This is a genomic window from Amycolatopsis vastitatis (assembly GCF_002234595.1).
Taxonomy (GTDB): Bacteria; Actinomycetota; Actinomycetes; order Mycobacteriales; family Pseudonocardiaceae; genus Amycolatopsis; species Amycolatopsis vastitatis.
This window is the reverse complement of record NZ_NMUL01000005.1, coordinates 450,327-507,997: the sequence shown is the minus strand read 5'-3', so window position 1 is coordinate 507,997 and position 57,671 is coordinate 450,327. Positions and strand designations below refer to the sequence as shown.

Sequence of the window (57,671 nt, the reverse complement as noted above, 5' to 3'; positions counted from 1 at the left end):
CGAGGCCGATGGCCTCGCTGTGACCCAGGCTTCCGGCGACGAACGCGTACCGGTCGCCGAGCAGCGCCCCGACGATCGCGCCCGCGCCGGACCCCGAGCGTTGCAGGTGGCTGTTGTGCGAGAACACCAGCGTCGGGCCGCGGCGGGCCTCGATGGCCCGGATGTCCAGGAGGTTCTCGGCCATGAGCACCGCGCGCATGCCCGCGAGGCGCGCGATCCTCGTGTCGCGTTCGCCGGGCAGCGCCGACGCCGCGTGGTAGCGGAGCAGGCCGCGTCCGGCGGTGGCGTGCACTTTGGCGCGCCGCCAAGCGGCGTCCAGCCGCGGTGCCTGGGCGAGCAGGGCGACGAGCAGGTCGTCGGCGATCACCCGCAGCTCACGGGCCTCGGCCGACGCGCCGGGCGACTGAGCCGGGTCGAGGATCGCCTCGGACCGGCTCCACCGCTCGTCGTCGCCGGTCAGAGCCGCGATGTCGACGTCGAGGCCCAGGTAGTCGCGGGTGTGTTCGAGGTAGGCTCGCGGGCTGGGGGCGCTGAACGTCTCGGTCGGGGCGTCGAAGCCGTGGAGCGCCAGCGGTTCTTCGGCCTTCTCGTTGTACTCGCGCAGCCACGCGACCAGCTGCCGGTTGGCGTCCACTTCGCCCAGGCCGTGCGAGAACCCGCCGTCGAGCGCGGCGACGCGGTCGGTCTCCAGCGCGATCGACCGGAAGCCGTGCTCGGCGAGCTGGGCGAAGAGGTCGTTCCGGAGCCGCGCGCACGCCGGTTCGAAATGCGTGGGCTCGCCCAGCGCGAGCAGTTCGGCGGTGAAGTCGGTGATGTCCATGTGGTTGAATCGTATCCTTGAAGACTCGGTTGAGACCTGCTGACCTCGCCCGTGAGCACGGCATCTCCACGCAGGCGGTCCGCAACTACGAGCGCGACGGCTTCCTCCCGCCCGCCGAACGCACCGCGAGCGGCTACCGGGTTTACACCGAAACGCACGCACGTGCCCTGCGTGCGTTCCTTGCCCTGGTGACGGCGTACGGGCACGCGACGGCAGGCGGGATCATGAACGCCCTCAACGACGACGCCCTCGAACGCGCGCTGGCGCTCGTCGACCGCGGCCACGCCCAGCTGTCCCGCGACCGGGAAACCCTCAACGCGGTGCGCCAGGCGATCGGCCACCTGACGACCGGGCCACCCGCCGGACCGGCCGGGACGGATCGGTCGATCGGCGAACTCGCGCACCGCCTCGGCGTGACCGCGGCGACCGTGCGGGCCTGGGAACGCGCGGGCATCCTGGTTCCCGAGCGCGACCGGGCGACGGGCCACCGCGTCTTCCGCGCCGCCGACGTCCGCGACGCGGAGCTGGCGCACCTCCTGCGTCGCGGCGGCTACCCCCTGGGGCACATCGCGACGGTGGTCGCCCAGGTCCGGACCGCCGGCGGCACCGAATCGCTCGCCGACGCGCTGGAGACGTGGCAGCGCAAGCTCGTCGAACGCGGCCTGGCCATGCTCGACGCGGCCGCCCGGCTCGGCGAGTACGTGCGGCTACGGCCGTGACCGCGGGTGCAGCCGGTCGTACTCGTGCGCGGCCGAGCGCTGGGTGCGGACCGGCAGGGCCTTCTCTTCGTCCTCGTCGTCGACCTCGTTGAGCCCGAGCTGCACCGCCAGCCGGATCTGCTCGCGGTTTTCGCGGACGACGGCGGAGAAGAAGTCGTCGATCCGCGGGTCGAGGAGCACTTCGAGCAGCACGCGGAACGAGGTGTCGACGACCGTGCGCACGATCTCGTCGTGGAACGGCAGCCGCTTGAGCTTCCCGAGCTGCGGGTCCGCGGCGATCTTCTCGGCGATGATCGAACGCAGCTCGTCCTTGTGGGCCCCGAGCGACTTGGCGAGGTTTTCCGGGTAGTTGCCCGTTTCCAGGACCTTGACGACCTCGTCGAGCACCGCGATGGTGACCGGCTTCTTGATCGCCTTGACGATCGGCTCGGACAGCTTGTCGACGAGCCGGTAGGTGAACTGCTCGCCGGCGGCCCGGTCCGCGGCCCGCCCGATCCGCACGAGCAGCAGCACGACGGTGACGAACCTGTGCCCGACCATCGCCGGGTGGGCGACGGGGATCATCGCGAACAGCTCGTACCAGTTGCGCACCAGGAACTTCTTGGCCCAGCGCCGTTTCCGCCACCGCCACAGGAACTCGAGCAGGAACACCCCGCAGATCCCGCAGTCGACGAAGAAGATCACCAGCCCCGCGTCCCGCGCCGGTGGGCTGAGCACCATGTACCCCAGCAACCCGGCCGACCCCACGGCGAGGACGAACATGACCCAGTCGTCGGCGCGCACGTTCCCGGGCAGGATCCCGCTGTTGAGCTCCGGCTCGCGGCCGTCGCGAAGGGTGACCATGCCCGATGATGGCACGCACCGCCCCGATCAGCCGGTTCGGCTCAGGTGCGGCGGAGCCTGCTCGCCCGGACGGCGAACAACGACGTGCAGACCGCCGCCGTGAGCAGCAACGCCGCGATCGAGCCCGACCACCACGGCCAGTCGTGCGTCCACAGCCGGTCCGGCGGTCCGACCTGGTGGATATCCACCGTGGAAGCGCCGGCGGCATAGCCCCAGCGCGCCGGCGCCAGCCAGGACAGCTGGGCCAGCACCGGCCGCCCGGCGACCGGGACCATCCCGCCGCACAGCACCAGCTGGGCCATCACCGTCACGACGAGCACCGGCGTCGTCTGCTCGGCCGAGCGCACCAACGCCGACCCGAGCAAGCTGAGCAGGCAGGATGCCAGTGCAGTCAGCCAGACTGCGACCGCGAGCTCGGCGACCGGGCGCGGCAGCAACACCGTGGAGACCGGCCCTGGCTTGACCGTCGTGACGACGCCGACGAGCACCGCGGACTGGACAGCCGCGACGAGGGTGAACACGCCGGCTTTCGCCAGTGCGTACGCACCGGGCCGCAGGCCGACGGCCCGTTCCCGCAGGAAGATCGCCCGCTCGGCGATGGCTTCCCGCGCCGACGCGGCCGCACCCATGAACGCCGCGCCGACGAAGACGAGCACGAGCATCTGCGCGGCTTCCGTCGGGTGCTCGGGCCCTGATCGCCGCAGTCCTTCGTGACCGGGGACAGCCAGGGCGAGCATGGCCAGGACGACCGGGACCAGCAGCAGGAACAGGGCATACCCGGGATCGGCGAAGATGAGCCGCAGGTGCCGGGCGGCCACCGTGCCGACCTGGTGCGCCAGGCCGGCGTGCACCGGCGGCGGCTCGGCGACTGCCTCGGAAGGGGGCGCCGGGTTCACGGGGGACGGCTGGTGCGGTGGCGCGGTTCCCGAGACCACCCGGTGGAAGATGTCTGCCCAGTCGGCGGTGCCGAACCGGGCCCGCAGCTCCGCGGGCCGCCCGCTGAACACCGGCACGCCGCCGGGGGCGAGCAGCAGCACGCGGTCGCAGTCGTCGAGGTTGGTGACGTTGTGGGTGACCACCACGACCGTGCGACCCGCGTCGGCGAGCTCGCGCAACCGGCTCATGATCTGCTTGTCGAGCGCCGGGTCCAGGCCCGACGTCGGCTCGTCGAGCATCAGCAGTGACGGCGCGGTCAGCAGTTCGAGCGCGATCGAGACACGTTTGCGCTGACCGCCCGACAGCCGGTGGATGGGTGTGCGCGCGTGGTCGGTGAGCCCGACCTCGGCCAGCGTCTCGGCCACCCGCCGCCGGCACGCGGGCCCGCCGGTGTCGTCGGGCAGCCGCAGCTTGGCCGCGTACGTGAGGGCACTGCGCGCGGTCAGTCGCGTGTGGACGACGTCGTCCTGCGGCACGACCCCGACGCGCCGGGCCACCGCCGAACGCTGCCGGTGCATGTCATAGCCGTCGTAAGTGATGCGCCCGGTGGTCGGTGCGACGTCGCCGGAGAGCACCTTGAGCAGCGTCGATTTGCCCGCGCCCGACGGTCCGACGACCGCGACCAGTTGCCCGGGCAGCAGGTCCAGCGAGATCCCCGACAGCAGCTGTTTGTCTCCGACGGCGAAGCCGACGTCGTCGGCCAGGAGCCGGGTCCGTTCCCCGCCGGTGGTGACGAGGTTGTCCCCGTCGACCCGGAGATCGGTGGCCCCCACGGTGATCCGGTCGCCGTCGGCGATCGGTGATCGCCCGGCGACCGGGACGCCGTTGACGAGCGTCGGGTTCCGGCTGCCCAGGTCGGTCAGCCGCCACGCCGCGCCCACGCGTTCGAGCCGAGCGTGGCGGCGGGAGACCTGCAGGTCACTCAGCACGATGTCGTTGTCAGAGGCCCGGCCGATGGTGATCCGGACGCGGTTGCCGATCCACACGGCGGTCAGCTGGTCGTGGTCGGGGACGTCGGCACCTCACCGGGGAGGCCGAGCAGTTCAGCGGTGCCGAGGACGAGGTAGCTGCCACTGCAGCAGGCGGACCTGTTGCCGGATACACCTTCCCATTGGATCTTCAGCCGCAGGACCCCGCTGATGTCGAGGTCGATGGGAACCGGGGTACCGTACGGCACCGGCTTGCTGAAGACCTGCCGACCGTCGGCGAAGATCTCGAGCTGCATCTTCAGCGTCGAGTCGACCGCGTTGTCGTCGAGGCCCGCGGTGGCGGTGAGCCGGCGGAACCCCTTCGCGATGTTGTACTCGACGCTCTGTATGTCGGTGTTCGCTTCCACCTCGGAGCCCACCGCGTGCAGGTAGTTCTTGCCCGCGATGTTGGTGTTCTGGATGCCGCTGTTCCACTGACCGGACGCGGGGTGCACGGAGTCGAGGTAGACCAGCTGTGCCTGGCGGGCCACGGTCAGCTTCACCGCGCCGCCGATCGCCGCCCCGGCCGCCGGGTCCTGGGCGATGACCGTGCCGTCGGCGGCGGTGGCGTCGATCTTGTCCTCGATGGTCGGCTGGAGGCCCGGCAGCGCGTCCTGGGCGTCGGCGAGCTTCTTGCCGACCACGTTCGGCATCACGGTGGGCGTCGCCGTCGTGGTCGCCGTCGGCGAGTCGCTTGTGGACGTGGGCGTGTCGGTGGAAGTCGTCGGCACCGCCTTCGTCGTCGGCGCCGCCGAACCGCCCGAAGCGGTATTCAGGGCGATCCAGCCACCGCCCAGCAAAGCCAGGACAACGGTGAAGATCAGCGCGACCCGGGCACCGCGTCGCTTGCGTTTCGGCATGGTTCCTCCGGGCGGCATGGTCGTGAGGGGCCTGGACGGCGGGCCCGCGGGCACACCGAACACGGTTTCCGTGCCCAGGCCGGTTTCGTTGAGGGGCACCGGGGGCGGCGGCGTGGTGAGCGGGAGGACGAGCGGCTGGTTCATCAGCTCCAGCACCAGCGCGTCCAGGATCGTCGCCACCTGCTGCGCCGATTCCGGCCGGTCCGCGGGCCGCTTCGCCAGCAGCCAGGTGAGCACGTCCCACAGTTGGTCGGGCACGCCGGCGGGGCGCCCCGGCATCGCGCTTTCGTGCAGCCGGATCACCGAGAACGTCGACTGTCCGGCGAACGGGGTGACGCCGCAGCACAGCTCGTACAGCAGGATGCCGAGCGAATACAGGTCCGACGCGGGCGTCGCGTCGAGGCCCTTGCCGAGTTCGGGGGCGAGGTACTGGGGCGTGCCGGCCAGGAGTGACCGGCGCCCCAGATCGCTCGCGGTCGCGAGCCGCGAGATGCCGAAGTCGGTCAGACGCGGCACGGTCCCGTCCATCAGGACGTTCTCCGGTTTGACGTCGCGGTGGACCACGCCGGCCTGGTGCACGGCCGCGAGTGCCGCCGCCACTCCGGCCCCGATGCGGGCGACTTCGGCCGGCAGCAACGTCTTCTCGGCGGTCAACCGGGCCCGCAGATCGCCGCCGGCGACCAGGTCCATCACGATCGCCACGGTCTCGCCCTCGACGACCAGGTCGTGCACACCGACGAGGTTCGGGTGCCGCAGCCCCACCAGGATCGACCGCTCCTGCAGGAACCGCGCCACCAGGTCCGGGTCCTCGACCAGTTCGTCGCGGAGCAGCTTGAACGCGAATGCCTTCCCCTCCTCGTCGGAGCCGGCGAAGACCCGTCCCATCGCACCCTTGCCCAGCGGGTCACCCAGCCGGTACCGGCTGCCCAACGGCTTCTCCATGCCCAGACCTCCGCACTGAATTTCGATTACCGACGCACATGGGAATCAACCCGGCAATGGGTCGCGTTACACGCCGAATTGATACCGTGACATTCGGGACCAAAAGAAGACAAAAACGCGACAGAATCAGTCCTCTTCGGGATTCTTCTTCCCGAAGAGGACGTCGATGTAGGGAAAGAGCCGCCAAACGATCACCGGCAGGTTCATCAGGGCTCTCGTGACCCCGGCGCGGTTCCGAAGCTCGGAACGCCACCCGAGGGCCTCGCCGATCCGGCGATCCGCCTCGACGACCAACGGGACCGCGGCATCCTTGTCCCCGGTCAGCGCGAGCGAGATGCCGAGGTCGAGCTGGGTTCGCATGGTGTCGGGATGGTAGGGTCCGATCGACTCTCGCTGTTTTTCCAGCAATGGCCGCAAAATGTCGATGACATCCTCGTACTGGTTAAGCTGAGCGCGCGCCTGCGCACTCGAGTAACGCAGCCAGTGGTACAGCGGGTGATGCTCGCCGAAAATCCGCCGAACCCGGGGTTCGAACTCCGAAAATTCGCGCAGTGCCCGTTTCGGGCGGCCCCGCGTCACCGAGGTGCGGACGCACCGGACGCCGGCCGCCAAGGTGAGCGGGCTCTCGTTCCCCAGGAGCCCGGCCAGGCTGTCACGGGCCGACCGCAGGCGCGCCTCCAGCGCGTCCCAGCCCTCGTCGCGCGTCTTGAACTCAGTGAAATCCAGTGACATTTCCGCTTCGGCGTAAACGCCGATCGCCTCCAGCCGCAGCGGGTGCCGCTCGTGGTCCGGGGTGTCGTGCTCGCGGATGACGGCGTCGGCGAGCGTGCGCGCCGCCTTGAGTTCACCGGTGATGATCTTCAGGCGGGCCAGTTCGAGCCGGGCCCGTGGGTCGTCGGCGGCGTCGAGGAGCCCGATGGCGTCCCGGAACCGCCCGCGCATGCGCTTGGCGACCGCCATGAACACCCGGGCCTCGATCTTCTCCCGCTCCGGCAAAGATTCCGGGACGTGGCCGGGCCACAGCGGATCCGCGTCCGCGTACCGGCCCAACTGGTCGAGCGCGTGCGCGCACGTCAACCGGGCCCGGAAGGCGTCTTCCGGGGTCCCCGCCGACACGAGTGGCCGGCACACCCCGGCCGCCTCGGCGAAGTCGCCCGAATCGGCCAGCGCCGCGGCTGCGGCGACCCGGTCGGCGGCCCTCACCCCCTCCGCGGCCAAGATCCGCTTCGCCACGGCCCGCGCGGCGACGACTTCTCCTTGCTCCCGGAACCACTCGAGCCCCGATCGCTGCAACCGGGCTCGCTGGTGCGCGGGCACGCAGTCGTGGACGGCGAGCGCCGCGGCGTGCGCGTGGAAACGGCCGGTGTCCCCGATCAACTCGAGCACAATCGAAGCGGTTCTGCGGGTGAGGTCGTCATCGACGCCGGCGGCGTCGCAGACCAGGGCGTGGATGTCCCACTCCGTGCCGAGGTGGATCAGCAGCGCGCGCCGGGCGAGCTCGGCCACCGCGCCGGCGACCGGTTCGCCCGGCAGGACGCGCCGGACGAGTTCCGGCGGCACGGGGGCGCGGGAGATCGCCGCCGCGATCTGCAGGATCCGCCGCGCGGTCGGGGAGCACTCGCCGACCGCCCGCGCCAGGACGTCGACGGCATCGCCTTTCACCGAGTCGAGGACGTCGGCGAAACCGGTCTCGTCGATCGCGCCGCGGCCGTCGCGCAGTGCGGTGACCACGCTCGTCAAGACGATCGGGTGCCCGCCGCACCGCTCGACGAGCCGGCGCACGGCCGAGACTTCGACGGGGTCGTCGGACCCGGCGATTTCGGTATACAACACCGCACCTTCGTCCTCGGTCAGGCCGGTCAGCTCCACGACCGGCGCCGGCCATTCCGGGTTCCCGCTCCTCGTCGTGAGGACCGTCCGGACGAACGACGTCGGCATGACGAACTCGTCGAGCACGTCGGCAGACAGCTCCCCCGGAACGTCGTCGATCACCCACAGCTGCGACCGCCGATCGGCTTCGATCCGGCGCGCGACACCCGCCCGCACTTCGTCCGGCGGCAAGCCCGTGACGTCGGCGCCGAGTTCGGCGGCGATCGTCCGCAGACCCGTGTGAAACCGCACGACTGCGCCGGCCTCGTCGTCTTGCCCGAACAGCCCGATCCACCGCACGCCGCCGGGGAACGCGTCGCGGAAGAGAAACGCGTACTGCTCGGCCAGGCTGGTCTTGCCGAGACCGGCGAAGCCCCGGACGACGGCGAGCGCCGAGGACGTGCGAGGCGTGGCCGGCGGCAGTTCGCGGGAGTGCAGCGCACTGTGGATCCGCCAGAGTTCCTGGTACCGGCCGACGAACCGCCGCGGCCGCAGCAGGCGCGGCAGCATCGGCGCCGCACTGCGAACCGCCCCCAGCGGCGTGCCGGCCGCCCGGACCATTTCGGCGACCCGGCCGGCGATGCGGACGCGGTCTCGCTCGTCACGAGGACGGCCGAAGTACGCCGCGTCCTGCAGTTCCACGGGAGCGATGTGGTTCCCGTCGGACTCGGGGTTGACCACGAGCACGCGCCGCCGGGGATCGCCGGCCGCCTGTGCCGCGAGGAACGCGAAAGTCAGTTCCCACTGGCAGGCGTACCGGGTCGGAAATCTGCGCGAGTAATAGGCGAGGAGCACTGTCGACGAGGTCAGTGCCGCGTCGAGGCCCCCGGTGATGCCCTCGAATTCCCGGATTCCCTCGCTGTCCCGGAAGACCCGCAGGCCGGCGGCCTGCAGCGCCCGCTCGAGCTTGAGTACCTCGTCGATGTCCGACCAGGTGAAACTGAGGAACACGTCGTAGGACTGCATCACCTCGACGCAGTCGCCGGGCCCGCTCGGGTTGTTACCCGCAATCGGGAAACAAAAGGCGCTGTGCGGACCCTGCGTTCCGGACTGTCATGTTTTTGTCTTGTTTTCGACATCATTCATCCGTCCGGATACGGCATCGTGGGAGAAGGCGATCGCGGGCGAGGGGGAGCATGGCGCGCACAGCGAACAGCCGGCTCGCTCCGGGCCGGACCGGCGGTTCAGGAGGCCGGTTGCCAGCCGACGCCGTAGGACCTCGCAGGCCGGAGGTCGTGGAAACCGGTGTGCACTTCACCCGCGTTGTCCAGAAAGAGCGGTTTGCGTGCCGGAAGCGGGTCCTCGGCGTCCTTGGAGAAGTCGCCGTCGATGCGCCAGACGCGCAGCGGCGGCTCCCGCCTATCGAACCGGATATTGAGGTCGAACCTCTCACACGAGAATTCCGGTGTACAGCAGTAGAACGGAGCCGGAAGCTCGTCCAGCCTGATGCGGAAGAAGAACTCGTGCTGGTCGCCGGCGTCCAGCGGCCTGGGCGGCCGCAGGCTGAACGCGACCCTGGTGGAGCTGACCATCCGCACGGAGTGCACCTCGCCGCCGGCGACGACATCGATGCCGAGTCCGGAAAGATCCGGTTGGCCGGTCGTGCTGGCCGGGCGGGCGAGGGAGATCGCGTGCTCGATTTCGGCGAGCCCGGCAACGTGGCTGACCACCTTCCGGGTCTCGAACACCTCGGCGGCGGCTCCCGTCAGGTTCAGCCGGACCGCCAGCGCCGACGTGTGCCAGGGGCCGTCCTGGCTGATGATGGAAGCCCCTTCGAACGGCGGTGGTGCCCCGTACGCGGCCTCGGCGATCAGGTAGATGACGTCGTCGGCGCGGCGCTGCATGGTGCGCACGTTGCGGTCGGCTCCACTGCCCAGCAGTTCGAGCCGCTGGGTGTAGCGCTCGTTCGCGCCGGTGCCGAAACCCAGGACGATCCGCGCCGTTTCCCGCTGCGATTCGGGCAGCCTTTCGATCAACCTGCGGAGGGTGTCTACGACCTTGCCGCGGACCGTTCCCGGGTTGTCCTCCTCGTGGACACCACAAACTTCGCGCAAGCGTTCGCCGACGACACCGGGCAGGGTCTTCGCTTGGATGCCCAGACCCTTGCGAAGCAGTTTCAGCTCCGTTGAGAGATCGTTGATCTTCGCGTCGGCCGCCTCCTGAGCCAAGCCGCCACCTCCGTCTTGGTCGTTGCGGGGAAGTCTACTCATCTTCCCCACGGGACACGACGCCATCACCTGTTTCCCCAGTGTTTCCAGTTCGCGGAAACACCGCAGGTCAAAGCAGTGACCGCGTTTTCTACTGACAGGCAACAGGAAACGCCTGTCATCGAGGAAAACGCCGGGTCAAGCTTGGCTCGTCGAAATCCTTCGGCGACCAAGGAACTCGCCGCACGGAAACGTCGGCGACGCGATCCGGAAAGGGTGAATCCGATGCACACGCACCTCATCATCGTGCTCGGCCAGCTGGTCTCCCTGCTGGGCTGAACAGGTACAGGCCGGCGGGCCCGGGCCGCCGGTCGACCTTCCCCACGTTCGCCGAATACAGGATGATCGAACCATGCCGGACTTTGGAGCAGAATTGAAACGTCGACGGACATCGGTCGGCATGTCACTGACCGGACTCGCCGCGTCCGTCCATTTCACCAAGGGTTACCTCAGCAAGGTGGAGAACGGCAAGGCCCGGGTGAACCGGGAACTGGCCAAAGCCTGCGACCAGGCGCTGGGCGCCGGCGGAGAACTGCTCGCCCTCGCCACCGAATCGGCATCCCCCGCGCGCCGGAACGCCGGCGGCATCGTCGGGCTGCCCGACAGCGGGCGGTACTTCGTCGGCCGCGAACCCGAACTCGAAGCGCTTACCGCACTGCTTCTCCGCCCGGACGAGGCCCGGGTCGGCATCGTGCACGGGATGGCGGGAGCCGGGAAGACGGTACTGGCCGTCGCCGCCGCCCGACGGGTCGCGAGCACTTTCCCGGACGGCTCCCTCTTCTTCGATCTGCGCGGGCACACCCCCGGCGCCGTCGAGCTTTCGTCCGGCGAAGCCATGCACCGGCTGCTGCGGCTGCTGGACATCTCAGCCGATCAAGTTCCCGCAGACGAAGACGGCCGGGCCAACCTGGTCCGTGACCAGCTGCGCGGGCGACGGATGATCCTCGTGCTCGACAACGTGCGGTCCGCCGAACAGATCCGGGCCATCGTCGACAGCGAAACGTCATCCCGGATCCTGGTGACCAGCCGGGGACGGCTACCCGCCCTCGACGACGCCTGGCACTTCCCCGTCGGCGTCCTCCCGCTCGACGACGCCCTGCACCTTCTCCGGTCCGTCGCCGGCGAACACGCGCCCACAGACGAGGGCATCGCGACCGAAATCATCCGGTATTGCGGACAGCTGCCGCTCGCGGTGCGCGTCGTGGCCGCCCGGTTCGTCGCCGGCGGCTGGACGGCGGCGGAGCTGCGCGACCGGCTGGCCGACGAGACCACCCGGCTCGGCGCGCTGGAGGACGGTGAGCGGAGCGTCTCCACCGCGTTCACCGTCTCGTACGAAACGCTGCCCCACGACCAGCGGCGGTTGCTGGGCCTGCTTGCCCTCCACCCCGCGGCCGCCGCGGAAACGGGCGCCGTCGAGGCACTCGCCGGTCTCGACACCGGCGAAGCGGACCGCCTGATGGATCGGCTGCACGACGCAAACCTGGTCGTCCGCGACGAACGGGGCTACGTCGAGCTCCATGACCTGATACGCACCTTCGCGGCGAAGCACGCCCTTCCCGAAGTCGGACCGGACGACCGCGAAGCGGCCGTGCGCAGGCTGGTCGACCACCTCGTCGCGATGACGCTGGCGGCCGACGAGCTCGCCGAGCCCTATCGGTTCCGGCCGGCCACCGGCCTGCCGGCCTCGGCCGCCCTTGCCTTCTCGGACTCGGACGGCGCACTCGCGTGGCTGGCCGCGCAGTGGCCGGTGCTTGCCGACACAGTCGATGCCGCCGCCCGGCACCGGCTGTACGACCGCTGCTGGCAGCTCGCGTTCGTCCTCCGCGCGTTCTTCTTTCGCGAGAAGCTGTTCGAGCCGTGGATGCGGACGCACGAGCGTGCGCTCGAAGCCGCCCGAGCAGCCGGTGACCCGAGCGCGACGGGAATGATCCTCAACAACCTGGGCATGGCTTGCCTGGAGGCCGGCCACGTCGACGACGCGGTCCGCTTCCACGAGCAGGCTCAGGAGCAGTTCGCGGTGGCCGACGACGACCGGGGCGCGATCGACGCGATGTCCAGCTTGGCGTGGGCGCGCCTGTACCGAGGCGAGGCCGAACCGGCCCTGACCGAGTTGACGACGGTGCTGGCCGTCTACCGCCGGACCGGCCGGACCAGGAACGTGGCGATCGCGCTTCGCGGTATTGCCCTCGTTTCGGCGGCTCTCGGGCAGTTCCCCGAGGCACTGGCCGCCGCGCGGGAGGCAACCGAGCTCGCTCAGCTGCCGATCGATCGGGCGATGTCGGCGAACTGTGAAGCCTGGGTGCATTTCCGCGCCGGCCGGTGGGACCACGCCGAGTCCTGCTACCGCCACGCGGCCCAGGTGGCGGACGACGCCGGGAGCGAGTACGAGCGGGCGCGGGCGCTCACGGGCCTGGGCAACACGGCAGCCGGGCGTGGCGACCGGCAGGCGGCGGCTCGCTGGTGGGCGGAGGCCGCCGCGTATCGGGTCACCCTCAATCCTGCTGTGCTCGGCGAGGCTCAGTACCGGAACCGGCCGACGTGCGAAGAATGATCAGAAGACGATGAAGAAGATGAGCCGTCTCGCTTGCCAGGTCCAGATCCGCCACGTGTACCGAAGAGCCAGCGCGGCGAGGCCCAGGCTGATCAACCCGGCGAAGACCGAGCTGTTCGCGAACAGGGCGAATCCACCGATCGTCAGCACGATGGTCCATGCCGTCCAAAGCAAGCCGTAGCCCGCGCGGCTGGCCTGGCTGTACGGTCGGACTTCGGTCTGGTTTCCGATCGGCTGCGGTTCGACACTCATTGTTTCTCCTTTTTGTGGGACAGGATCATGCTCACCGGAAGGTGATCTCGAGATTTTTCAATTTGTCGTCCGCATGCGTTCGGCAATAACTCAGCAGCTCGCTCCGGTACTGCGGGGCGACGATGCGGCCCATCGCGTCGACGCGGTCACGCGTGGGCGATCCCCAGCGGGCCGCCAGATCCAGCTGCTGGGTTTCACCGAGGCCGGCGTACTCCTGGCAAGTCACGTCCAACGGATCGGATGTGCAGGCGACCGCACCCCCACTGGTCAGCGCGATCACGATCGCAACGAGCGGAATCCTCGCGTTCATCATTCCTCGAATCTTCGGGCGGCCTCAGGAATGGACGCCGCATTCCTGAGGACCAGTCGCGACCACGGCGAAATTCGTTGCACCCCGCCCCCGCGTTGTCCCGATTCTGTCGCGTTCGCCGGCCACCGCCCGTCTCGCCGCGTGGTTCTTACCCCCGAAAAACTGGTCAAAAACACGACACTTCCCGGCAACCCTGCCACCGGCGGTAGCGAAGCTGTATGTCGTGCCGATCAACGTCGCAGAAGCCCAGCCCATCGTGAGGTCGCCGTCATGACTACGCATTGAGTTCCGAAGGCCGCCGGCAGCACGCCTCCGCCTGACGTCGCCGAGGCCGCGAGCGACCGCCCGGGTTTCCCGGGCGTGCCGTTTCCGTCAACGGGAAACGCCTTGTCGGACTCCATTACCAGCGCGCACCATCAAGGTATTCCGCGAACACCGCGGAACCAGCAAGCCCCGTCGAACGAAAATATCGAGGAGCCCGCCATGATGGTCGTCTGTTCTGTTTCCGCGCTCGTCCGCACGGCCCTGTTCCTCGTCGCGCTCGCGGTGGTCGCCGCCCTGGCCCTCGCCGGGCCCGCCGCCCCGGCATCCACGCCGGGCTCCGGTCAGGCGACGTCCACGACGGAACCCGTCGAGCGCTGAGGAAGCCACGGGTTTCGGATCCCCCGACCGAACATCGGCGACGCCGGAAGTAGCCGTCAGGCCGGTTGTTCGGGCCCCAGGTGCTCGATCAGCCGGGCCAGCTGATCGGCGTACTGCCGTACGAACTCCGGCGAGGCCGGATCCTTCCCGGTCAGGCCTTCGACCACGTTCGGCAGCGTCACCGGGGCCATCGCGGCGGCCATCAGCAGCACCGTCAGGCTCGCCGGGTCGACCCAGTCCGGCAGCCGCCCGTCGGCCTTCATCGCCGTGATCTGGTCCACCGATCTCGCCAGGCGCTGGGTCCTCGCCGCGTGGTCCGGGTCCGGCTCGGCGCCCTCGTACTCCAGCCCGGACCAGGCCACCAGACGCATGCCTTCGCGGCCCGTCGTCCCCTCCAGCGCGTACCGCCGCACCTGCTCTGACAGTGGCATGTCCGGTGCGACCAGTTCGCGCTGGTGGTCGACCCACTGGTCCGACAGCGCCCGGTAGAGGCCCTCTTTGCCGTCGAAGTAGTACGAGATCAGCTGCTGGTTCACCCCCGCCCGCGTCGCGATCGCCGCGATCCGGGCGCCCGCGTACCCCTTCGCCGCGAACTCCGCGCCCGCCGCCTCGAGGATCAGGCGGCGGGTGCGTTCCGGATCCCGTTGCCGCTCCTGGGGCTTCGGCGAACGGCGAGGCTTCGACGCGGTCACGCACCCGACTATATCCGTCAACCAACCGCTTGACTCTGCGGAACAGAACGTTGACGGACGGCCGTCAGCGCGAGGGCCAGCACCAGCACCCCGGCGCTGACCGTGAGCGCTGCCGCCGTCGCGGACGCGTAGCCGTGGTCCAGCCGGGTGAAGAAGACCGTGCCCGCCAAGGCGATCCCGGTCGCCGTGCCCAGCTGGACCGTGGTGTTCACGACGCCGGACGCCGCGCCCGCCTGCTCCGGCCGGATGCCCGCCATCGACGCGGCGAACAGCGCGTTCAGGACCGCGCCCATGCCGAGCCCGACGGCGATCACCGGCACCAGCAGCGCCCACCCGGTCAAGGCCGACCCCAGCCACGGCACCAGAACCGCGATCGCGGCGAGGCCGGCCAGCAGCACCGCGACGGCGGCCGCGGTGAACGCCCGGCCGAACCGGGGGGCGAGCCGCATGCCCAGGACGTTGCCCGCGACGATGCCGAGCGTCGACGGCGCGAACGTCACAGCCGCTTCCCACGGCGAAAACCCGAGGCCGAGCTGCAGGTGCAGCGTCAGGACGAAGAACACGCCGACGCCGGTGGTGACGCAGAGCAGGACCGCCTGGCTGCCCGCGAGGTGCCGCACCAGGTCCGGCGGGACCAGCGGTTCACCACCGCGGCGGAACTGGCGGCGCTGGTGCAGCGCGAAAACCCCGAACACGGGGACCGCGGCGGCCAGCAGCGCGATCGACCACGCCGGCCAGCCCAGCTCGCGGCCCTGGACCAGCGGGAAGAACACCGCGAACAACGCGGCCGTCAGCAGCGCCAGGCCGGCCGGGTCCATGCGGTGCCGGAAGAAGCCCGGCCGGTCCGGCATGGTGCCCAGCGCGCCGAGCAGCGCGAGCACTCCGATGGGCAGGTTGACCAGGAAGATCGCCCGCCAGCCGGTGCCGAACAGGTCGGCCTCGGTCAGCGCGCCACCCAGCAGCGGGCCGGCGAGCCCGCCGAGCGGGAACGCGCCCGCGTACCACGTCATCGCCTTCGGCCGCTCCCGCTCGTCGAACTCCGCGTGGATGAACGACAGGACCTGCGGCACCATCAGCCCGGACCCGATGCCCTGCACCACGCGCGCGGCGATCAGCACGCCGACGTGCCCGGCGAGGCCCGCGGCCAGTGACGCGGCCGTGAACACGAACATGCCCGCCACGAACAGCTTCTTCGTCCCGTGGCGGTCGCCCAGCCTGCCTCCGGTGATCAGCGTGAGGGCGAACCCCAGTGCGTAACCGGCCGAAATCCACTGCAGCGCCGACTCGCCGGTGCCCAGCTCCCGCTGGATGGTGGGCAGCGCCACGGCCACGATCTGGTTGTCGATCATGTCCACCAGCACCGCCAGCACCGCGACGGCCAGCGCCCACCACCTGAGTGCGTGCTTCTCCACGACGTCCCCCTTCCGCATTGACTCAGTCAAGCCATAGTCAACCAGTCGAACTACTCTGTCAACTATCTGTTTGATTGAGTCGATCGGAAAGCAAGTGAGACCTCCTGGTCGGAGCGCCCCTGAAGGAGAGACTCAGACTCCGAGGACTTCCCGCAGCTTCGCGGCGAAGGCTTCCGGCTGCCCGGCATAACCGAACTCACCACCGAGAAAACCACCGTGGTGGCTCGGGAACACTGTTGCTTCCTGCCCGAGCAGCTGGGCCGTCGCCAGAGCCGTGCGCCCGGTGAAGACCTCACGGGACTCCTCGCCGACGGCGATCACGACGCGCGTCGGTGCCGCGGTCAGGGCCGCCACGTCGAGCTGGTACTCCGTGACCGCCAAGGACCGTTCGGTCAGCAGCGGGTCGTCGCGGCGGCCGTCGTCTTCGGCCGGCAGTCCGAACTGGGCCGGGTCCGCGGGCGGGAGGGCGAAGTAGTCCTCGGTGAACTCGCCCTTCCACGACCCCAGCACCATGAACGCCGCCATCCCCGCGCCGAAACCCCGGGCCTGGTACGCGTCCCGCATCGCCTGGCCGGCGCGCTCGGCCGCCGCGGCGTCGGGGAGCGTCTTCATCAGCGGTGGCTCGTGGGCGACCAGTGTTGTCACGTCGTCGGGGTGGGCGGTGACGAGCGCGAGCCCGGCGACCGCGCCCCCGCTGCTGCCGAACACCTCGACCGGGCCGGCGCCGAGCGCCTGGATGACGGCGTGGATGTCCTCCGCCTGGACGGCGGGCACGTGGTCGTCCCGCCCGTCCTTGCGGACGCTGCGCCCGAGCCCCCGCGGGTCGTAGGTGACCACGGTCCGCTCCGGGAAGAACGACGCCAGCGTGCCGAACCCCTCGGCGGCCATCGGCTGCCCGATCATCAGCAGCGGCGGCCGCGGGCTCTCCGCGGGTGCCGGCCCGTGGACGTCGTAGACGATGTCGGCCTCGGGTGTTTCCAGCGTGTGCGTCGTGGTCATCGTTACCTCCCCGGTTCAGGACTCCTCCGGAGACTAGACCGGGCCACCGACAGTTTCCGGCGGTCACGACCCGAGGGCCACTCCTTCGAGGACCGCCTTGACGCCACTGAGGCCAGGCACCTGCACCGGCACCGTGGTGTAGTACGGATAGTTGAAGACGCCTTGCCCCAGGGCGAACGAGGAGTTGTCGCCCCAGCCCCAGACCGTGCCGTCCGCGCGGACCGCGTAACCGCCGCCGCCGAAAATCCCGATGGCCTTGGCGTCGGTCAGGTCGCGCACCTGGACCGGGACCGCGGACGAGCAGTTCGGTCCGGGGTTGACGCAATCGAGACCGTTGCCCAGCCGGCCGTTCCGGTTCTCGCCCCACGCGACGACCGTGCCGTCGGTGCGCAACGCGTACGCACTCGGCCAGTTGCCGACCACGGCCGAGACACCCGTCAGCCCGGACACCGCCACCGGCGTGCGGGAGACGCAGCTCGAGGTCGTGCACGCGACGCCGTTGCCCAGCTGGCTGTAGGTGTTGTCGCCCCAGGCCCACACTGTTCCGTCGGTCTTGACGGCGTAACCGCTAAAACCGTCCCCGCTGCCGATGGCTTTGACGCCGGTCAGGCCGGAGACGCGCACCGGCACGGTCGAGCTCGCCGCGGTGGAGCCGTTGCCCAGCTCGCCACGGGTGTTGCTGCCCCAGGCCCAGACGGTGCCGTCGGACTTGAGCGCGTACGCGGTGTCCCGCGCGGCGGCGATGGCGGTGACCCCGGTGAGCCCGGAGACCTGCACGGGCACGTTGCCGTTCTGCCCCCACCGCCACACGGAGCCGTCGGAGCGCAGCGCGTACCCCTCGTTCTCACCGGCCGCGATCGCCGTGACCGACGTCAGTCCCACGACCGGCACCGGCGCGGCGGAGGTGCCGCCCGCCGTCCACCCGTTGCCCAGCTCACCGGTCGAGTTGTTGCCCCAGGCGCGGACGGTGCCATCGGCGCCGAGGGCGTACCCGTGGGACGCCCAGCCCGCGACGGCGACGACGCCGCTCAGGCCCGCCATCAGCTTGGGTGACACGACGTACCCGGTGCCCTGGCGCCACGAGTAGCTGCTCCACGTCGACACGCACCCGGTCTGGCAATCGGCCGGTGGCAGGGTGAAGTAGCCGGAGAGGTCGGCCGTCACGTCGACAGAACCGGCGCGGTTGTGGACGTAGACCGCGCGCGTCAGGTCGTAGGGGGTGCTCGCGGCCGGGCCGACGGGGGACACGAGGGGCGCGGTCGCCACCGAGATCGTCTGCCCGGGGGTGAGGCTCAGGCTCGGGTTCGGCTGGTTCCCCGAATTGCGGTCCCACGCGGTGACGGCGGTGTTCGCGGTCGCCGAGTAGCCGGTCAGGTTCAGGGCCACGGCGAGCGCGTTCGACGGGATCGACGGCTGCAGCCGGTACGAGAGGTCGCTGTTCGCGCCGATCTTCCTGGGCATGCCGTCCGCGGTGCCGAGACCGGTGCGGGTGTCCAGCACCCGCTCCGGGGCGACCGGGGTGAACAGGGCTCCGTAGTCGGTGGCGTAGAAGCCGGCCAGCGCCGCGTACGTGGTCACCGTGCCGGCGAGGTTGTACAGGTCGATCGACCGGTCCGCGCCGATCTTGACGGTGATCAGGTTCGTGCCCTGGCCGCCGGGATAAGCGGCGACGTTGGCCATGGTCGGCCGCGGGGTGCTGTGCGGGAAGACCGTGACGTAAGTGGCCGCGGTCGGCTCGGTCAGCGTCAGGGTGAGGGTCACGGCGGTGGCCGTCGCCGGGACCCGGTCGGCCATGCTCAGCTTGGTGGTGACGCCGGCGCCGAGCTGGGCGAGCGGCAGCCCCGACTGGCTCAACGGCGTGTACCGCGAGCCGGGATCGGCCGAGTAGTAGCCGACGATGCTCGCGATGAGGTGCGTCGAGCCGGCCTCGTTGTAGAAGTCCAGCGTCCGGTCCGCGCCGACCTGCACGGTGACCTGGTTGGACCGTCGCTTGTTCGCCTGGACCAGCAGGTTCGGGAGCACAGGCCGGGCCTGGCCGTGCGGGAACACCGTGATCGCGGTGTCGGCGGTCGGGCTCTCCGCCCAGAGGTTCAGCACGACGGCGGTGCTGTTCGCGGGCGCGAGCGCGGCCGCGCTGCCCGTCACCGTGGTCTTGGCGCCCACGGCTCCGACCGGGACGCCGACGCCGCGAACGGTGTCGAGGAAGCGCGTCGGCTGAACGGCGGTGAAGGCCGACGGCGGCGAGCTGAGCGCGGCCGCCGTGGCGGTGAAGCCGGTGACGAGCGAAGCGAGCGTGAAGAGCGCGGCGGCCAGGACGACGGTCACCGACGGGCGTGCTGTGCGCATGAATCCCCCAAGAACGCCCGGTACGGGCCCGGACGGGACTCTATGCCGGTTCACAGTGGACGGATAGCGTCCGTTCGGCTTACCGCGGTTTGCGCACAGTGGACTTGCGCACAGTGGAGCCGACGTCGAGACCCGCCCGGGAGTCGAACCCGGTGACAGCGGCTTTGCAGGCCGCCCCATGACCGTCATGACACGGGTCGTTGGAGTCGCGCGCCGTGGTGTCGATCCACGTCGGCGGGGCTTATGAGGCTCCGCTGGTTGCCGAACCGCGCGCGTGAGTGGCCGACCGGACTCGCACCGGCTTCGCCCGGGGCCACAGCCCGGGGCCTCGTCTCCTTCGGCGTCGGCCACGGTGCCCCTACCAGGATTCGAACCTGGACTGGACGCGTTCTGAGCGCGTTGCCTCTTCCATTTGGGCTACGGGGGCGTAGCGCGTCCGGGAGTCGAACCCGGGTCTCCCGGGTGAAAACCGGGAATCCGTACCGCTGGACCAACGCGCCGTGGTGCCCCCGCCAGGACTCGAACCTGGGACCTGCGGCTTCGGAAGCCGCTGCTCTGTCCTGCTGAGCTACGGAGGCGCACCCGCGTCGCCCGCACTGTTGCGGCCGAGACGAGCGCAGGGAAATGTCTGCAGTTTTCAAAGAGCACCGGCGGAAGGAGTCGAACCCTCTGGCCGCGGTTTTGGAGGCCGCGCCGCTTCCGAAGCACGCCGATAGAACAATTGCGGGAACAACAAAAAACCGCCCGGCTCGGTTTCCCGATGGGCGGCTCACTGGCATGACGGGCTAAATCATGGCAGGGAGCCGTGTCGCCGCAGGTGGAGACACATGAGTGCACACGGCGCGGCGGTGGCGGTGTGCCACGCCTCTCGCCTCTGCAGGTGCGTCATGGTGTCTCCTCGGTTCGTTCGTGTGGAACCATCATCAGGTACCGGCGCCGCGAGGTCAATGCGTTTTATCCGCACCGGCCGGACTACTTGCCGCGGCTCCTGACCACCCTTGTGATCGCGTAAGCAGTGAGGGCGATCAGGACGACGGCGAGCGCGATCTCATAGACGGTGTGGTCCACAACCGCGTACACGGTCACGGCCACACAGCATGCGATGGCGAAGGCAAAGAAGGCGATCAGGGTCGTTCGCGTCATCCGGAACCTCCACGACCGCGGAGCAGCTGCACGGCGAACAGTCCGACCAGGAACACCGAGACGGCCAGCAGGGCAACGGACCCGGCGCTGACTTTCTCGACCACAGACCAGGTCGCGAAGGCGAGCATCCCCAGCCAGAGACACAAGGCAAGGCCGCCAAACCACCGGGATTCGAAGAACCCCGGTGGTTTGGCGGCCCCTTTTCCGGTCAAGACTGCTTCCTCGCCTTGAACCACGCATAAAGGAAGATCACACCGAGAAATGCACCGCAGGCGAAGATGATGATTCCCAGAATCAGGTTCATCGTGCTGCTGTGGTTGACGGCCATCACGGCACCGACGACGGCTCCCGCGAGCAAAGCCAAAGCGGCGAGAAGCATTCCTGGCGGGGGTGCCGCTTTGGCGTTGCCCTGAGTCATCGGCTCTTCTCCCGAAAGTAGGCGGAAGCGGTTACGGACCCGTCGGTGACAAGGATATCCCAGCAATCCCCGCGGCGCAGCCGCCGACGAGTATCACGCCGTGCAGGACACCCTCGCTCACCGGCACGAAGCCTGCCGCGTAGGTGGCGAATACCCCGAACGTCCGTTCGGCACCCACCGCGCCGGACACGCAGCCGTAGACCTTTTGCAGAACGGTACCCGCCGTTTTCAGAATGCTCCCGAAGCTGAGCGCACCGGTGGCATCGGTATTGTTCAGCGGATCCCCCTTGCCGTAGGCGTAGGCGTTGTCCTCCTGACCGGTGGGGTCGGGTTGGGTGAAGCGGGCGTAGGTCGAGTTGAACTGGCGGTAGCCGAGCAGGTAGTTGCCGAGCTGGGTTTGGTAGCCGCCGATCCAGCGCAGCCGGTTGGCGTCCGCGGCCGGGCCGGTGATCGCCGCGCCGGCGCCGTAGGGGGTGTAGCTGTAGGTGGCGGTCAGCGCACCGGCGTCGTCGAGGAGGGCGATGATGCTGCCCTGGTAGTCGGTGACGGCGTTGTGGTGCTTGCCCGCGGTGTCGACCAGCCCGGTGAGCTTGCCGTCGACGTCGTGGGCGTACGTGGTGGCCGCGCCGTTGTCCATGGTGCGGGAGATACCCAGTGCCGTGTGGGTGAAATCGTGCTTGTAGTTCGCCGAGCCGGCCTGCTCGGTGATCGTCGACGGCTGAGTCTGGTCGAGCGTGTCATAACTTGCCGTGAACACCGGGCCGGTGCTCGTGGTGAGCGACGTCAGCTGGTTCGTCGGGCTGTAGGCGGCGTGGTTGGCGGGGTTGGTGGAGTCGAGCCGGTTTCCGGCGCCGTCGTAGGTGAGGGTGGTCGAATCGGCCTTGGTCAGCTGGTTGGCGTCGTTGACGGTGTAGGTGTGCCCGTCGCCGGCGGTGAGGTTGCCGGCGTTGTCGTAGCTGTAGGTGCGGGCACCGGCTTTGACGAGCCGGCCGAAGCCGTCGTAGGTGTTGTCGGCGGTGCCGGTGACGTCGGTGCGGGACTGCACCTGGCCGGTGTCGGTGCCGTCGGGCCGGGTGTAGCGGTAGGTGGTCGACAGCAACGCCGTCCCGGCCGGGTTCTTGACCGTGATCCCGGTCTGCCGCCCGGACTGGTCGACGCCGATGGTTTCGGTGCTGCCGCCGGGGAAGGTGGCCGAGGTGCGGTGGTCGGCGTTGTCGTAGCCGTAGGTCGTCGTCGTGTTCGCCTGGTCCTTGACCGAGGTCAGCCGGTCGGCCGCGTCGTAGCCGTAGTAGATCCAGCCGGTCGGGTCGTCGACCGCGCTGACGTTCCCGGCCCGGTCGTAGTGGTAGGTCGCGACCTGCGTGACGCTTCCCGCGTTGCGCGTGACCCGCGTGAGCAGGCGCCGTTCGTAGTTGTTGGTGAACGTCGCCCCGGCGTAGCGGGCGATGGTGAGGTTGCCCGTCTGGTCGTAGGTGTAGGCGGCCAGCCCGGTGCCGTCGGCCTTGGCCACGGAGACGACGCGGTCGAGCTTGTCGTAGCCGTAGACCAGTTTGACGCCGTTGCCGTCGGTCACGCTCGCGACGCGCGAGAGCGAGTCGTAGGTGTAGGTGGTGGGTTTCAGCGGCAACGGCGGGGTGACCGTGGTCAGGTTCCCGGCGCTGTCGTAGCCGTAGCCGGTGACGTGCCCGTTGCCGTCGGTGGCGGTGGCGACCAGGCCGGTGGTGTAGGTGTACTTCGCGACGTCGGCGTTCAACCCGTCGGAGTGCACCTTGATGACGTTGCCCGCGTTGTCGTAGCTGTTGCTCACCGCGTCGCCGGAGAAGTCGGCGACCTGGGTCGGCAGGTGCGGGTGGGCGGTGTCGGTGTAGCCGACGCTCATCGTCGCGCCGGTCGGCAGCTTGCCGCCCTTGAGGTTGTTGAGCGGGTCGTAGTCGTAGCTGACCGAGTTGCCGGTCGCGTCGGTCAGCGAGTTCACGTCACCGTGGGACGACCAGCCCTGTGCGCGGCCGTGGCCGAGGGCGTCGGTGGCCTTGGTCTGGCGGTGGCCGTCGAAGTCGTAGGTGCTCTGGTGCCCGTTCGGGTCGGTGACCGTCGTCGTGCGGTCACCGTAGCTGTAGCCGGTGACGCTCGCGACGCCGTCGAAGTTGGGCTCGGCCACCTGCGTCACCCGGCCGCCGCCGTCGTAGGTCAGCTTGTACACCCGCCCGACCGTGGTGGTCAGGCTGGTCACGCGCCCGTCCGCGTCCAGGCCGAAGGTCGTTTTGTCGCCGCCGCGGTTGGTGATCCCCGTCAGCCTGTAGCCGCTCGCGTCGTGGCTGTACGAGCCGGCGGTCGAGCCCGTGGGGTCGGTGATCGTGGCGAGCCGCCCGTTGCCGTTGTACGCCGCGGTCGTCACCCGGCCCTGGGTGTCGGTGATCGACGCCAGGGTGCCGTCGGACGGGTTGTACCGGTAGGTGATCGCGTGGCCGTTGCGGTCGGTCTGCGACGACAGCCGTCCGTCGCCCGTGAACAGCGACATCTCACCCGAGTCGTCCTGCACCAGCGTGTAGCTGCCGTTCGAGAGCTTGGTCAGCGTGCTGTGGGAGCCCGACGGCGTCTCGTAGCTGCCGTCGTCGTTCACGTAGTAGGCGGCGCAGTAGCCGGTGGCATCCTGGTAGATCACCACGCTGTCCAGGATTTCGAGGTGGATGTCCGGGCCGCCGGAGATCGACCAGAAGTCGCCGAGAGCGCCGCCCTCGAAGGAGATGCTGTTGTAGACGGCGTCGAAGGACATGTTCAGCCCGGTGCCCTTGACCGTCAGCGCCCGGTCGGTGATCACCGCGTTCCCGTTGGACCGGTCGACCAGCAGCTCCGTCCGGTCCGAGATCGCGTAGCGGTCCATCGCGAACCACGGCTGGACTCCCCAGCCCCCGTAGCTGGCGCACGTTTCCCGCCGAGGCGCTCTCGGCGCCGGTCTCGCGGGCACCTGGTCGGCCGTGACCCCGGTCGGCGTGCGGTTCACCTGGGCCGGCGGCGTCCACGACACCGGCAGCGGCACCCCACCCGGCGCCGGTTTCGGAGCGGCATCCGCCGTCGCCGGAACCGCGGAAACCAGTGCGATGACAGAAGTGAACGTCAAAATGCGCAGCACAAATGGCCGCAACAATTTTTGTTGCATAAAAGGTGAATCTCCCCTCGGAACCCACAGGTCCCACCCCAAGGCGGCAGGATGCCACCACCTCCGGCCACACTATGACGAGAGATCACCTGTGGCACCGCGGAAAAGTCTCAATCACTCGAATGACCTAACACGGATCACACATGCTACGGCGGTCATTCCAGAGCGAATTCCCACGAAATTCGGATAGGCCACAGGCAGACGATTCGGAAAAAGTTTCTCCCGTGAAACCGACCCGGGAATATCGGAGCCCGCACGGCACGGCGAGGCATGCCCCGCCGAACGGGAAGATGAGCCGCCAAGGGGGCTCGAACCCCTGACCTTCTGTTTACAAGACAGATGCTCTACCAGCTGAGCTATAGCGGCCTGGCGCACCGGCGCCGCACCCAGTGTATCGGGCCGCCTTCCATGATCCGCTCGGGAGGCAGGATCGCCTGGTCCAGGCCTCCATCGAGCAACGTGGTGGACGCCACTCCATGATCCATGCAACGGTCGGCGGGTGGCCGTCGATGGTCCGGAGGAGAGAGCGAGGAGGTGGATGGATCATGAAGATCAAAGAGCGCACCAACGGGGGCGACGCGACCAGATGGCCGCTGCTGGAGCCCCCCGAACAGCGGCGGCCGCGGGCCCACCGCCCCACCCTCCTCAAGCAACGCCCGTGGCACGTCCTCGAAGCCCCGACCGGTGAGCTGCCCGCCGTCGACGCCGAAGAGGCCATGGGGCCTCAGCTGCCCGACGAGGCCACCGTCAACTTCGTCCTGGACCTGAGCTTGCGCATCGGCGAAGTGCAGATGGCCAGCGGGGCCGGTGCTTCCGACGTCACCGCGACGATCCTCGCCATCGCCGGCGCGCTCGGGCTGCCGCACTGCGAGGTCGACGTCATCTTCACGTCGATCACCGTGACCTGCCACCGCGGCACCGACCTGACGCCGATCACCGCGCTGCGCGTCGTGCGGAGCCGGAGCCTCGACTACACCCGGCTGACCGGGACCGAGAAGCTCGTCCGCAAGATCGTGCGCGGGCACATGGGCGCCGAGCAGGCCCAGACCGAGCTCGAGCGGATCACCTCCGCGCCGCACCCGTACCCGCGGTGGGTTGCGACGCTGTCTTGGGGCGGGGTCGCCGCGTTCGTCACCATCCTGCTCGGCGGCGGGTTCGACATCGCGCTCGTCGCGTTCGTCATCAGCGGCGTCATCGACCGGGTCGGCCGGGTCGTGAACCGGTACGGGCTGCCCTTCTTCTTCCAGCAGGTGATCGGCGGCCTGGTCGCGACGCTGTCGGCCATGGTCATCGTCAGCAGCAACGTCCTGACCACGGACAAGCCGACGCTGGTCGTCGCGGCCGCGGTCACCGTGCTGCTGTCCGGGCTGTCGACCGTCTCGGCGGTGCAGGACGCCATCACCGGCTACAACGTCACCGCCGCCGGCCGCACCATGGAGACGGCGCTGATGTCGGCGGGCCTGATCGCCGGGGTCGTGCTGGCGCTGCGGATCGCCGTCATGCTCGGCCTGCCGCGGACGCCGCTGCCCGAGGTCACCGGGTCGACGCCGCAGCAGCTGCCGCTCGTCGTGCTCGGCGGGGCCGGCGCGGCCGCCTGCTTCGCGCTCGCGAGCTACTCCAAGATGCGCGCGATGCTGGTCGCGGCGGCCGCCGGGGGCATCGGAGCCGCCGTCTACGGCGCCCTGATGCTGGCCCGGCTGGACGGCGTCAGCTCGTCCGCGGTGGCCGCGACGCTGGTCGGGTTCTGCGGTGGCGTGCTCGCGCGGCGACTCGGTGTTACGCCGCTGGTGGTCGCCGTGTCCGGGATCACTCCGCTGCTTCCGGGGCTGTCGACCTACCGTGGTCTATACCAAATCGGAGTGGAACCGAGCGGTGACATCTCGATGCTCATGACGGCCGTCGCAATCGGGCTTGCCCTGGCAGCGGGCGTGGTACTCGGGGAATGGCTCGCCCAGCCGGTGCGCACCGGCCTGGGCAGGCTCGAGCGGCGGTTCGCCGGACCACGCATGGCCGGTCCGCTCGAACCGACCGAACGAAGCTTGGAGTAACCCAGAGGTCACGGACTGTTCATCGCTCACGCGATAGGGTTTCACTCTGGGGCCGCGACCCAGGACGCGAGGAGCAGGCGACGTGAGTGACCAGAAGGAGAACGGGAACCAGGCCGATTTCGTCGTGGTGGCGAACCGGCTTCCGGTGGACCTCGAACGCACGGCGGACGGCGAACGCCGCTGGACGGCCAGCCCGGGCGGGCTCGTCTCCGCCCTGGAGCCGTTCCTGCGGTCGAGAAAGGGTGCCTGGGTCGGCTGGCCGGGCATCCCCGACGTCGACGTGGAGGAGTTCGACGACGACGGGCTCGTGCTGCACCCGGTTTCGTTGAGCGCCGACGAAGTCCGCGACTACTACGAAGGTTTCTCCAACGCGACGCTCTGGCCGCTCTACCACGACGTCGTCGAGCGCCCGGTGTTCGACCGGGCGTGGTGGAACAGCTACGTCACGGTGAACCGCCGGTTCGCGCAGGCCAGCGCCGACGTCGCCGCGCCGGGCGCGACCGTCTGGATCCAGGACTACCAGCTCCAGCTCGTGCCGGCGATGCTGCGCGAACTGAGACCGGACCTGCGCATCGGCTTCTTCCTGCACATCCCGTTCCCGCCGGTCGAGCTGTTCATGCAGATGCCGTGGCGCGCGGCGATCATCCGCGGCCTCACCGGCGCCGACCTCGTCGGCTTCCACCGCCCCGGCGGGGCGCAGAACTTCCTGTGGCTGTGCCGTCAGCTGATCGGCCTCGAGTCGACGCGCGGCGCGGTCGGCGTCCGGTCGCGGCCGGGCACCATGCAGGTCGGCGACCGGACCGTCCGGGTCGGCGCGTTCCCCATCTCCATCGACGCCGCCGGCCTCGACAACCTCGCCCGCACCAAGGGCGTCCAGGAGCGGGCCGCGCAGCTGCGGCGCGACCTCGGCAACCCCAAGACGGTCATGCTCGGCGTCGACCGCCTCGACTACACCAAGGGCATCGACCTGCGGCTGCAGGCCCTGCACGAGCTACTGCACGAGGGCAGGCTGCAGCCGGACGACGTCACGTTCGTCCAGCTCGCCACCCCGAGCCGCGAGCGCGTCGAGCACTACCAGCGGATGCGCGGCGAGATCGAGCAGATGGTCGGCCGGATCAACGGGGAGTTCGCCCGCGTGGGCCACCCGGTCGTGCACTATTTGCACCAGTCCGTGGACCGCACCGAGCTGGCCGGGTTCTTCTCCGCGGCGGACGTCATGGTCGTGACGCCGCTGCGTGACGGCATGAACCTCGTGTGCAAGGAGTACGTCGCCGCGCGGCACGACCTGGGCGGAGCGCTCGTGCTCAGCGAGTTCGCCGGCGCGGCCGCCGAGCTCTCTAGCGCATTCCTCGTGAACCCCCACGACCTGGACGGGGTGAAGGACGCTCTGGTGGCTGCCATTACCCTCGACCCGGCAGAGGGCCGTCGCCGGATGCGCGCCATGCGTCGCCAGGTCCTCACTCATGACGTCGACCGTTGGGCGCGCTCGTTCCTGCAAGCGTTGGGTGCCGAGGGGGTCGATTAACCGAACGACCACGCACGAGCTCCGAGGAGGAGTGTTGACTGCCGAGGCCCTGCCCGCCGAGCTACGGCGAGCGATCGTGCAGATCGCCCGCACGCCGCGCCTGCTGGTCGCGTGCGACTACGACGGCACGCTGGCACCCATCACGCTCAACCCGGACGAGGCTCGCCCGCTGCCGGAGTCCGTCGGCGCCCTCAGATCGCTCGCCGGTCTGCACGAGACCACCACCGCGGTCATCTCCGGCCGCGCACTGCGTGACCTGGCCACGCTCTCGCGGCTGCCGTCCGAGGTGAACCTCGTCGGCAGCCACGGCTCGGAGTTCGACATCGGCTTCATCCACGCCCTCGACGAAAAGGCGCGGGAGCTGCACCGACGGCTGGAGACGGAACTCGAAGAGCTCGTGCTCGACGTCCCGGGTGTGTCGCTCGAGGTCAAGCCGGCCAGCATCGCCGTGCACGTGCGTCGAGCCGAGCACGAGGCGGGCCGCCGGGTCCTCGCGGCCGTCCACTCCGGACCATCGAAGTGGGAGGGCGTGTCGACCACCGACGGCAAGGAGGTGGTCGAGCTCGCGGTCGTCCAAACGGACAAAGGCCACGCACTGGACATTCTGCGCCACCAGGTCGGCGCGACGGCGGCGATCTTCCTCGGCGACGACGTCACCGACGAGAAGGCCTTCGCCCGCCTGTCCGGCCCGGACCTGGGCATCAAGGTCGGCGACGGCGAGACCCTCGCCGGGTACCGCGTGCCCGACACCGTCGACGTCGCGCTGGTGCTCGGCTTCCTCCTGGAGGAGCGCCGCAACTGGCTCTACGGCGAGTCGGCGCCGCCGATCGAGCGGCTGTCGATGCTGGCCAACGAGCGCTCGGTCGCGCTGCTCACCCCGGACGCCAAGCTGACCTGGCTGTGCCACCCCGGCCCGGACGCGCCCGCGGTGTTCGCGGACCTGCTCGGCGGCGAGGGGGCGGGCCACTTCTCCATCAAGCCGCACCGCAACGGCCTCCCGCTCGGCCAGCGCTACCTGCCGAACACGATGACGGTCGAGACGCGCTGGTCGCGCCTGCTCGTCACCGACTACCTCGAGCCGGAAAGCGCTCCACACCGGACGGACCTGGTCCGCGTCATCTCCGGGGAGGCGGCGGCGTCCGTCAAGTTCGCCCCGCGCCCCGAGTTCGGCGGCGTGCCGGTGAAGCTGGATGTCACCGAAGGCGGCGTGCGGGTCCTCGGCACGTCGGAGCCGTTCGTGCTGTACTCGCCGGGCGTCGAGTGGACCATCACCTCCGACGGCCTGCACGACACGGCGACCGCGCTCGTGCAGCCGACGCCGACGCAGCCGGTCGTGCTGGAGCTGCGCTGCGGCACCACGGACCTCGGCCCGCACGAACTGTCCGAAGTGGAGCGACGCGACCGCGCGGGCCGCTACTGGAGCGAGTGGACGTCGAAGCTGCAGCTCCCGAAGGTGCAGACCGACCTGGTGCTGCGCTCGGCGCTGACGCTGCGCGGGCTGGTCAACACCGACACCGGCGGGGTGCTCGCCGCGGCGACGTCGTCGCTGCCGGAGGAGATCGGCGGCGTCCGCAACTGGGACTACCGCTACTGCTGGATCCGCGACGCCGCGATGACCGTGCGGGAGCTCGTGCACCTGGGCTCGATCGAGGAGGCCGAGGGCTACCTGCGCTGGCTGCACGGCGTGCTCGCCACGCTGGCCGGCCCGGAGCGCCTGCACCCGCTGTACACCTTGGCGGGCAGCGTCATCGGCGCCGAAGCGGTCATCGAGTCGCTGCCCGGTTATGCCGGTTCCCGCCCGGTCCGGGTCGGCAACCTGGCGAACCACCAGGTGCAGCTGGACGTCTTCGGCCCGGTCGTCGAGCTCGTGCAGACGCTGGCCGCGGCGCGCGGCGACCTGCGTGACGAGGACTGGCAGCTGGTCCGCGCGATGGCGGAAGCCGTGACGCGGCGCTGGAACGAGCCCGACCACGGGATCTGGGAGGAGCGGCACGTGCCGCGCCACCGGGTCTACTCGCGGGTCATGTGCTGGGTGACGATCGACCGCGCGATCAAGCTCGGCGAGCAGTACGGCCGGGGCGTCCCGGGCGCGTGGCCGTCCCTGCGCGACGAGATCAAGAACGACGTCCTCACCCACGGCTGGAACGACGAGGTCCAGGCCTTCACCACGGCCTACGACGGCACGGACCTGGACGCGGCGTCGCTGTTCGTCGGGCTCACCGGGCTGATCGACCCGGCCGACGAGCGGTTCCAGCAGACGGTGACCGCGATCGAGGCGGAGCTGCGCAGCGGGTCCACTGTGTACCGCTACCGCCGCGACGACGGCCTGCCGGGCGGCGAAGGCGGGTTCCACATCTGCGCGGCGTGGCTGATCGAGGCGTACCTGCTCACCGGGCGGCGCACCGAGGCGCAGGAGCTGTTCGACCAGATCGTCGCGGCGGCCGGCCCGACGGGCCTGCTGCCGGAGCAGTACGACCCGATCGCGGAGCGTTCCCTCGGCAATCACCCGCAGGCGTATTCCCACATCGGGCTGATCCGCTGCGCCAACCTGCTGGCGGCGAGTTAGCCCTTTCGGTCCGAAAGTCCGTGGATGCCACATTGAGGGACTCGAAGTCCTTTAGTGTGGCATTCACGGACTTCGGAGGTGAGGTGGGTGCAGGGGACGTTCGGGCAGGTCGAGTTCGTGCCACTGCCGCCCCGGTTCGCCGACCGGGTGCGCTGGGGCTCGGTGGTCGTCGGGTGTTCGATGGTCGCCGGGATGGTGCTGCTGTTCGGGCTCACCACGTTCCTGCAGGGCGTCGTCCACGGCCACGCGCTCCCGGACACCCTGCTCGGCAAGGCCGCGGCCGTGCTGCCGCCGCTGGGCGTGCTCGCGCTGGCCGTGCTGGTCCTGACCTGCCGCCGGTGCCTGCGCGGCAACTACCTCGTGGTGGCCAGCGCCCACCAGACGCGCAACGCGCTCGTGGTGACGTACGTGCTGACGCTCGTGCTGATCCTCGGGTCGTTCGCCGTGCCGATCGTGTTCCGGGTGTGGCGGGACTCGCCGGATTTGGAGGCCCCGGACCTGCTCACGACGTTCTCGACGCTCGCCTTCGCCACCGTGGGCTTCCTGGCGGGGATGTTCTACGTGCGGCCGTCGATGCAGACGCTGCGGAAGTTCAGCGACCACCCGATTTGGTGAGGAAAGCGGTCCAGGCGGCGGCGCTCAGGTGGAGTTCACCCTCGGGCGCCTTGGAGTCCCGGATCGCGACGGGCGCACAGAACGCAACCTCAACGCAGTTGCTGCCCTCGCCGCTCGTGCTGTAGCTGCTTCTGACCCACTGAGTGTCTACAGTGGACATCGCAGCCTCCCTGTTCAGAGCCGTTCGATCAGCGCGATCGAATCCTCCTCGTCCAGGGCCCGATCGGCGAAATCCTTGAGAGCCAGCTTAGCAGCGGAAACATCATCCTTTTTCTCAAGGTGAATCGAGCCGAGCATGTGCTCGATGTAGGCGATGTCCGGCTCTTCAGGGTCATCGAAGCTCGCGACGATGACGGTGCCGTTCTGCCCGTCGTAGGCACCGACATCCTCCGGCACCACCTGGATCGTCACGTTCGGCAGCGCAGCCCGCTCGACAATCCTGCACAGCTGCTCTTCCCGGGCTTCGCCGAAGAGGATCGGGCGCCGCAGGGCGCACTCATCGATGATCACGTGGTAAGTGAGCACCGGCTCCACAGTCAGCCTGAGCTGCCGCCGAAGCCGCACGGCGACCTCGTTCTCCAAAGACTTCGGCTTCATCAGCCTCCGCGCCCCGGCATAGACCTCGCGCATGTATGCCTCGGTCTGCAACAAGCCAGGGATGTAACCGAACTCGAACTCCCGCACTTTGCACGCCTCCGCCTCGATGGGCAGGAAGCCGCGGTTGCCCACCCCGTAGTGGTGCCACCAGCCCTTCTCCCTGGCGCGGTCGTAGGCGGCGATGTACTCGTCCCAGTCGGAGACGATCACCCCGTACCGGTCCAGCAGCGCGCGGAAGTCGTGGTACGGCGGCAGGTACCCCATCTCGATCCGCGACATCTTGCTGGTCGACATGCGCAGCGGCTTGCCGGCCTCGTCCTGGGTCATGCCGAGCCGTTCGCGCATCCGCTTCAACTGTCGGCCCAGCTGCCGCGCGGGCAGGTTCGGCTCACCCACGGCGTCTCACCCCTCGGCACCACATGAGCACGGATAGTAAGGCCCGGGTCAGGCGATCTGGGATTCCTACGTGCACAGATTTCTTTGCATAATTTCCTTTGCACAGCTACGGTGGCGTCATGACCAGCGCTCCACCACCCGAAGAACTGGACCCGGACGCCCTCAAGGCCGTCACGCACCCGCTGCGCCGCCGGATACTCGGCGTGTTGTCCGCGGGCCCGGCGACGGCCACGAAGCTCGCCCAGACCCTGGGCGAGAACACCGGCGCGACCAGCTACCACCTGCGGGAGCTGGCCCGGTTCGGGTTCGTCGAAGACGTCCCCGAGCTGGCCCGCGGCAAGGAACGGTGGTGGCGGACGCGGCCGCGGGACATCCGCTGGCCGCGCCGCAGTGAGCAGAGCGCCGAATCCCGGGTGCTGTTCGACGACATGCAGCGCCAGGGGTTCGAGGACGACCTCGAAAAGCTCAACCGGTTCGCGGAAAAGCGTGACGAGCTGCCCGGCGGCTGGCCGGACGCACTGCTCTTCTCGCGCGGCGCCACGTGGCTCACCGAAGAGGAGCTGCAGCAGCTCTGGCACGACTACATGGAGCTGTTCCGCCGGTACTGGCGCACGGAGGAAGACCGGTCACCGGAAGCGCGGCGCGTCATCGTGCGCTGGCTCGCGTTCCCGGATCCAGGGGAATGACAGGACAAACAGGGGGTTTCCATGCGAAGAGGGGCACTACTGGCCGGGGTGGTCCTGGCCGTCACGGCGTTGGCGCCGCCGGCTTCGGCCGCGGACGGCGACGTGACGTTCCAGAACGGCGGGGTGACGCTGCACGGCACCGTCGTCGCCCCGCCCGGCGGGACGAAGCTGCCGGGCCTGGTGATGGTCCACGGCTCGGGGGCGCACAGCAGGGAGGACTACCGCGACCAGGCGGAAGCCTTTGCGCGGCAAGGGATCGCGACGCTCATCTACGACAAGCGGACCGAGGGCTACTCGCAGTTCGAACGCTCGTACGCGACGCTCGCGGACGACGCCCTCGCCGCCGTCGAGGCGTTGCGGAAGCGGCCCGAGGTCGATCCGGCGCGAGTCGGTGTCTGGGGGTTGAGCGAAGGCGGCTGGGTGGCGCCGCTGGCCGCTTCGAAGTCTTCGGACGTCGCTTTCGTCGTGACGCTGGGGGCGAACGGCGTCCAGCCCGCGCAGCAGCAGGCGTGGGCGATCGAGAACCAGCTGCGGCGCCTGGACATGGACGGTTCGCTCGTGCGGATGGCGTCGTCGACGATGATCCGCCAGCTCGTCGGCGGCGGTGTGTTCCCCGAGGCGCACTACGACCCGGTGCCGGTGCTGAAGAGCCTGCGTCAGCCGGTGCTCGGGCTGTGGGGCGCGAAGGACGTCCTGACTCCGCCGGGCGAGGCCGTCCGGATCTTCCAGGACTCCGTGGCGCACCACACGCTGCGGGTCTTCCCGGACGCCCAGCACCAGCTGCGGCGCACCACGGACGGCTTCGACAAGCTGCCCGGGTACGCACCGGGATACCTGGAACTGGTCGGCACGTGGGTGCACGACGTGCCTGCGACGTCGAGCGCCGACCAGCCGCCGGCGCAGGACCGGCAGAGCGTCGAGGTCACGCCGTTGCACTGGTCCGAGTCGACCTGGCTGCAGCTCGCGGTGCTGGTGTTCCTGCTGCTGGCGTTCGGCTGGGGACTGGTCCGCGGTGGTGCGCGTCCGGCCCGCTGGCTGGCGGCGACCGGGCTGCTCGCGGTACTCGGGTTCCTGGTCGTCGACGTCCTCATCCAGACGACGATGGGCAAGGGCCTGGGCCCGGTGATCCTCGGCCGCCCGTTGCCGTGGCTGGCGCTGCAGCTGCTCTCGCTGGGCGCGGTGGCCGCGACGATCGGCACGGCGGCGGCGTGGTGGCGCGCCCGTACGCTACGGCTGGGCGTACTGCTCGCGGGCGGCGTGGCGTTCGTCCCGTGGGCGATCTACTGGGGATTGCTGACCCCGTGAACGCTCGCGGGGGCTGCGGGCAACAGGGGGCATGCAGGTGATCCAAGAAGGCGCCGAGGTCTGGGGCGACGACCGTCCCGACCTCGGCGGCCTCGATCCCGGGCCGGCGTTCGCCCGCCTCTTCGACGTCCACGCCCCGCAGCTGCGCCGGTACCTCGCGCGGCGCGTCGGGCACGAAACCGCGAACGACCTCGTCGCCGAGACGTTCCTGGTGGCCTTGCGCCGCCGGGAAAGCTACCGGCCCGAGCTCGGCACCGCCCGCTCCTGGCTCTACGGCATCGCGACGAACCTGGTGCGCCACCAGGTGCGTTCCGAGCTGCGCGGCCTGCAGGCCACCACGCGGCTCGCGCACGCCGGCGAGCTCAGCCACGCGGCGCACGACGGCCGCGTCGCCGAGCAGGTCGACGCGCAGACACGCGCGGCGCAGCTGGCCGGGGCGCTGGCGCAGCTCAACCCGGCCGACCGCGACACGCTGCTGCTGGTGTCGTGGGCCGGGCTCGACCCCGCCGAGGTCGCGCAGGTCCTCGGCATCCCGCCGGGCACCGTCCGGTCCCGGCTGCACCGGATCCGGCGCTGGTTGCGGACCAACGCCCCGGCCCAGAACACGAAGGAGGCGCAGACCCCGTGACAGAGAAGAACGTCCACCCGATCTGGTCCGACGCCGAGCTGGACGCGGCGCTCGCCGACCTGCACCGCGACCCGGGCCCCGACAACGGCCTCACCTTCGCGCGGGCATCGCTGCTGGCGGCGGCCGGCGCGCCACTCGACCAAGCCCCCTTCGCGCAGGCACCGCCGCCGCGGAAGTCCCGCGGCTCGTGGCGCTGGATCTCGGTGGCGGCCGCGGTCGCCGCGCTGACCGCCGGCCTGATCGTCGTCACCAACCACACCCCGAGCACGGTCACCCCGGCCGCCACGGCCGAGCCCCCGGGGCTCGACCAGCTGAAGGGCGTAGACCTGCCGACCGGCAAGGCCGGTTTCTTCCACACGGCCATTTCTTCCTGGAGCGTGACCGACCGGGCGTCCGACGGAAAGCCGACCCGCTACCTGGGAACGCAGTCCGACACGTGGGTGGCGGTCGACACGGCCGCGAAGTGGCGCCGGCATTCTTGGTTCACGAACAGCCCGGCCGGCCTGCCCGTCCCCACGCCGCACCAAGAGCCGGTGCCGTCGAAGACGACCGACGAGAACGGCCCCGGCGGGATGTTCCCCGAGGTCGAGGCCCACTATCCGGGGCAGGACTTCCAGGGCTCGTGGGACACCCCGACCGCGCCGTTCCTCGCCGCCCTGCCCGCCGACGTCAAGGTGCTGCGCGAGCGGCTCGTCAACGACCACGGCTCGATGTCGAACGCGCTGCACCCGGGCAAGCCGAACAGCCCGGACATGTCGATCCAGATGGTCCGGCGAGTGCTGGAACTCGGCGTGGTCCGCGGCGATGTCCGGGTCGCGCTCTGGCGAGCGCTGGCCCAGGTGCCCGGCATCGTGACCACGCCGGGCAAGGCGGCCCCGGACGGCCGGGCCGGCATCGGGTTCACCGCGGACGGCACCGGCGACACGCTCATCGCCGACCCGGGGACGGCCCAGCTCATCGGCTACACGCTGCCCCCGAAGCCGTCGGGTGGCTCGAAGTCGACTGCCACCGGCTCCAGCACGCCGACCACCCAGGCGACTCCGAAGTCCACGGGATCGGCGCAGAACGAACTCGAGACGATCTACACGTACTCGTGGACCCAGACCGACCGCTGACCTGCTGACCCCCTGACCGGAGGGCGCTCCTGGGGGTGCGGCCTCCGGTCAGCGGGCGTGACTGGCCGCGTTCAGCGCGTCGGCGACGTTCGCCACCTCCAGCACCCGGATCCCGGCGGGCGGCTTGCCCGAATCGGGCGGCACCAGCGCGTGCGTGAAGCCCAGCCGTGCCGCCTCCGCGAGCCGGCGGCTCACGCTCGGCACCCGCCGGATCTCCCCCGCCAGCCCGACCTCGCCCACCGACACCAGCCGCGGCGAGAGGGCGACGTCCTCGAAGCTCGACGTCAGCGCCAGCACCAGCGCCAGGTCGATGCCCGGTTCGGTGATCTTCATGCCGCCGACCGTGGCCGCGTAGACGTCCTTGTCGCCGAGCTTCAGCCCGCCGCGCTTCTCCAGGACCGCCAGGACCATCGCCACCCGCGCGGAGTCGAGGCCGCTGACCGCCCGCCGCGGCTGGGGCGCCGACGTCGAAGACACCAGGGCCTGGACCTCGCCCAGCAGCGGCCGCTTGCCCTCCATCGACACCGTGATCGCCGTGCCCGGCACCGGCTCCGCCGTGCGGCTGATGAACAGCCCCGACGGGTCCGGGACCCCGACGATGCCTTCTTCCTGCAGTTCGAAGCAGCCGATCTCGTCGGACGCGCCGAAGCGGTTCTTGATGCCGCGGAGCATCCGCAGCGTCGAGTGCTTGTCGCCCTCGAACTGCAGCACGACGTCCACCAGGTGCTCCAGCACGCGCGGGCCGGCCACCGAGCCGTCCTTCGTGACGTGCCCCACGAGCACGACCGGCAGCCCGCGTTCCTTCGCCAGCGCGACCAGCCCGGAGGTCACCGCGCGGACCTGCGTCACGCCACCGGGCGAGCCGTCCACCTGCGGGGACGCCATCGTCTGCACCGAGTCGACGATCAGCATCCCCGGCTTGACGTCGTCGACGTGCCCGAGGATGGCTGAAAGGTCGCTCTCGGCGGCCAGGTACATCCGGTCGTGGACGTTGCCCGTTCGCTCGGCGCGCAACCGGACCTGGCCAGCGGACTCCTCGCCCGTGACGTACAGCGAGCGGTCGACGGTCTTCGCCCACTGGTAGGCGACCTCAAGCAGCAATGTCGACTTGCCGACACCCGGCTCACCCGCGAGCAGCACCACCGCTCCCGGCACCAGGCCGCCACCGAGCACACGGTCGAGCTCAGAGACGGCGGTGCGGCGCGCCCGCGCGGCTTCGACGTCGACCTCGCCGATCGGCCGCGCCGGAGCGCTCGGCGCCCCGGCCGCGACGCGCTGGATGGCTGGCTTGACCGGCGCCCCGCGCTCCTCGAACGAGCCCCACTCCTGGCACTCCGGACACCGGCCCAGCCACTTGGCCGCTTCGTAACCGCAGCTTCCGCAGCGGTAGGTGGTCCCCTTCTTCACCCCGCGAGGCTATCGGCGACCACCGACAAAACCGGGGACCTACTCCTTGACGTGCGCCGGCGCCGCCACGGGCAGCTCGACGGTGACCGGTCCGGCGTTCTTGAAGACGAAGGTGACCTTGATGACCTGACCCGGCCACAGCGGCTGCTTCAGCGCGGCGAGCGTCACCGTGCCCTGGCCCACCTTCTCGGGCGCGGTCGGCGTCGCGGCCGCGCCGGACGACGGGACCTCGGACGTCGAGGTCGCGGTGAGGCTGCCCGGGGTGTTGGTCCCCGAGCTGGTGCCGGTCGGGGTGGAGGGCGACGTCGGGGCGCCGGACGACGAGGTCGGCGCGCTCGGGGACGTGGTCTGCACCTCGTTGGTGGACTCGACGGCGTCGTCCGGACCGATCACGAGGGAGTGGGCGGCGACGACGTCCTTGGAGCCGGCGATGGTCGCCTGGCCGCCACCCTCGGTCGTCACCGAGACGAGCGAGTCGTCCTGGGCACCGAGGTTCACGATCGTCAGGGTCAGCGCCGGGGTCGCGCCGGCCGGGTAGCCCGGGCCGGAGGTGGGGTACTGCACCGCGGCGTCGCGCAGCGCGATGTTCTTGACCTGGGCGTGCGTACCGTTGACCGCGGCCTGCTGCGTCGCGGTCTGGGTGATCTGACCGGCCCCGCACCCGGCGAGCACGAGCGCGGCACCGAGGGCCAGCGCGGCCGCGCCGAACACCCGGCGATTCTGCAGCCTCACGTCGCAGTCCTTCCCTTTTCACGGCCTCGTCACCGCGAAGACTAGCCGGGCGCGATCACCCGGGCAGAACCGGTCTGCGTTGCCACGGCGCGGCGCCCAAGATCAACCGTCCACAAAGGATTTCGAAGCCTGTGACGAAACGCTTCCCCGCTACCAGCGTGAGCACGGGGGTCCGACGTTTGTCAACCCCCGCTCAGGCCGCTGACCTGCGAGGACGAGTCCGGCCCGCTAGGTGGGCACTGGCGGACCGTGCTAGGATGGAGTCAGCGAAAGGGGCAGAGGACACATGGTTTTCAAGGTCGGAGAGACCGTCGTCTACCCGCACCACGGTGCCGCACTCATCGAAGCCATCGAGACCCGCGTGATCAAGGGCGAGGAAAAGAAGTACCTCGTCCTCAAGGTCGCGCAAGGGGATCTCACGGTTCGCGTGCCCGCAGACAACGCCGAAATCGTCGGCGTCCGCGATGTCGTCGGGCAAGAAGGACTGGACAAGGTCTTCGACGTTCTGCGTGCTCCGCACACCGAGGAGCCCACCAACTGGTCTCGTCGGTACAAGGCCAACCTCGAGAAGCTCGCCTCCGGCGATGTGAACAAGGTGGCCGAAGTGGTGCGCGACCTCTGGCGGCGAGAGAAGGACCGCGGACTTTCAGCCGGTGAGAAGCGCATGCTGGCGAAGGCGCGGCAAATTCTGGTCAGCGAGCTCGCGCTCGCGGAGGGCACCGACGAGGACAAGGCTGAGGTCCTCCTCGACGAAGTTCTGGAAACCGCGACGGTTTAGCCCAGGCATCCCGCTCGACGGGCGGGTGGGTGCCTCTACGATCGCGAACCGATGAATGTCGTCGTGATCGTGACCGTCGCACATCATGCCTCCGACGGAGAGCTCGCTCTCACGCCGGTCCATGGTGAGGCGCTACTCACGCACACCGTGCGGGGGCTGCTCGACGTGCCGGAGATCGATCTGGTGCTCGTGGCGGCCCCCCAGCGGTGTACGTCGTCGTTCACCGAGGCGGTTCGCGGCCTCGGTTGCCGGGTGGTCCCCGGCTCGCTCCGGCAGGCCTTCGCCGCCGTCGAGCCCGAGCTGTCCCGTGACTCCGTTGTACTCCTCCACGACGCCCTGCGCGCCTTCGTGCCTGCGCAGACAGTGCGTGACGTGGTTCTCGCGGTCCGTGACGGCGCCTCCGTCGTCGTCCCCGTGCTGCCGATGGCCGACACGGTGAAGGTGACCGACGAGCACTCCCTGATCGTCGGAACGGAGGACCGCTCGCGGCTGCGCACCCTCCAGACACCGGTGGGCTACGCGTTCGCGGCGTTCCGGCCGGACCTCGTCCCCGCGGGCGCGGCGACGGTCCCGGGCCACCCGGACGCGATGCGCGTCACAACGGATTTCGAGCTGTCCCTGGCCGAGGCGATCGCGGCGGCACCGAAGAACGAGGAGACGCTGTGAGGATCGGCAACGGAGTCGACGTCCACCCGGTCGAGCCGGGCCGCGAGTGCTGGATGGCGGGCCTCCTGTGGCCCGGCGCGGACGGCTGCGCGGGCCACTCGGACGGCGACGTCGCGGCCCACGCGCTGTGCGACGCCCTCCTGTCGGCGGCGGGCCTCGGCGACCTCGGCGCGGTGTTCGGCACGGGAGACCCCCGCATGGACGGCGCCCACGGAACGGACATGCTCGCCGAGGTCAGGGGCCTGATCGAGGCGGGGGGCTGGCGGGTGGGCAACGCCACGGTCCAGATCGTCGGCAACGCACCGCGCGTGGGGAAGCGGCGCGAAGAGGCCCAGAAGGTGCTGTCGGAAGCAGTGGGCGGCCCGGTGAGCGTCTCCGGCACGACGTCGGACGGCCTGGGCCTGACGGGCCGCGGCGAGGGCATCGCGGCCTTCGCGACGGCGTTGCTGCTGGCTGCGGAATAGCGGCCGGTCCGCCGGGCCGAACGCGGTGGAATAGGTCGCCGGCTTTGGGCCGCCGCCCAGTTGTCCACAGTCCGGCGAAGATGTGGACAACCAGCCCCGTCCTGTGAGTTTTCCCGCTTTCCGTCGGCCCCTCCCGATACGCTGGACACGGGGCCGGTCCCCCGGAGAGGGCGGGGGCTGCTTTCGGCGCGGCTCGGCCGATTCGATCGGCAAAGGTCCTGCTCTCGGATGCAAGCCCCGGTCGGCGGCCCGACCACGCCGCCAGGCAGCCGCTGCCGGAAAGCTGAGGAAATCGCCGGCAACGTGAAATAGGGTCCAGCTCATGGGTGTGACTTTCAACGAGGCCACGAAGGCTCTCTTCGACGGCAAGAACTTCCCGGTCGTCGCGACCATCAACGCCGACGGCTCGGTCCAGACCTCCGTCGTCTGGGCCAAGCGGGACGGCGACGCCGTGCTCTTCGCCACCGTTCGCGGCCGTCTCAAGGAGCGGAACATGCGGCGTGACCCGCGCGTCTCGCTGTCCGTGTTCGACCTCGAGGACCCGCTCAAGTACGTGGAGATCCGCGGCCGGGCCGAGATCACCGAGCAGGGCGGCCGCGAGCTGATCAACGAGCTGTCCCACAAGTACGACGGCAAGGACTTCCGCACCGAGCCGCCCGAGGTCGTCCGGGTGGTCGTGCGCGTGGTCCCCGACAAGATCACCGGCTACGCGGCGTGACGTGATGCGGATCGCGGGCGCCGCCCGAGCGCCCGCGCTCTCGCTAGGCTGAATCCCATGACGATCAGGGCGGTGTTGTTCGACTTCTCCGGCACGCTGTTCCGGCTCGAGCAGGACGAGTCCTGGCTCACCGAACTGACCGACCACGACGGCGAGCCGCTCGACATCGAGGCGCAGGCCGAGCTGATGCGCCGGATGACCGCTCCGGTCGGGCAGGTCGTCGAGCTCGACGCCGAGCACCTGCACGCCTGGAACCACCGGGACCGCGACCCGGAACTGCACCGCAAGGTCTACCTCGAGGTGCTCAAGAAGTCGGGCGTCCCGCACTTCGACCAGGCCGAGGCGCTCTACAACCGGCTCATCGATCCCAGCCAGTGGACGCCGTACCCGGACACCGAAGCCGCGCTCAAGGCCGCCGCCGAGCGGGGGCTCAGGGTCGGCGTGCTCAGCAACATCGCCTTCGACATCCGGCCCGCCTTCACCGCCCGCGGGTGGGACGCCTACGTCGACGAGTTCGTCCTGTCCTTCGAGGTCGGCGCGGTCAAGCCGGAGCTGGAGATCTTCCGCCGGGCCGTCCAGGCCCTCGACGTGCCGGCCACCGAGACGCTGATGGTCGGCGACAGCGAAGAGGCCGACGGCGGCGCCCGCGCGCTCGGCTGCGAGTTCGCGCTGGTCGACCCGCTGCCCACCGCCGACCGGCCGGACGCCCTGCTCACGGCCCTGCGCACCCACGGCGTCGGCTAACCGGCTGCGACCTCGCTCACGCCCACCCCGTACCCTTCGAGGGTGGCCCTTCACCTTTTCGACACAGCGACCCGGAGCGTACGGGAGTTCCACCCCGTCCGTAGCGGAACGGCGTCGATCTACGTGTGTGGTGCCACCGTGCAGGGCGTTCCCCACATCGGACACGTGCGCGGCGTCCTGAACTACGACGTCCTGCGCCGCTGGCTCGTCCACAGTGGACTGGACGTGCTGCTGGTCCGCAACGTCACGGACATCGATGACAAGATCCTCACCAAGGCCGCCGAGAACGAGCGGCCCTGGTGGGAGTGGGGCGCGACGCACGAGCGCGCCTTCGAGACCGCGTACGAGCAGCTGGGCTGCCTGCCGCCGTCGATCAACCCGCGCGCGACCGGGCACGTGACCCAGATGGTCGAGCTGATGGAACGCCTCATCGAGGCGGGCCACGCCTACGTCGCGGACGGCGACGTCTACTTCTCGGTGAAGTCGTTCGACGACTACGGCAAGCTGTCCGGCCAGGTTCTGGAGGACGTCCAGCAGGGCGAGACGCCGACCCGCGGCAAGCGCGACGCGCGCGACTTCACCATGTGGAAGAGCGCGAAGCCGGGCGAGCCGTCGTGGCCGACGCCGTGGGGACAAGGCCGGCCGGGCTGGCACCTCGAGTGCTCGGCGATGGCGACGGCGTACCTCGGCGCGGAGTTCGACATCCACGGCGGCGGCATCGACCTGGTCTTCCCGCACCACGAGAACGAGCGCGCCCAGTCCAACGCGGCGGGCGACCCGTTCGCGCGGTTCTGGCTGCACAACGCGTGGGTGACCATGTCGGGCGAGAAGATGTCGAAGTCGCTCGGCAACACCGTGTCGATCCCCGCGATGCTGGAGCGCTACCGGGCCCCGGAGCTGCGGTACTACCTGGTCCAGCCGCACTACCGGTCGACCGTCGAGTACTCCGACGCCGCGGTCTCCGAGGCCGCGCAGGGCTACCGGCGGATCGAGACGTTCCTGCGCCGCGCCGCGCAGTCGGGCACCGTCGGAGTCGGGACGGTCCCGGTGGCGTTCGCGAACGCGCTCGACGACGACCTCGCCACCCCGCAGGCGTTCGCCGTGGTCCACACCACGGTCCGGGACGGTAACGCCGCCCTCGACGCCGGCGACACCTCCAAGGCACTCGAACTCGCCGCGGCCGTCCGCGCGATGACCGACGTGCTCGGCCTCGACCCGCTGTCCGCGCGCTGGTCCGAGGCGGGCGGTTCCGACACGCCCACCAAAGAAGCGCTGTCCCGGATCGTCGAAGGGCTGCTGGCCGAGCGCCAGCAGGCCCGCGCCGAGAAGGACTTCGCCCGCGCGGACGCCGCCCGTGACCGCCTCCAGCAGGCGGGCATCGTGGTGGAGGACACCCCCAACGGTCCTCAGTGGACTGTGAAGTCCGACTGAACCGCTTTCTACGCAAGGAACTTTCACCATGGCAGGCAATTCGCGGCGCCAGGGCGCGATCCGCAAGACGGGCACCAAGAAGGGTGCCGTCGTCGGCTCGGGCGGCCAGCGCCGCAAGGCCCTCGAAGGCAAGGGCCCTACCCCGAAGGCGGAGGACCGCCCCGGGCACAAGGCCTACCGGTCGGCCAACGCGGCGACCAAGCGCGACCAGGCGCGGCAGAAGAAGGCCGACAAGCCGGAGCTGATCGCCGGGCGCAACCCGGTCGTCGAGGCGTTGCGCGCCGGCGTCCCGGCGACGGCGTTGTACGTCGCGCTGAACATCGAGATCGACGACCGCGTGAACGACGCCGTCCGGCTGGCCGGCGACAAGGGCATCTCGATCCTGGAGATCCCGCGCGAGGAGCTGGACCGCAAGACCAACCGGGCCGTGCACCAGGGCCTGGGCCTGCAGGTCCCGCCGTTCGAGTACGCCCACCCGGACGAGCTGATGGCCGCGGCCCGCAACTCGGGCGAGGTGCCGTTGTTCGTCGCGCTCGACGGCGTCACCGACCCCCGCAACCTGGGCGCGGTGATCCGCTCGGCGGCGGCGTTCGGCGCCCACGGCGTGCTGCTGCCGGAGCGGCGCAGCGCGGGCATGACGGCGGTGGCGTGGCGGACGAGCGCGGGCACGGCGGCGAAGCTGCCGATCGCGGTGGCGACGAACCTGACGCGGCAGCTCAAGGCGTGGGCGAACGAGGGCCTGATGCTGGTCGGCCTGGACGCCGACGGCTCGGTGGACATCGACGAGCTGGAGCTGGCGGCCGACCCGCTGGTCATCGTGCTCGGCTCGGAGGGCCGCGGCCTGTCGCGCCTGGTCCGCGAGACGTGCGACGCGACGGTGTCGATCCCGATGGCGGCGGGCGTAGAATCCCTCAACGCGTCCGTGGCGGCGGGTGTGCTGCTGGCCGAGGTGGCGCGGCGCCGCCGTGCCGCCGGGCGGGTCTGACCCCGGCGGGTCGTGAGTGAGAAACAGGGTTAGAACCCTGTTTCTCACTCACGACCCGAGCCGCGGCAGACCACTCGGTCGGGTTAAGGTCCCTCGGAGAAAACCGAGGGGACCCGATGTCGTTCGTTTCGCCGCTCTTCCTGTGGTACTTCATGCCGGCGGTGCTCATCGCCGTGCTGGTGTGCCCGCGGACCTGGCGCAACGGCATCATCGCGGTCGGCAGCCTGCTGTTCTACACGATCGGCGCCGGGGCGTTCGTCTTCCTGCTGCTCGGCTGCATGATCGTCAACTTCCTGGTCGGCCCGCTGCTGGCACCGAGCCCCTGGGACGTCCACGGCGTGCGGCGGCGCCGGATCCTGATCGCCGTGGTGTCGCTCGACGTCACGGTGCTGCTGATCTGGAAGTACGCCGGGTTCGCGACGCAGCAGATCGCGGCGGTGGCGCACTGGTTCGGCGGGAGCGTGCCGGTCGCGAGCCTGGTCGTGCCGATCGGCATCTCGTTCTACACGTTCCACCATATTTCGTACGTGGTCGACATCTATCGCGGCGAGCGGCAGGCGCTGCGGAACCCGGTGTCGTTCGCCGCGTACATCGCGATGTTCCCGCAGCTGGTGGCGGGCCCGATCGTGAGGTACCGGGAGATCGCGGACCAGCTGCCACAGCTGCGTTCGCACCGGCTCGACGACATCGCCGCCGGCTTCCCCCGCTTCGCGCTGGGGCTGTGCAAGAAGACGATCATCGCGGACTCGCTGGGCCCGCTGGTCGAGGCGTGCTTCAAGGTGCCGCCGGACCAGATGACGTTCGCGACGGCGTGGCTGGGCGCGATCGGCTACACGCTCCAGCTGTTCTTCGATTTTTCGGGCTATTCGGACATGGCGATCGGCCTGGGCCGCATGCTGGGCTTCAGGCTCCCGGAGAACTTCGCCCGGCCGTACTCATCGGTGACGATCACGGAGTTCTGGCGCCGCTGGCACATGTCGCTCTCCCGCTGGTTCCGCGACTACGTGTACATCCCCCTGGGCGGCAACCGCAACGGAGCGGCCCAGACGTACCGCAATCTGTGCATAGTGTTCGTGTTGACGGGCTTCTGGCACGGCGCGCAGTGGACGTTCCTGGTGTGGGGCTGCTACCACGGCGCGCTTCTGGTGATCGAGCGCCGTTTCGGCTTCGACCTGGATCCGGCGGTGCGCTGGAAGCGGTACCTGCGCCGAGCGCTGACGATGCTGCTGGTGGTGTTCGGCTGGGTGTTCTTCCGGTCCCCGGACCTGGGCCACGCGCTGTCGATGCTGGGCCACATGCTGATCCCCGACTTCGACGGCCTCGGCGCGGGTGTGGAGCAGGCGTTCACGAACCAGCGCCTGGTCCTGCTGCTGGCGGCACTGGCGGTGTTCCTGTTGCCGGCCCACCCGGTGACGGGACCGCTGTTGGAGTCGTCCCGAAGCCGCCCGGCAACGGCGATGCGCATCGGCGTGATGACGGTGGGGCTGCTGTACGCGGCGATCCTGATCGCGACGGGAACGTTCAGCCCGTTCTTGTACTACCAGTTCTGACGACGCAAGCCGCCCCACTCTCGGAGGACGTTGTGCCATGGCGACCCCCGCTGGAAGACGCTGACCCGGACCACCGTTTCGACCCCTACCGCGAACGGGCGGGCCGCCTCTTCACCGACGGCCGCGAAGCCGGCTTCGTGTTCGTACGCTTGACCTCAGGAGCCGCCCAGCTCGGCGGCGCCCTCTGGTGGCGCCGGTGGTCAGCCCCGTTCGAGGTGGTCCAGGAGTACTACTCACTGACAGACGGCCGGTTCACGGACACGGTGACCGACGCCGACGACCTCGCGGACGAACTCCTCGACTGGGGCGCGGGCCGGCTGAGCGTGGGCGACGAGGAATACCGGGTCGAATGGCTCGGCGACGAAGAGTCGAAGCTGGTCCGCGACGAGGTCTTCGGCCTGGGAGCATGATCAGCACAACGAGAGGAGCCCGGTGACCGGTCCGACGGACCTGGCCAGGGTGCCGGGCGTGATCCCGTACGTCGACCACCACGGGCACGACTACACGATCACCCCGTTCGCCTCGGTCGTGCTGTCGCCGCACCCCGCGCCGTTGCGGTTGGTCGCCCAGTTCGCGCCGAGCCAAGGCCCCGAAGGGGCGCTCATCCCCGTCGGCTGAATTCGGGCTCGCTGTAGCGATTCCTGGGCTGTGAGCGATCCCCCTTTCCGTGGACCCTCAAGAATACGTGTTCCCGCCGGTAATGGATGAAGAGCTGGCCAGGTATGCCAAAGGGCGAATCGTGCTATCGGTGCTCGGCCTGCGAAGTGTCTACTATCGGTTGCTCCGCGACCGCCACGGCCGGGACGCACTGTGGGCATCGGCGGTGGCACGCCGACTGGCACCCGACGACCCTGATCTTCCTGGCCGGATCCGGGACTCCGCACTCCGCGTCGGGGCGTACCAGATCTGGAGCGACGTCCGGCGCAACGGAGGCACGCTGCACATGGCCGGCCAATTTGCGGCGTTCGTGACTTTGGTTTGTGTGTGCGTCGGCGTGACGTTCTACACTGACGGTTCGTTATCGCAGCGGCTTCCATACGCCACCGCCACCAGCTTCGCGACGCTCGTCGTCTTCGTAGTCGGCTTCAGTACTTCCGAGTTGTGTCCGCCGGTGTCCAGAACAGCAAGAGCCTTGCTCGGTCTGCTCGGACTGGGGGCGCTCATGATCACCGGGTGGTGGCTGTTGCGCTGGCAGACGATCTGGGGGCTGGGACTGTCGTCCGGCGTCTTCATCGGCGCTGCCGCGTTGTTCCTACTCGGCCTCCTGTCCCAGATCGGACGGCTCCTCACCCACGCCGCGTACCGCGTTTCCTGGACCAGGTGGACATCGGCCGAAATCACCGAAACGCTGGCTGAAGCACATTGGTGGCTGAGCAACGAACCGGAGCCCCGCTGTTTGAGAATTGCTTCGGACAACCTGGAGCACGTCGCCAACTGCGTTGAACGCTTCCTCCCCCATTACCTGACCGAGTATGCCTCACCCGTGATCAGCTCGGCACTGGCACAACGCGCACAGCACGAGTTCGCCGGGATCGCTGCCCAGGTCCGGATCCTTGCCAAGGAATGCCTGCTACCGAAGGCGACGACCCGGGTCGAAGCGACGGACAAGGTGGCCGACTTGCTGGTTACCGCCGCCCAAGAGCGTTGGGGTGAGTGGGGTCGCGCCGTCCCCGAAGAAATCGAGCGATCCGCCCGCTGGCGACGGCTCCTCTCCGGCGTACTCCGGTTCGGGCTTGGCTTGTTTCCCCTTGTTTCGGTCGCCGCGGGCGCGCTGTTCGTGTACAAGGCGAATCCTGGGTCCCCCTTCCTCAAGCCAGAGGTCCTCGTTCCCGTCCTCGTCGCCACATTCGGCTTCTTCACCACCGTGCTCGGCCCGGGATCCTCGAGCGAAAGGGAGAGGCCCGGAGGGCGACGGAAGCCTTTCCACGGCCGCGATCGATCTTGAGCGACCGGGCTCAACCACGAGATCGGCGCATGAAACCCTGGCCCCGTGCTCTCGACGCGGTACCTGTTCCTCACCCGCCACGGCGAGACAGCACGGAACGGCAGCCTCACCGAAGCCGGACAGCGGCAGGCCGTTCTGCTCGGACGGCGTCTCCGCGACGTCCCCGTCACCTCGATCCACCACGGCCCCCTCCCGCACACCGCGCAGACCGCCGAACTCATCGCCGCCCAACTCCCCGGCGTTCCCCTCCATGTTGACGACGCCGCAGGCGACTTCGTCCCCTACACGCCGATGCGCGAAGAACTCCCCGAGACCTCCGGCGACCTCCTGCTCGCCTTCGCCCGTCAACTCCCGCCTGCCGACGAGGAAAGAGCCGCCGAGGCCGAGCGGCGGTTCACCGGGCCCGTGCTCGCGAACGAGCCGCGGTACGAAGTGCTCGTCACGCACCACTTCCTCGCCGGGTGGCTCGTCCGCGCCGCGCAGGACGCGCCGCCGTGGCGGTGGCTCACCCTCACCCACGCCCATGCCGGCCTCACCGTCATCCGGTACTCGCCGGGGCGTCCCGCGGCGCTCCTGACGTACAACGACCTGAGCCACCTGGCCGCCGAACTGCGCTGGACCGGCTTCCCGCCCGACTTTTACGTTCCGTAATCGGCAAACGCGGAGCGTTGCCGCCGCGAAAATGGGTCTCGCCCGAACGGACCAGCCTGTCACGATGACGGGATGAACGCCGTCCCGTCGCCGACGTCCGATCGGCTCAACGACTACCTCGCCGCCGACGCCGTCGTCGATCACGAACACCCCGCCATCCGCGCCCAAGCCGACGCCCTGCGTGCGGAGGGCGGCGATCCCGTCGAAAGCGCGAAAGCCGCGTTCCTCTTCGTCCGGGACGAGGTCGAGCACGTGATCGACGCCCGGGATCCGCGCGTCACCTGGCGCGCTTCGGACGTGCTCCGCGAGCGCGTCGGGATCTGCCACGCGAAAGCACATCTGCTCGCTGCTTTGCTACGGGCACAAGGGATTCCGGCCGGGTTCTGCTACCAGGAACTTTCCGCGCTGCACGGGCTGAATGCCGTGTATCTGCACGGCAAGTGGTCACGGCTCGACGCCCGCGGCAACCGCACGGGCGCCGGCGGGGAGTTTTCGCTCGACGACGAAAAACTGGCCTGGCCGGTCGACGTGGCGAACGGCGAGCGCGATCATCCGGAGATCCACCCGGCACCCGCGCCGGTCGTCGTGGAATTCCTGATGACCGTCCGGCCCGGGCCCGGCTGGTACGAAAACGGGCTCCCGGCGGCGCTTCGACCCGGGTTTTCCGTCATTTTCGGAAAACCCGGCGACTAGGTGAATTATTGCCCAGAGTGACGTCTGTCCGTCAGCGGTGTCCCCCGAACTTCTTATTTCGCGCACCCTCCGAGGCGCGTAAAGTGACTCCCCGCGCTCGAACAGACACTTTCTGCTCTCGTCTGTTCGGGTGGTTCAAGGGAGGTGAAGCACGTGGCCGCGGCTGGCGGACGCCTCCGCCGTACTCCACTGCAGGAGATCTTCTGGACCAGGACGAGCCTGCTCCTCACGGTGCTCGTCGTGGTCGCCGGCCTGAGCCTGTGGATCGCCGGCCTGATGGAGCCCGGCACCGGCAAGAACCTCGTGACGTCACTGGGCACCGGCACCCTGATCTCCGCCATCGTCGGGTTCGGCCAGACGCTGATCACCGCCAGCGCGTCGCAACGGGCACTGGTGACTCCGGTGATCGAAGAGAGCAGGCGCGCGCTGGAAGACCTCAGCGCCGAATACCGGGCGCTGAACAAGGAGTTCTTCCCCACCGACGTGTTCGAGGCGACCACCGACCCCGACCCCGCGTTCAACCGCGCGCTGATGGCCGACCTCGACGCGACCCGGCAGTACTTCTTCCGCGGCTTCTCCGGCAGGCACGCGGCCGCGCGCCTGCTGCTTTCCCGCACCGAACGGGAACTGCGGGCCGTCATCGCCGATCCGCGCGACGCGAGCTCGATCAGCGGGCGCGCCCGCTACCTGCTGCGCCGCGAGGCGGCCGACGTCGACTACGAACAGATCCAGACCCGGCTCGACGAAGAGATCCGGATCGGGCTCGTCGGCCTCTTCCTGGCGCGCAGCCGCTGCGCGCAGGTCGACATCACCGTGGTCGCCGACCCGCCGCTGGACCGGCTCGAGATGTTCGACGACAGCGTGTGGGTGTCGCTCTACAGCGACGTCCGCGGCGCCACGAAGCTTTACCCGCGGTCCCTGCGATTCACCGAAGGTTCCTTCCTCTACAACATGGAACGCGCCGAATTCGTGCGCGTCTCGCAGTCCCGGACCGGCCGCCACTTCCGCATCACGTCCGCGACGACACGGACGGATTTCCTGGCCCTGTTCGAGAAGATCACCGGATCTCCGTTGTCCGAGGAGCAGTTCCGCGAGCTGGAGGGCAAGTTCCACGCCTTCCGCGCGGAGTTCTCCGCAGTCGCCGAGCTAGGGAGCTGACCTTGCTCACCAGCCTGTCCCCCCTCACCGAACTGGCCACGCGCCTGCGCACGGCCGGGTTCCCGCTCGCCGCGGACTGGCGCGCGGTCGACGGCTGGTTCCGGCCGTGGGCCGCCCAGGCCGGACTGCGGGAGGAGCTGCGCACACAGCTCCGCACGCTGTCCGCCACGCAGGCGGCCAAGGTGCTGCGCTCGTCACGGGAAACGACCACCCATTTCGCCTGGTGCCTGCTCGACGCGCCGTCCGACCCGTTTTCCTTCTGGCTGCACGAATACAAGGCCCAGGAGGACTGGCGGGAAGGCTACGCGGATTCCGTCCACAACCACAGGTACCACTTCTGCACCACCATTCTCCGTGGTGACTACCTGCACGAGAGGTACGAGACGACGATCGACGCCGACACCGGGCTGATCACGTCCGCGCGGCTGCGCCGCCGGACGCTGTGCGTGGCCGGGACCTGCGCGACCATGCTGGCCGACGAATTCCACCGGATCCCCGAGGCGGCCACCGGAACGATGACTTTCCTCGTGAAATCACGCCCGGTGAGCAGTTTCAGCCTTTCTTTCGACCCAGCCGGCGGAATCGGCCATCGGCACGTTCCGGTAGAGGTCCGATTGGGGGAATTGGCCGACCGCATCTAGCTACACACCGGCGTCAGCGGCGCTTACCATTACTCCACCCGTCTGAACACCACGGCCGGGATGGGAGAGGTGTATGCGCACGCAGGAAGGCACGATCGACCAGGCCATCGTCGACGCCGTCGGAACCCGGGTCCACCGGCTTTGCCGCCAGTACGCCGACCGGCTGCAGTTCCACGGCTGGCACCACGTGAGTTTCGTCCGCGCGAAGGCGGTCGATTTCGCCGCGCACAACGGCGCCGACCGCGGCGTGGTGGAGGTGGCCGCGCTGGTGCACGACGTCAACTACCTGGTGCGCCGGAACTCGCCCGCCGCCGCGGGGCGGAGCCTGCGCCTGGAGATCCTCGCGGAGTGCGGGGTGCTCGCGGACGTCGCGCGGTGGGTCGACGAGATCGTCGACGAGGCGGAGATGGCCACCCGAGGCCGCGACATTTCGCTGGAAGCGCAGGCCCTGAGCGACGCGGACACGTTGTTCAAGGCGCTGCCGGTGACGCCGGTCGTGCTGGCGCACCGGTACCTGCGCGAGAACGGGCTGAGCCTGCGCGAGCTGGCGGACAAGATCGTCGGCGAGCAGTGCGACGTCCACGACGAGGGTTATTACTTCTACAACCCGGAGGCGGCCGCGACGTACTCGCGGTGGGCGACGGCGAACCTGCAGCTCTGGCAGTGCATCAAGGAGGCGGTCGACGACCCGACGGTGGTCGAACTGCTGGACGCGGTCGCTTCTTAGCCTGGTCTCAAAACTCGGCGTGTCGCTAGGTGAACCAACGGCCCGCCCCTGGCTCCGCACCGCCCGCCTGTGGACCCGGCCCGACGGACCGGAGGTCTGTCAGAGAGACTGGGGGCCAGTGCCCGCCCTCTCGACCTGGAGCCTTTGATGCCGCAAGGGACCGTCCGTTGGTTCGACGCCGAACGTGGTTTCGGCTTCCTCGCGCCCGAGGACGGCTCGCCGGACGTGTTCGTGCACGCCTCCGAGATCGTCGGGGACGGCGGCGCGAAAGTGCTCCGCGAGGGTCAGGCCGTCGTGTTCGAGGTCGGCGAGAACGACCGCGGGCCCCAGGCGCTGCGCGTTCGCGTCACCGCCGATGCGGCCACCGGCAGCGCCGTGGGCCTGCTCGGCACCATCAACTGGTACGAGCCGGGCAAGGGGTACGGCTTCGCGTCGCCGGACGGCGGCGGCGCCGACATCTTCGTGCACAGCTCCGCCATCGTGACCGGCGGCGTGGTCACCGAGGGGCAGCGGGTGGCCTTCCTGATCGTCGAAGGCGAGCGCGGCCCGCAGGCCGGGCACGTGATCCCGCTGGGAGCAGGGGCCGGCTCACCCGCTGCGGCTGGTATCGCGGACGGTGCCGACGGCACGGTGGCCTGGTACGACGAGGACAAGGGCTTCGGCTTCATCAACCCCGACTCCGGCGCCGGGGACGTCTTCGTTCACGCCCGGGCCCTGGCCGAGGGGCTGACGTGGCTCGCGGAGGGCGACCGCGTCGCCTACGAGGTGGCTAGTGGAGACAAGGGCCCGCAGGCCCGCGACGTGCACCTGGTCCGGGGCGCCGAGCCCCAGACGGCGCCGCAGCGGTCGGCACCTGCCGCGGCCGCAGGGCCGGCGGCGCGGGACGTGCCCGTACGAGGCGGCGAGGGCGTCGTCGCGCGCTACGACGGCGACCGCGGCTTCGGCTTCATCACCCCGGACGCAGGCGGCGACGATCTCTTCGCCCACGCGTCCGTGATCCTGGGGTCGGAGCCGCTGCAGAAGGGTGACCGGGTCCGGTACGCGGTGCGTCAGAGCGACCGGGGCCCGCAGGCCGACCGCATCGAACGCCTCTGAAGAGGCGGCCCCACCGATGGCTGATCACTTCCCGACGAGAGTGCTCGTTCATCCCCGTCGATGGTGCCGTCAGCAACGCGGCTGCAGCCTCCTCCAGGAGATCGATCTCCCTCGTGGTGACGGGGGCCCCGTGCCGACCCGAGGACCTGCTCCGCGCTCAGAAGCTCACCAGTCACCCCCACCCAACGACACAGAGCTACCGATGTATCCCAAACGAGTGAATGGATGCGTTAGACCTGGTCGCAGAGCTCGATCTTGATGAGCCGGCGGACGTTGATCACGGTGCAGGCCAGCGTGAGTAGCGCCAACGTGGTGCGTTCGGTCCGGTCGTAGCGCAGCCCGAGGCGTTTGAACCGCAGCAGCCAGGAGATGGTGCGTTCGACGACCCAGCGGACCCGGCCGAGGCGGGACTTGCCCTCAATCCCGCGCCGGGCGATACGGACCTTGACACCGTGGCGGGTCAGGTAGCGGCGGCAGCGGCGGTAGTCGTAGCCCTTGTCGGCGTGCAGCTTGTCCGGTCGCCCGTCGTGGCCGGCCCGCCCGGCCGTGGTGGCCGCGCACGGTCGGGTTCGTGTCCAGCAGCGGCTCGAACAGCATGCTGTCGTGGGTGTTTGCCGCCGACAACATGATGTGCAGCGGTAGCCCGTTCGCGTCGCACAGAACGTGGTACTTGGAGCCGGCTTTACCCCGGTCAGTGGGGCTGCGGCCGGTCAGCTCGCCCCCCCCTTTTCGACCGCACCGACACCGCGTCGATGCAGCCTCTGGTCCAGTCGAGCTCGTCGATGTTGGACAGATCGTCGAGCACGAGCTGGTGCAGCCGGTCCCACACGCCGGCGTCCTGCCACTCACGTAACCGCCGCCACGCGGTGTGCCCGGAACCGCATCCGAGCTGCTCGGGTAGGTCTCGCCAGCGGCAGCCGGTGTCGAGCACGCGCCCACCCGGACCGCGCGGCGCTGGTCGGGACGGGATCAGGGGTTCGATCAGCTCCCAGAGCCGGTCTTCGACCCGCCGCTGCTGCGTCGTCTTCGCCACGACTGCCCACGATCGACGACCAGGACCGGCAGGTTACGCAGTGACACACCCTTAAGTTTTGAGACCAGGTCTTAGCCCTGCCCGTAACCCCGCAGCCGCTCGACGACGTTGGCCACCTCGGGCGGCGGCAGCAGGCTGGGCCGGCCGGCACTCTGCGCGAGCAGCCACACGCGGCAGGCCCACTCGAGCTGCAGCGCACGGTGGTACGCGGCCTCGAGACCGTCACCGTAAGTGAGGGTGCCGTGGTTGGCCATGAGGCAGCCACGGCGCCCCTCGAGCGCTTCGAGCACGGCGGCGGCGAGCTCCGGCGTGCCATAGGTGGCGTAGCGCGCGACGCGCACCGAAGGGCCGATGGTGGCGACGATGTAGTGGATGGGCGGCACCTCACGCACGAGCGTGGACACGGCGGTGGCGTGCGGCGCGTGCGTGTGGACGACGGCGGTGACGGGCTCGCTGTCGGGATCGCGCACATCCCAGTAGACGGACAGGTGCACCGGCAGCTCACTGGTCGGCTTGAGCGAGCCGTCGACAACCGCACCCCCGAGATCGACGACCGGGATGTCGGCCGGCGTCAGACTCGAGTAGGCGACACCCGTCGGAGTGACGGCGACGAGCTCACCGGCCCGCAGCGAGACGTTCCCGGAGGTGCCGACGACCAGGCCGTCACCGACCATCCGACGCGCGTACGAGCACACTGCGGCCCGCTCGGTCTCGAGGATCATGCGCAGGTCCCGTCTCGTGAGTGATCAGCAGCCGATGTGCACACTGCCAGCCACCCAGGAGCTTCGGCCAACCCGCTCGCAGAACTCACGCCTCTCAACGCGGACGCCGCACCCCCGCGACAGCAGCCCCCACCACTCCCTGGCAGGGTTCCGGCAAGTCGTAGCGTCCCCTTTTCAGGTGCCTCACCGGCATGAACGGCACGTTGACGGCACAACCGGCACCCCACCCAGACCCCTCCCTGCCACCCCGATACGAAGCCGAAACACGGCCGGTAGTGCCGGGTCAAGGCACGCTTTCCCGCCTTGACCCGGCACTACCGTCCGTCGTCACAATCCGGCTTCGGGGTGGTGGGTCAACGAGTGCTTTGCGGAGCTACCGGCAACGACACGACTTCGCCGGAACCCCCGCACCGGAAACATCCCCCACCTGCCGCCCGGCCGTGGGCGCCGAGTCGGCAATGACTCATTCGGGACGTCCGGCGTCCCGAATGAGTCATTCGCGACGTCAGGCCTTCGCCGGAGCAGCGGGCGCGGCGGGCGCAGCCGGGGCAGTGGGCGCGGCCGGAGCAGCAGCCGAAGACTTCGGAGCCGGCTTCCGGTCCCCGTTCTCGGCGCCCGAAGGCTCCGGGGCCAGCAACCGCATTGCCTCCTTGACCGCCACGTCCGTCGCCGCGATCCGCTCGGCGACCTTCGTCCGCAGGTCCAGGGCCAGTTTCCGGTTCTGGTCGGCCGAAGCCTGCTTGGCTCGCGCGTCGGCCAGTGCGGCTTCCGTCTCTTCCTTCTTGCGCGCGAACTCCGCCTCGAAGTCCTTCTTGCGGCGGGCCAGCTCCTCCGCGGCCACCCGGTCCGCTTCCTCGCGCGCTGCCGCGGCCTTCGCCTCCGCCGCGGAGTCCGCTTCCTGGCGGGCCCGCTCGGCCGCCGCGGCCAGCTCGACGCGCTTCGCGCCCGCCGCCGCGTTCAGCTTCTCGATCTCGCCCTTCGCTTCCGACAGCAGGCGAGCGCGCTCCTCCTCCGCGTCCTTCGCCAGCTTGTCGGCCGTGCGGCGGGTCTCGTGCGCGTACTTGTCCGCCTGGTCGCGGGTCGAAGCCGCGTCGGCTTCGGCCGCCGAACGCAGGTCGGCGATCTCCTCCTCGGCGAGCTGCATCATCATCCGGACGCGCTCGGCCATCGCGCCCGCGCCGGACGGGCTCGAGCTCATCCTCGCCAGGGCGGCCTTCGTCTCGGCCAGCTCCTTCTGCGCGTACGAGAGGGCCTTCGTGAGATCCGAAGACGTCGCGACGGCGTCGTCGCGGTTGCGGGACGTCTCGCGAAGCTCCTTGGTCAGCTCGGCGAGGCGTTCGTCGACCTGACGCTGGTTGTAGCCGCGGACACCCACGGCGAACTGGGCGGTCTTCGGGGCGGGGCTGGGCTTCTCAGGCGCGACCATCGGGCCACCTTAATGAGCAAGGGTCCTTCAGGGCGTACCGCCAAAAGGATGCATCACCCATTTGAGAACCCCCGGTGACGCATGGCAGCGTGACCTCGGTTGACCAGCGGAGACCATTATGGACATCCAGGGTGAACCGAGGGCGTCGCTACCCGCCGCCCCGGAGCCGGGCCGATAACGTGCGCGCGTGGAATTCGGCACGCACTGGCAGGTGTACGTCACCATGCCGTTCATCGCGGCGCTGATCGGCTACGTCACCAAACGGGTCGCCATCGAGATGATGTTCCGGCCCCTGGAGTTCACCGGGATCAGGCCGTTCCTCGGCTGGCAGGGCGTACTGCCCGCCAACGCCGAACGCATGGCGGCGACCGCCACCGAGATGCTGACGACCAACCTCGTAGACCCGAAGGAGATCTTCTCGCGGCTCGACCCGGCGCAGGTCGCGAAGGAAATCGAGCAGCCGCTGCTGCGGGTCGTCGAGGACGTCACCCGCGACGTGATGGAGACCTACCAGCCGCGGCTGTGGGAAGTCCTGCCGAACAGCGCGCAGCAACTGCTGCTCAAACGCGTCCAGGCCGAGGCGCCCAAGGCGATCACCAAGATCATGCGGGAGATCGCCGACAACATCGAGGACGTCCTGGACCTCAAGCACATGGTCGTGACGAACCTCGTCCGCGACAAGGCGCTGCTCAACCGGCTGATCCGCGACATCTCGCGGCCCGAGATGCGGTTCATCGCCCGCTCGGGCATCTGGTTCGGCTTCGCCCTCGGCTGCGTGCAGCTGGCGGTGTGGGCGCTGACGAGGTCGCCGATCGTGCTGCCGCTGTTCGGCCTCGGCATCGGCTGGCTGACCGACTGGCTCGCCCTGAAGATGATCTTCCTGCCGCGCGAGCCCCGCCAGTTCTTCGGCCTCTACACCTGGCAGGGCGTCTTCCAGAAGCGCCGCGACCAGGTCGCCGCCGACTACGGCGACATGATCGCCCGCGAGATCATCACCATCCCGAACCTCCTGGAAGCGGTGCTGCGCGGGCCGAAGTCCGACCGCCTGTTCGCGATGATCACCCGCGAGGTGCAAAAGACGATCGACGCGCAGGCGAGCGTCGTCAAACCGTTCGTCGCCATCGCCGTCGGCACGAAGAAGTTCCAGGAGATGAAACAGACGGCGGCGGCGAAGGCCGCAGAGCGTGTCCCGGAGACGATCCGGTACGCCGAGAACTACGCCATCAACGCGCTCGACGTGCGCAACACGATCGTGGACCGGATGCGGAAACTGAGCGCGCTGGAGTTCGAGCAGCTGCTGCGGCCGGCGTTCCGGCAGGACGAGTGGAAGCTCATCGCCGTCGGCGCGGTGATCGGCGGGCTCGTCGGCGAGTTGCAGGTGCTCGCGCTGCTCGGGTAGCCGGTACGGTTCCGTTCTCGGCATGAGGAGGTCGGAGTTGGACGCGGTCCTGCACGACCTCGCGCTGCACTGGCCGCTGTACACGGCGATGCCGTTCGTCGCGGCGCTGATCGGGTACGTCACCAAGCGCGTCGCCATCGAGATGATGTTCCGGCCCCTGGATTTCGTGGGGATCCCGCCGCTTTTGGGGTGGCAGGGCGTCGTCCCGAAGCACGGCGGGCGGATGGCCGCGGTGGCGACCGAGCTGCTGACGGCGAACCTGCTGGACCTGCGCGAGGTCTTCGGCCGGATCGACCCGGTGATCATCACCAGCGAGCTGGAGCAGCCGCTGCTGCGCGCGGTCGACCACATCGCGCGCGAGGTGCTCGCCGAGCACCACCCGCGGCTGTGGGAGGTCATGCCGACGCTGGCGCAGGAGATGCTGATCAAGCAGGTCCAGGCGTCGGCGCCGCGGCTGGTGCGGGAGTTCCTCGACGAGGTCCGCGAGAACCTCGACGACGTCCTCGACGTCCAGCACATGACGGTCCAGCGGCTGACGCGGGACAAGGCGCTGCTGGTCCGGCTGATCCGCGAGACGTCCCGCCCCGAGATGGCGTTCATCGCGCGGATGGGCATTTACTTCGGCTTCGGACTCGGCCTCGTCCAGACGATCGTGTGGGCGTTCACGCGCGAGCCGTGGGTCCTCCCGGCGTTCGGCGGCGTGATCGGGCTGTGCACGGACTGGCTGGCGATCAAGCTGATCTTCGTCCCCCGCGAGCCGGTCCACATCGGCCGGGTGATCTTCCAGGGCAAGTTCCAGCGACGGCGCGCCGAGGTGGCCCGGCAGTACGGCGAGCTGATCGCGAACGAGGTCCTGACGGTCCAGAACCTCCTGGACGCGGTGCTACGCGGCCCCCGCGCCGACCGGCTGTCCGCGCTGGTCGAGCACCTCGTTTCGGAAGCGGTCGACGCGCAGATGCCACTGGCGTGGACGGTGGGCGACAGCAGGCTGAAGGAGATGAAGCACGCGGCGGCCCGGAAGGCGCTGGAGCAGCTACCGGACACGGCCCGCTACGCCGAGGGGTACCTGACCGAGGCGATGGACGTCGCGAAGGTGATCGAGCAGCGGATGCTGGCACTGACACCGCTGGAGTTCGAGG

The 57,671-nt window shown here is 69.6% G+C and carries 53 protein-coding genes, 5 tRNA genes and 1 pseudogene (2 of these 59 cut by a window edge); 31 read left to right on the top strand and 28 right to left on the bottom strand.

Annotation, left to right across the window (positions count from 1 at the left end):
- A protein-coding gene (locus CF165_RS06050) for an erythromycin esterase family protein (protein ID WP_093946381.1) crosses the window boundary here: on the bottom strand, positions 1-820 show its 5' portion. 176 nt of this gene lie to the left of the window's left edge; the window shows 820 of its 996 coding nt (coding positions 1-820); its start codon is at positions 818-820; its stop codon lies off the left edge, out of view.
- Positions 821-837: 17 nt separating this feature from the next.
- Between CF165_RS06050 and CF165_RS06045 the strand changes: the two genes are divergently transcribed.
- Positions 838-1,539: a TioE family transcriptional regulator gene (locus tag CF165_RS06045; protein WP_093946380.1), complete on the top strand. Its 702-nt coding sequence runs from the start codon at positions 838-840 to the stop codon at positions 1,537-1,539.
- Here the strand turns inward: CF165_RS06045 and CF165_RS06040 are convergent.
- The 5 genes from CF165_RS06040 to CF165_RS06020 form a co-directional block, all read right to left on the bottom strand.
- Positions 1,528-2,382: a hypothetical protein gene (locus CF165_RS06040; protein ID WP_093946379.1), complete on the bottom strand. Its 855-nt coding sequence runs from the start codon at positions 2,380-2,382 to the stop codon at positions 1,528-1,530. The two genes, CF165_RS06045 and CF165_RS06040, sit on opposite strands and share 12 nt — an antisense overlap.
- A gap of 41 nt (positions 2,383-2,423) precedes the next feature.
- Positions 2,424-4,304, bottom strand: coding sequence for an ATP-binding cassette domain-containing protein (locus CF165_RS06035; protein WP_093946378.1), 1,881 nt, complete (start codon positions 4,302-4,304; stop codon positions 2,424-2,426).
- A 5-nt stretch (positions 4,305-4,309) separates the two neighbouring features.
- On the bottom strand, positions 4,310-6,088 hold the full coding sequence (locus CF165_RS06030) for a protein kinase domain-containing protein (RefSeq protein ID WP_093946377.1): 1,779 nt from the start codon (positions 6,086-6,088) through the stop codon (positions 4,310-4,312).
- 126 nt (positions 6,089-6,214) lie between these two features.
- Positions 6,215-8,923 carry a tetratricopeptide repeat protein gene (locus CF165_RS06025; RefSeq protein ID WP_093946376.1) on the bottom strand — a complete coding sequence of 903 codons (2,709 nt, stop codon included), beginning with the start codon at positions 8,921-8,923 and terminating at the stop codon, positions 6,215-6,217.
- 218 nt (positions 8,924-9,141) lie between these two features.
- Positions 9,142-10,167 (bottom strand): hypothetical protein, encoded by a 1,026-nt coding sequence (locus CF165_RS06020; RefSeq protein ID WP_143268453.1) that lies wholly within the window; start codon positions 10,165-10,167, stop codon positions 9,142-9,144.
- 75 nt (positions 10,168-10,242) lie between these two features.
- Here CF165_RS06020 and CF165_RS49945 point away from each other — a divergent pair, with 75 nt between their 5' ends.
- On the top strand, positions 10,243-10,443 hold the full coding sequence (locus CF165_RS49945; RefSeq protein WP_143268452.1) for a hypothetical protein: 201 nt from the start codon (positions 10,243-10,245) through the stop codon (positions 10,441-10,443).
- A gap of 73 nt (positions 10,444-10,516) precedes the next feature.
- Positions 10,517-12,715 (top strand): helix-turn-helix domain-containing protein, encoded by a 2,199-nt coding sequence (locus CF165_RS06015; RefSeq protein ID WP_093946374.1) that lies wholly within the window; start codon positions 10,517-10,519, stop codon positions 12,713-12,715.
- Here CF165_RS06015 and CF165_RS06010 read toward each other — a convergent pair whose 3' ends face one another.
- Positions 12,716-12,967, bottom strand: a complete 252-nt coding sequence (locus tag CF165_RS06010; protein ID WP_093946373.1) for a hypothetical protein — start codon at positions 12,965-12,967, stop codon at positions 12,716-12,718.
- Positions 12,968-12,998: 31 nt separating this feature from the next.
- Entirely contained in the window at positions 12,999-13,280 is a 282-nt protein-coding gene (locus tag CF165_RS06005; protein ID WP_093946372.1) for a hypothetical protein, read from the bottom strand.
- Positions 13,281-13,760: 480 nt separating this feature from the next.
- On the opposite strand from CF165_RS06005, the gene CF165_RS51080 reads away from it, so the two are divergent.
- Positions 13,761-13,919: a hypothetical protein gene (locus tag CF165_RS51080; protein WP_158226738.1), complete on the top strand. Its 159-nt coding sequence runs from the start codon at positions 13,761-13,763 to the stop codon at positions 13,917-13,919.
- Positions 13,920-13,975: 56 nt separating this feature from the next.
- Here CF165_RS51080 and CF165_RS06000 read toward each other — a convergent pair whose 3' ends face one another.
- From CF165_RS06000 to CF165_RS05960, 13 genes are all read right to left on the bottom strand, one after another.
- The gene (locus tag CF165_RS06000) at positions 13,976-14,611 is read right to left on the bottom strand and encodes a TetR/AcrR family transcriptional regulator (RefSeq protein WP_093946371.1); all 636 of its coding nucleotides are present in this window, start codon (positions 14,609-14,611) and stop codon (positions 13,976-13,978) included.
- 17 nt (positions 14,612-14,628) lie between these two features.
- Positions 14,629-16,023 (bottom strand): MFS transporter, encoded by a 1,395-nt coding sequence (locus CF165_RS05995; protein ID WP_158226737.1) that lies wholly within the window; start codon positions 16,021-16,023, stop codon positions 14,629-14,631.
- A 132-nt stretch (positions 16,024-16,155) separates the two neighbouring features.
- Positions 16,156-17,022, bottom strand: coding sequence for an alpha/beta fold hydrolase (locus CF165_RS05990; RefSeq protein ID WP_093946369.1), 867 nt, complete (start codon positions 17,020-17,022; stop codon positions 16,156-16,158).
- A gap of 63 nt (positions 17,023-17,085) precedes the next feature.
- A complete protein-coding gene (locus CF165_RS52010; protein WP_205660774.1) occupies positions 17,086-19,368 on the bottom strand; it encodes an RCC1 domain-containing protein in 2,283 nt (760 codons plus the stop codon).
- A gap of 127 nt (positions 19,369-19,495) precedes the next feature.
- Positions 19,496-19,568: transfer RNA gene (locus tag CF165_RS51075), tRNA-Cys, on the bottom strand.
- Between the two features lie 153 nt (positions 19,569-19,721).
- Positions 19,722-19,795 (bottom strand) — tRNA-Leu (locus tag CF165_RS05980).
- A gap of 1 nt (position 19,796) precedes the next feature.
- Positions 19,797-19,868, bottom strand: a tRNA-Glu gene (locus tag CF165_RS05975).
- 1 nt (position 19,869) lies between these two features.
- A tRNA-Arg gene (locus tag CF165_RS05970) sits at positions 19,870-19,946 on the bottom strand.
- Between the two features lie 394 nt (positions 19,947-20,340).
- Positions 20,341-20,511, bottom strand: a complete 171-nt coding sequence (locus CF165_RS51070) for a hypothetical protein (protein ID WP_158226736.1) — start codon at positions 20,509-20,511, stop codon at positions 20,341-20,343.
- Entirely contained in the window at positions 20,508-20,723 is a 216-nt protein-coding gene (locus tag CF165_RS49940; RefSeq protein ID WP_143268450.1) for a hypothetical protein, read from the bottom strand. The genes CF165_RS51070 and CF165_RS49940 overlap by 4 nt, the downstream gene beginning before the upstream one ends.
- The gene (locus tag CF165_RS49935; protein ID WP_143268448.1) at positions 20,720-20,929 is read right to left on the bottom strand and encodes a hypothetical protein; all 210 of its coding nucleotides are present in this window, start codon (positions 20,927-20,929) and stop codon (positions 20,720-20,722) included. The genes CF165_RS49940 and CF165_RS49935 overlap by 4 nt, the downstream gene beginning before the upstream one ends.
- A gap of 31 nt (positions 20,930-20,960) precedes the next feature.
- Positions 20,961-24,047 (bottom strand): RHS repeat domain-containing protein, encoded by a 3,087-nt coding sequence (locus tag CF165_RS05965; protein ID WP_240521468.1) that lies wholly within the window; start codon positions 24,045-24,047, stop codon positions 20,961-20,963.
- A gap of 332 nt (positions 24,048-24,379) precedes the next feature.
- A tRNA-Thr gene (locus tag CF165_RS05960) sits at positions 24,380-24,452 on the bottom strand.
- 179 nt (positions 24,453-24,631) lie between these two features.
- Here CF165_RS05960 and CF165_RS05955 point away from each other — a divergent pair.
- The 4 genes from CF165_RS05955 (at position 24,632) to CF165_RS05940 (ending at position 30,840) form a co-directional block, all read left to right on the top strand.
- Positions 24,632-26,134, top strand: a complete 1,503-nt coding sequence (locus tag CF165_RS05955; protein WP_093946367.1) for a threonine/serine exporter family protein — start codon at positions 24,632-24,634, stop codon at positions 26,132-26,134.
- Between the two features lie 82 nt (positions 26,135-26,216).
- Positions 26,217-27,659: an alpha,alpha-trehalose-phosphate synthase (UDP-forming) gene (locus tag CF165_RS05950; protein WP_093946366.1), complete on the top strand. Its 1,443-nt coding sequence runs from the start codon at positions 26,217-26,219 to the stop codon at positions 27,657-27,659.
- A gap of 34 nt (positions 27,660-27,693) precedes the next feature.
- Complete coding sequence (otsB, locus tag CF165_RS05945; protein WP_167441362.1) at positions 27,694-30,225, top strand: trehalose-phosphatase; 2,532 nt, start codon at positions 27,694-27,696, stop codon at positions 30,223-30,225.
- An 87-nt stretch (positions 30,226-30,312) separates the two neighbouring features.
- Entirely contained in the window at positions 30,313-30,840 is a 528-nt protein-coding gene (locus CF165_RS05940; RefSeq protein WP_093946364.1) for a hypothetical protein, read from the top strand.
- Here CF165_RS05940 and CF165_RS05935 read toward each other — a convergent pair.
- Together CF165_RS05935 and CF165_RS05930 are read right to left on the bottom strand one after the other, a co-directional pair.
- Entirely contained in the window at positions 30,818-31,000 is a 183-nt protein-coding gene (locus CF165_RS05935; protein WP_093946363.1) for a DUF397 domain-containing protein, read from the bottom strand. The genes CF165_RS05940 and CF165_RS05935 overlap by 23 nt on opposite strands.
- A 14-nt stretch (positions 31,001-31,014) precedes the next feature.
- On the bottom strand, positions 31,015-31,833 hold the full coding sequence (locus tag CF165_RS05930) for a helix-turn-helix domain-containing protein (protein ID WP_093946362.1): 819 nt from the start codon (positions 31,831-31,833) through the stop codon (positions 31,015-31,017).
- A 119-nt stretch (positions 31,834-31,952) separates the two neighbouring features.
- On the opposite strand from CF165_RS05930, the gene CF165_RS05925 reads away from it, so the two are divergent.
- Genes CF165_RS05925 through CF165_RS05910 form a run of 4 tightly spaced genes read left to right on the top strand, consistent with a single transcriptional unit; the run spans position 31,953 to position 35,567 of the window.
- Positions 31,953-32,519, top strand: a complete 567-nt coding sequence (locus tag CF165_RS05925; RefSeq protein WP_093946361.1) for an ArsR/SmtB family transcription factor — start codon at positions 31,953-31,955, stop codon at positions 32,517-32,519.
- Between the two features lie 48 nt (positions 32,520-32,567).
- Positions 32,568-33,824, top strand: coding sequence for an alpha/beta hydrolase family protein (locus tag CF165_RS05920; protein ID WP_093946360.1), 1,257 nt, complete (start codon positions 32,568-32,570; stop codon positions 33,822-33,824).
- Positions 33,825-33,855: 31 nt separating this feature from the next.
- Entirely contained in the window at positions 33,856-34,452 is a 597-nt protein-coding gene (locus tag CF165_RS05915; RefSeq protein WP_093946359.1) for an RNA polymerase sigma factor, read from the top strand.
- Positions 34,449-35,567 (top strand): CU044_5270 family protein, encoded by a 1,119-nt coding sequence (locus CF165_RS05910; RefSeq protein ID WP_093946358.1) that lies wholly within the window; start codon positions 34,449-34,451, stop codon positions 35,565-35,567. The genes CF165_RS05915 and CF165_RS05910 overlap by 4 nt, the downstream gene beginning before the upstream one ends.
- A 48-nt stretch (positions 35,568-35,615) precedes the next feature.
- On the opposite strand, the gene radA is transcribed toward CF165_RS05910, so the two are convergent.
- Together radA and CF165_RS05900 are read right to left on the bottom strand one after the other, a co-directional pair.
- On the bottom strand, positions 35,616-36,974 hold the full coding sequence (gene radA / locus CF165_RS05905; protein WP_093946357.1) for a DNA repair protein RadA: 1,359 nt from the start codon (positions 36,972-36,974) through the stop codon (positions 35,616-35,618).
- A 39-nt stretch (positions 36,975-37,013) separates the two neighbouring features.
- Entirely contained in the window at positions 37,014-37,706 is a 693-nt protein-coding gene (locus CF165_RS05900; protein ID WP_093946356.1) for a copper chaperone PCu(A)C domain-containing protein, read from the bottom strand.
- Positions 37,707-37,992: 286 nt separating this feature from the next.
- Here CF165_RS05900 and CF165_RS05895 point away from each other — a divergent pair, with 286 nt between their 5' ends.
- The 17 genes from CF165_RS05895 (at position 37,993) to CF165_RS53365 (ending at position 51,952) form a co-directional block, all read left to right on the top strand.
- Positions 37,993-38,484: a CarD family transcriptional regulator gene (locus tag CF165_RS05895; RefSeq protein ID WP_004559016.1), complete on the top strand. Its 492-nt coding sequence runs from the start codon at positions 37,993-37,995 to the stop codon at positions 38,482-38,484.
- A gap of 51 nt (positions 38,485-38,535) precedes the next feature.
- Positions 38,536-39,150 (top strand): IspD/TarI family cytidylyltransferase, encoded by a 615-nt coding sequence (locus CF165_RS05890; RefSeq protein WP_093946355.1) that lies wholly within the window; start codon positions 38,536-38,538, stop codon positions 39,148-39,150.
- The gene (gene ispF / locus CF165_RS05885) at positions 39,147-39,614 is read left to right on the top strand and encodes a 2-C-methyl-D-erythritol 2,4-cyclodiphosphate synthase (protein ID WP_093946354.1); all 468 of its coding nucleotides are present in this window, start codon (positions 39,147-39,149) and stop codon (positions 39,612-39,614) included. The genes CF165_RS05890 and ispF overlap by 4 nt, the downstream gene beginning before the upstream one ends.
- 322 nt (positions 39,615-39,936) lie before the next feature.
- Positions 39,937-40,332: a PPOX class F420-dependent oxidoreductase gene (locus tag CF165_RS05880; protein ID WP_093946353.1), complete on the top strand. Its 396-nt coding sequence runs from the start codon at positions 39,937-39,939 to the stop codon at positions 40,330-40,332.
- Positions 40,333-40,389: 57 nt separating this feature from the next.
- Positions 40,390-41,076, top strand: coding sequence for an HAD family hydrolase (locus tag CF165_RS05875; protein WP_093946352.1), 687 nt, complete (start codon positions 40,390-40,392; stop codon positions 41,074-41,076).
- A gap of 42 nt (positions 41,077-41,118) precedes the next feature.
- Positions 41,119-42,507, top strand: a complete 1,389-nt coding sequence (gene cysS, locus CF165_RS05870) for a cysteine--tRNA ligase (protein ID WP_093946351.1) — start codon at positions 41,119-41,121, stop codon at positions 42,505-42,507.
- Between the two features lie 28 nt (positions 42,508-42,535).
- Positions 42,536-43,492: a 23S rRNA (guanosine(2251)-2'-O)-methyltransferase RlmB gene (rlmB, locus tag CF165_RS05865; RefSeq protein WP_093946350.1), complete on the top strand. Its 957-nt coding sequence runs from the start codon at positions 42,536-42,538 to the stop codon at positions 43,490-43,492.
- A 116-nt stretch (positions 43,493-43,608) separates the two neighbouring features.
- Positions 43,609-45,042 carry an MBOAT family O-acyltransferase gene (locus tag CF165_RS05860; RefSeq protein WP_093946349.1) on the top strand — a complete coding sequence of 478 codons (1,434 nt, stop codon included), beginning with the start codon at positions 43,609-43,611 and terminating at the stop codon, positions 45,040-45,042.
- Between the two features lie 32 nt (positions 45,043-45,074).
- The gene (locus CF165_RS05855) at positions 45,075-45,452 is read left to right on the top strand and encodes a hypothetical protein (protein WP_093946348.1); all 378 of its coding nucleotides are present in this window, start codon (positions 45,075-45,077) and stop codon (positions 45,450-45,452) included.
- A 22-nt stretch (positions 45,453-45,474) separates the two neighbouring features.
- Entirely contained in the window at positions 45,475-45,660 is a 186-nt protein-coding gene (locus CF165_RS05850; RefSeq protein WP_093946347.1) for a hypothetical protein, read from the top strand.
- Positions 45,661-45,709: 49 nt separating this feature from the next.
- Complete coding sequence (locus CF165_RS05845) at positions 45,710-46,987, top strand: hypothetical protein (protein ID WP_143268446.1); 1,278 nt, start codon at positions 45,710-45,712, stop codon at positions 46,985-46,987.
- A 45-nt stretch (positions 46,988-47,032) separates the two neighbouring features.
- Positions 47,033-47,638, top strand: coding sequence for a histidine phosphatase family protein (locus tag CF165_RS05840; protein ID WP_093946345.1), 606 nt, complete (start codon positions 47,033-47,035; stop codon positions 47,636-47,638).
- A 72-nt stretch (positions 47,639-47,710) separates the two neighbouring features.
- Complete coding sequence (locus CF165_RS05835; protein WP_093946344.1) at positions 47,711-48,331, top strand: transglutaminase-like domain-containing protein; 621 nt, start codon at positions 47,711-47,713, stop codon at positions 48,329-48,331.
- Positions 48,332-48,475: 144 nt separating this feature from the next.
- Positions 48,476-49,489, top strand: a complete 1,014-nt coding sequence (locus tag CF165_RS05830; RefSeq protein ID WP_167441361.1) for a hypothetical protein — start codon at positions 48,476-48,478, stop codon at positions 49,487-49,489.
- Positions 49,490-49,491: 2 nt separating this feature from the next.
- A complete protein-coding gene (locus CF165_RS05825) occupies positions 49,492-50,130 on the top strand; it encodes a hypothetical protein (RefSeq protein WP_093946343.1) in 639 nt (212 codons plus the stop codon).
- Positions 50,131-50,203: 73 nt separating this feature from the next.
- Entirely contained in the window at positions 50,204-50,857 is a 654-nt protein-coding gene (locus tag CF165_RS05820) for an HD domain-containing protein (protein WP_093946342.1), read from the top strand.
- A gap of 147 nt (positions 50,858-51,004) precedes the next feature.
- Positions 51,005-51,952, top strand: coding sequence for a cold-shock protein (locus CF165_RS53365; RefSeq protein WP_093946341.1), 948 nt, complete (start codon positions 51,005-51,007; stop codon positions 51,950-51,952).
- 230 nt (positions 51,953-52,182) lie between these two features.
- Here the strand turns inward: CF165_RS53365 and CF165_RS05810 are convergent.
- The 3 genes and pseudogenes from CF165_RS05810 to CF165_RS05800 all read right to left on the bottom strand — a co-directional run bounded on the left by CF165_RS05810 (position 52,183) and on the right by CF165_RS05800 (position 55,133).
- A pseudogene (locus tag CF165_RS05810) lies at positions 52,183-52,985 on the bottom strand (IS5 family transposase).
- Between the two features lie 71 nt (positions 52,986-53,056).
- Positions 53,057-53,707, bottom strand: a complete 651-nt coding sequence (locus CF165_RS05805) for a class II aldolase/adducin family protein (RefSeq protein ID WP_093946340.1) — start codon at positions 53,705-53,707, stop codon at positions 53,057-53,059.
- A gap of 505 nt (positions 53,708-54,212) precedes the next feature.
- Positions 54,213-55,133 carry a coiled-coil domain-containing protein gene (locus CF165_RS05800; protein ID WP_093946339.1) on the bottom strand — a complete coding sequence of 307 codons (921 nt, stop codon included), beginning with the start codon at positions 55,131-55,133 and terminating at the stop codon, positions 54,213-54,215.
- A gap of 223 nt (positions 55,134-55,356) precedes the next feature.
- On the opposite strand from CF165_RS05800, the gene CF165_RS05795 reads away from it, so the two are divergent.
- Complete coding sequence (locus tag CF165_RS05795; protein ID WP_093946427.1) at positions 55,357-56,532, top strand: DUF445 domain-containing protein; 1,176 nt, start codon at positions 55,357-55,359, stop codon at positions 56,530-56,532.
- A gap of 37 nt (positions 56,533-56,569) precedes the next feature.
- Positions 56,570-57,671, top strand: the 5' portion of a protein-coding gene (locus CF165_RS05790) for a DUF445 domain-containing protein (protein WP_093946338.1). It continues 107 nt past the right edge of the window; 1,102 of the gene's 1,209 nt are visible here — the first part of the coding sequence; it begins with the start codon at positions 56,570-56,572; the stop codon falls past the right edge of the window.

Excerpts from the sequence above, each read along its gene's own strand:
- CF165_RS05925 (WP_093946361.1), top strand. The coding sequence starts at position 31,953 with ATGACCAGCGCTCCACCACCCGAAGAACTGGACCCGGACGCCCTCAAG.
- CF165_RS06030 (WP_093946377.1), bottom strand. The coding sequence starts at position 6,088 with ATGGAGAAGCCGTTGGGCAGCCGGTACCGGCTGGGTGACCCGCTGGGC.
- CF165_RS05795 (WP_093946427.1), top strand. The coding sequence starts at position 55,357 with ATGCCGTTCATCGCGGCGCTGATCGGCTACGTCACCAAACGGGTCGCC.
- CF165_RS53365 (WP_093946341.1), top strand. The coding sequence starts at position 51,005 with ATGCCGCAAGGGACCGTCCGTTGGTTCGACGCCGAACGTGGTTTCGGC.
- CF165_RS52010 (WP_205660774.1), bottom strand. The coding sequence starts at position 19,368 with ATGCGCACAGCACGCCCGTCGGTGACCGTCGTCCTGGCCGCCGCGCTC.
- CF165_RS49935 (WP_143268448.1), bottom strand. The coding sequence starts at position 20,929 with ATGACTCAGGGCAACGCCAAAGCGGCACCCCCGCCAGGAATGCTTCTC.
- CF165_RS05805 (WP_093946340.1), bottom strand. The coding sequence starts at position 53,707 with ATGATCCTCGAGACCGAGCGGGCCGCAGTGTGCTCGTACGCGCGTCGG.
- CF165_RS05890 (WP_093946355.1), top strand. The coding sequence starts at position 38,536 with ATGAATGTCGTCGTGATCGTGACCGTCGCACATCATGCCTCCGACGGA.
- CF165_RS05820 (WP_093946342.1), top strand. The coding sequence starts at position 50,204 with ATGCGCACGCAGGAAGGCACGATCGACCAGGCCATCGTCGACGCCGTC.
- CF165_RS05875 (WP_093946352.1), top strand. The coding sequence starts at position 40,390 with ATGACGATCAGGGCGGTGTTGTTCGACTTCTCCGGCACGCTGTTCCGG.
- CF165_RS05835 (WP_093946344.1), top strand. The coding sequence starts at position 47,711 with ATGAACGCCGTCCCGTCGCCGACGTCCGATCGGCTCAACGACTACCTC.
- CF165_RS05990 (WP_093946369.1), bottom strand. The coding sequence starts at position 17,022 with ATGACCACGACGCACACGCTGGAAACACCCGAGGCCGACATCGTCTAC.
- CF165_RS06015 (WP_093946374.1), top strand. The coding sequence starts at position 10,517 with ATGCCGGACTTTGGAGCAGAATTGAAACGTCGACGGACATCGGTCGGC.
- CF165_RS05860 (WP_093946349.1), top strand. The coding sequence starts at position 43,609 with ATGTCGTTCGTTTCGCCGCTCTTCCTGTGGTACTTCATGCCGGCGGTG.
- CF165_RS06005 (WP_093946372.1), bottom strand. The coding sequence starts at position 13,280 with ATGATGAACGCGAGGATTCCGCTCGTTGCGATCGTGATCGCGCTGACC.
- CF165_RS51080 (WP_158226738.1), top strand. The coding sequence starts at position 13,761 with ATGATGGTCGTCTGTTCTGTTTCCGCGCTCGTCCGCACGGCCCTGTTC.
- CF165_RS06010 (WP_093946373.1), bottom strand. The coding sequence starts at position 12,967 with ATGAGTGTCGAACCGCAGCCGATCGGAAACCAGACCGAAGTCCGACCG.
- CF165_RS05800 (WP_093946339.1), bottom strand. The coding sequence starts at position 55,133 with ATGGTCGCGCCTGAGAAGCCCAGCCCCGCCCCGAAGACCGCCCAGTTC.
- CF165_RS05935 (WP_093946363.1), bottom strand. The coding sequence starts at position 31,000 with ATGTCCACTGTAGACACTCAGTGGGTCAGAAGCAGCTACAGCACGAGC.
- CF165_RS06020 (WP_143268453.1), bottom strand. The coding sequence starts at position 10,167 with ATGAGTAGACTTCCCCGCAACGACCAAGACGGAGGTGGCGGCTTGGCT.
- CF165_RS51070 (WP_158226736.1), bottom strand. The coding sequence starts at position 20,511 with ATGACGCGAACGACCCTGATCGCCTTCTTTGCCTTCGCCATCGCATGC.
- CF165_RS05955 (WP_093946367.1), top strand. The coding sequence starts at position 24,632 with ATGAAGATCAAAGAGCGCACCAACGGGGGCGACGCGACCAGATGGCCG.
- rlmB (WP_093946350.1), top strand. The coding sequence starts at position 42,536 with ATGGCAGGCAATTCGCGGCGCCAGGGCGCGATCCGCAAGACGGGCACC.
- CF165_RS05880 (WP_093946353.1), top strand. The coding sequence starts at position 39,937 with ATGGGTGTGACTTTCAACGAGGCCACGAAGGCTCTCTTCGACGGCAAG.
- CF165_RS05895 (WP_004559016.1), top strand. The coding sequence starts at position 37,993 with ATGGTTTTCAAGGTCGGAGAGACCGTCGTCTACCCGCACCACGGTGCC.
- CF165_RS05915 (WP_093946359.1), top strand. The coding sequence starts at position 33,856 with ATGCAGGTGATCCAAGAAGGCGCCGAGGTCTGGGGCGACGACCGTCCC.
- CF165_RS06025 (WP_093946376.1), bottom strand. The coding sequence starts at position 8,923 with ATGCAGTCCTACGACGTGTTCCTCAGTTTCACCTGGTCGGACATCGAC.
- CF165_RS06040 (WP_093946379.1), bottom strand. The coding sequence starts at position 2,382 with ATGGTCACCCTTCGCGACGGCCGCGAGCCGGAGCTCAACAGCGGGATC.